We start from the raw sequence: 54,279 nt of genomic DNA, 5'->3' as shown, positions 1-54,279 counted from the left end.
TCAGCGCTCTGCTGGTCGGCGCCGACGGCGCGTGGTCGCGTGTGCGGCCCCTGCTCTCCCCCGCCACACCCGAGTACATCGGCAAATCGGTCGTGGAGACCTACCTGTTCAACGCCGACACCCGTCACCCCGCTGCCGCCAAGACGGTCGGCACGGGTGCGATGGTCGCGCACTCGCCGGGCAGGGAGGTCTTCGCCCACCGGGAGAAGGGCGACACGTTGCACGCCTATGCGGGAGTGGCCGAACCGCAGGAGTGGTTCGGCGCCATCGATTTCACCGATGCCGCCACGGCCGGCGCCCGTATCGCGCGGGAGTTCGACGGCTGGGCGCCGGAGATCACCGGGCTGATCACCGACAGCGATGTCCCGCCGGTCCTGCGCCCCCTCTACGCACTGCCGACCGGGCACCGGTGGGACCGGGTGCCGGGAGTGACCCTCCTAGGCGATGCCGCACACCTCTCGGCCCCCAATGGTGAAGGCGCCAACTTGGCCATGCTCGACGGTGCCGAACTCGCCCGGGCCCTCGCCTCACACCCCGGCGACATTGAGACCGCGCTCACCGTCTACGAGCAGGCCCTCTTCCCCCGCAGCGCCCAGGCCGCCCTCCTCGAACACGGTGAAGGCCACAAAAGTGACTCCGGAGGCAGCGCCGTCGACGACCTGATCGCCGCGTACAGCCGGGATGACCAGGCCCGATGACTCCCCCACCGCCGATCCGCCCCAGCACGACGGCTCGCCGCCACCTTTCCCGCGTTAACGGCGTGCCCGTACGGGGTACGCGAGATCCGCTGGGCGGAAGAGGCAGAGATCCGCCGCGAGGCGGCTTGCGCGTCGGTGCTTCGGGTAGGGCGTCTGAATGAGCGGGACATCCGCACAGCCTGGAGATTACTGAAAGAGACGCGCTTGTGACCCATCTCGGCGGCCCCGGCGACGACGCTGCGAAGGGAGCGGTCGACGGCGCTGATGCCGTCGCGCGGAACATCGCTGATGCCGTGGACCAGCTGACCAGCCTCTGGTCACTGGCCGCCCACGAGGCACCCGTACGACTGTCCCTGCACCAACTGCGGGCCCTTCGCGTCCTCCAGGCGGCTCCGGAGCTGAACCTGACGGGGCTGGCGGAACGGCTGGACATAGGGCTGCCCACCGCCAGCCGCCTGTGCGACCGGCTGGAGGCGGCCGGCCTGCTGGAGCGGACGCTGCATCCGCACAGCCGCCGCGAGGTGCGGCTGAGCCTCACCCCGCACGGTGGACATGTGCTCCAGGACGTGGCCGACCGGCGGATCCAGGCGCTGGTGGACGCGCTGCAGAAGATGACCCGGGCCGAACGGCTGGCCCTCAGTCGCGGACTGCGCGCCTTCCTCGCGGCGCGGGACGCCGCACGGGCACGCCCCGATTCCGGGCACGCCTAGCCGCTCCCGGCACGGAACGCGATGGCGGGGCCGGCGCACACCGGGCTCCGCTCTACCCACGTCCGCCCTACCGGCCGCCCGCATCCACTCCTGCCGCCCGCGTACGGGGCGCGGGAACGTCGCAGCCGATGGTCACCGGCCCGTCGACACGGGTGTGGCACAGCAGCAGGCAGACGTCGTCATCGCGTTCGGAGTCGTACAGCATCGGCTCCAGCAGCGCCTCGGCCGCCGCGTCCAGGTCCTGTCGCAGGTCCGTGGGGGCCAGGGCGCCCATGGCCCGGGTGAGACGGTCGATGCCGACGTCGATGCCCGCGCTGCGGCGCTCGACCAGCCCGTCCGTGTACAGGGCCAGCGTCGAGCCGGGCGGCAGGTGGGTGGTGTGGTCCTGGTACTCGTACGCCATCGGAATGCCGAGCATGATCCCGGGGCGCGAGTCCAGGATCCGCACCGAACCGTCGGGCGCGCGCACGACCGGCGGCGGGTGTCCGGCGGCGGCCCATACGACCTGGGGGTCGCCGGGCCGGAAGCGGACGACGGCCGCGGTGGCGTACAGCTCGGGCTGGAGGTGGCGGAGCATGCCGTGCAGACGGGTGAGGATCCGGCCGGGGCCGTCGCCCTCGAAGGCGTAGGCGCGCAGGGCGGTGCGCAGCTGCCCCATCATGACGGCCGCGCGCAGTCCGTGCCCGGTGACGTCGCCGATGACGGCCAGCAGGCTGCCGTCGGGCTGGGGGAAGGCGTCGTACCAGTCGCCGCCGATGTTCAGGCCGTGGGTGGCGGGCAGGTAGCGGGCGGCGAGGTGGAGGTGGGAGCTGGCGGGCAGGTCGGTGAGCTGCGCGCGCTGGAGTGCTTCGGCGGTTTCGCGGTGCTGTTCGTAGCGGCGGGCGTTGTCCAGGGCGGTGGCGGTGCGGCGGGCGAGTTCGACGAGCATGACGCTCTCGTCGGGTGCGAAGCGGCGGTCGGCGGTGAGGATGAGCACGCCCAGGAGGCGGCGCGCGGTGAGGGGGATGCACAGCACCGTCCGGGCGGGGGCCAGGGCCGAGGGGGGCAGGTCGTCGAAGCCGGGCAGGCCCCCGTGGTGGGCGGCGGCATGCTGCGGCCGGCCGGTGCGGGCGGCGGCGACCGCGGCGGCCGGGTGGTGGTCGTGGGGCGGGGTGTGCTCGTCCTCGTCGAAGAGCCAGACGTCGACGCGGGCGGCGTAGCCGGGGACGAGCAGGTCGGGCAGCCGGCCCAGGATGTCCTCGTGGTCGAGGGAGGCGGTCACGGCGTCGCTGGCGTCGGCCAGGAACCTCAGCAGGCGCCGCGCGTTCTCCGCCTCCGCACGGGCGGCCTGTTCGGCGGCGAGGAGGTCCTTCTGGACGCGGGCCGCGGCCTCCAGGTCGGCGTGGATCGCCACGATGCCCTGATTGGTCTGGTGCAGTTCCTCGCGGTGGAAGCTGAGCAGGCTCTCCGCTTCCTCCAGCCGGTCCAGCAGGCCGGCGGTGTCCTCGTCGCAGGCCAGAACGGCCTCGGCGAAGGCGTCGTCGTCCAGGGACGCGGGGTGGGCACGGGAGAGGCGCGGTGTTTCGGCGCAGTCGAGCGAGCGCTGCCAGGGTGCGCCGTCGCCAAGCTGGTGGCCGGCCGGGCGCAGCGTGATCCGCAGGTGCGGGCCGTGCCCGGCCGTGGGCCGGGGTGCGTGGACGAGCAGTTCCCAGACGCCGCCCCGGGTGAGGCAGTGGCGCAACCGGGCCGCGAGGTCGGTCAGGAAACGCGCGCGCTGGGGCTGGGGCGCGCCGGCGTCCGCCGCCAGGCCGGCCAGCACCGCCCGGGCGCGGGCCGCGTCCTGGGCCGAGGTGATCTTCCAGAGGTCAGGAGTGTCGGTCATGGTCGCCTGTCCGGCGGTCGGGGGCCAGTACGGCCACGCTGGTGTCGTCGCGCAGGGGGCTGGCGGCGCTGCCGGCGTCCCGCAGGATGGCCGCGGCCACCACCGCGGGGTCGTGGGTGAGCAAGGGGGTCTCGTGCGGCGGTGTCCAGCGGCTGGGCAGACCGTCGCTGTGCAGGACGAGAAGGCTGTCGGACTGCCACGGCACCTGCTGTACGGGCACGGTGGCGGGGCGCTGGGCGCCGACGATGCCGGGTCGGGACAGGAGCGGATGCCAGGCTCCGGCGGCGTACAGGCGGGCCCCGATGTTGCCGATCCCGGCGAACGACAACGTCAGGTCGGCCAGATCCAGTTGGGCCACCGCGACGGCGGCGCCGCGGGTGGGCCGCAGCACGGTGTCCAGACGGCGCAGGAGGTCGGCGGGCGGCAGGTGGGCGCTCGCGCGCAGTTCCCGCGTCGCGGCGGTGGAGGCCCGCGCGGCTTCGGGGCCGTGACCGAGCCCGTCGGCGAGCAGCAGGGTCACCTGCGTCTCTGAGCGTGCCCAGTGCCAGGCGTCACCGGAGCAGTCCGCCTGCGCCAGGGGGACGTTGATCCCGCCCACCCGCAGCCGGACAGCACTCTGATCGCCCTCCGAAGACATCGGCCGGGGCCGGTCGGTTATGCGGGCGACCGCGACCGTCCCGCGTCCGGGTGCGCTGTGCAGATCGAAGTCGTCGGAGATGCGCCGGCACGTGCCCAGCCCGGCGCCGAGGGAGGACCGGCTGGTGGTGTAGCCGTCGCTCAGGGCGGCCGCCACGTCGGGGATGCCCCGGCCGTGGTCCAGGGACACCATCTGCACGGAGGGCTCGCCCGGCGCGGCCGAGGTGTCCGGGCCGTCGACCAGGTTGATCGTGATGCGGCCGCCCCCCGCGTGCTTGAGGAGGTTGGTCGCCAGCTCGGTGGCCACCAGGGCGGCGGCCGAGGTGCGGCGCGGCGCGAGACCCGCCTGGGCGCAGGCGGCTTCGGCGGCGACCCGTACGTCCCGTACGCGGGTCGAGTCCTGCACGGGGATGTCCCACACCCGGCTCATTCCGGCTCCGTCCGCGGCCGGGCCATGGGCGTGGCCCAGGCGATGACGGTGACGGTGGTGCCCCGGCCCGGGCGGCTGTCGATGCTGAACTCCTGAACGAGGCGTTTGGCACCGCTCAGCCCCAGGCCCAGGCCGCCGCCGGAGGTGTAGCCGTCGGTCATCGCCTGTTCGAGGTCGCGGATGCCGGGGCCGGAGTCGGTGAAGGTCACCCGCAGCCCGCGTACGGGACCGCCGGTGAGGGGGGTCACCTCCGCGCGGCCGCCGCCTCCGTGGATGAGGGTGTTGCGGGCCAGCTCGCTGGCGGCGGTCACCAGCTTGGTCTGCTGCACGAGTCCGAAGCCGAGCCCGGCCGCCGCCTGGCGCACCTCCTGCCTGACCCAGGCCAGGTCCGCGTCCGAGCCGATGGGCAGGCAAGTGGTGCCGGTGGGGCGGGAGGCATGAGTCATGCGTCCTCCCCCGCGCGCACCGGCAGGGCCGTCGCCGGGTCGTGCCCCAGCAGGACCAGGGCACGCTCGACGTCCAGGGCGGTGGCCAGGCCCGGCAGGGTCAGGCCCAGCTCGACCAGTGTGATCGCCACGGCGGGACGCATCCCGGCCAGCACGGTCCGCGCCGCCAGCAGCCGGGCGCTGGAGGCGATCTCGGCCAGGATCCGGCCGAGGAAGGAGTCGACGAACTCCACCCCGGACAGATCGATGACCACACCGGTCACCGGTCGGCGCGCGATGCGCTCGGTGAGGTCCTGCTGGAGCTGCTCGGCCGCCCCGTCGTACAACTCGCCCTGGAGGGTGACCAGGAGGAGGCTGCCCAGAGCCAGGACCGGCACCTGGCCCGGGGAGCCCAAGGGCGCTCCGTTCATCGCAGGCCCGCTCCACCGGGTGCGCCGCCGCTGACCGCGACCCCCTGCCGGCGCAGCGCGTAGGCCAGGGCGTCGGCGAGGGTGGCGTGGGTGACGACGGTGCCGAGGTCGATGCCGAGGCGGACGATGGTCTGCGCGATGGCCGGCCGGATCCCGGACACCAGGCATTCGGCGCCCATCAGCCGGGCCGCGGCCACCGTCTTCATCAGGTGCTGCGCCACCAGGGAGTCGACCGTGGGCACGCCGGTGATGTCGAGGATGGCGTACCGGGCCCGCTGCGCGACGATCGCGTCCAGCAGGTTCTCCATGACAACCTGGCTGCGCGCGCTGTCGAGGGTGCCGATCAGCGGAACCGCGACGACGCTCTCCCACAGCTGGATCACCGGCGTGGCGACTTCCATCAGCTGCTGGCGCTGCCGCTCGATCAGCTCCTGCCCGGAGCTGAGCGCCGTCTCCATCACCACCAGGCGCAGTGTGCCCATGAGCACGGCCAGCGCCAGCGCGCACTGCTGCGCCTGTTCACCGGTGGCATCCTCGAACTCCTCACGCAGCAGGGCGCTGACGGGCACACGCAGCGCCGCGACCTCGTCGGCGATCTGCGCCGCGGTGGCTCCCGTGCGGGTCAGGGAGGCCGCCATCCGCTGGAGCTGCTCGCGTACGGGGGCGAAGCCGGGCGCCGCGATGTCCTCCAGGCGCCGGGAGGCCGCTACGGTGGCCAAGGCGTCCACGACGGCCTTGCCCGCTTCCACGGCCTCGTCACGAGACAGGGTGAACACCGTGCGGAACAGAGCCGCGTCGGCCCACCGCTGGGCGATCTGCTCCTGCCGGCGCTCAAGGAAGTCGGCCGTCTGCTTCGCCGCCAGCTCCTGCGCCTCGTCCTGTTCCGACACCTGCATATGTCTCCCTGGTGCTCTCGGGCTCTTCGGCCCGCCGCACGGCAGACCCTTCCAACAATAATTGCCGCATGACAAACATTAGCGGCGGGGCGCACTGCAAACAACCATGTGATCACCAACGGCCGGGCCCCGGGTACGAGAGGCCGGTCACGTGGTCCGCCCATGCCAGTCCAGACAGATCACCAGGGCGTCGTCGTCCGCGGCGGGGTGGCCGCGGTAACCGGCCAGCTCACGCAGGATGGCCCGGGGCACTTCCGTCGCGGGCAGCAGACGGGTGGCCGCGATCGCCCGCTCCAGGGCCGCGTCCCCGTAGCTCTCGCCGGCCGGCGAGGCGACCGAGTACACCCCGTCGCTCACGAAGATGAACCGGTCCCCCGGCTCGGCCTGGAAGTCCTGGGCCACGTAGTCGGTCTCCTCGAACATGCCCAGCGGAAGCTGTGCCTCGAAGCGGACGCGCTCCACCACGCCGTCGCGCAGCCGCAGCATCTGCGGGGAACCGGCGTCCACCACCCGCGCCCGGCCCGAGGCGAGATCGAAGTCGAACATGAGCACCGACAGGTAGCAGCGTCCCCGGTAGTGGGCGTAGACCGCCTGGTCGGCGAGCGCGGCCTGGTCGGCGAGCGCGATGCCCGCCCGCCGCGCGTTGCGCAGGGCGTTGACGGCCAGGTTCGTGAGGAGCGAGGCCTCTATCCCCTCCCCCATGCCGTTGGAGACGTACAGCATGAACCGGTCGGCCGTCGCCGACCAGTCGAAGTTGTCGCCGAAGATCCCGTACGCCGGCTCCAGCTGCGCGCCCAGCTCGTACTCCGGACGGGCGCACGACCGGCCCGGCAGCAGCTGCCACTGCATCTCCGCGGCCAGGGTGAGCCGGTCCTTGCGCCGCGCCTGCAAGTACAGGTCGGTGTCCCGCTCGGCGACGACCACCTCGTGTCCGAGCATCTCCGCGATCTGCGACAGCTCCGTCAGGCACTCGGCCACCGGCTCTCGGCTCGCGTACGCCACCGTCAGCACACCGAGCCGGTCGCCGCGCACGGTGACGGGCAGATGCACCCGCACCGGGCCGCCGTCCGCGCCCTCGACGAAGGGCTCCTGGGCGCCGAACGCCCGGCCGACCGGACTGTTGTGCACCGACACCGGCTCCAGTGTGTGCGGAAGCACGGACACCGGCTGCAGCACCGTAAGACCGTAGTCGGCCATGAAGAGCTCGACGGAGTCCGCCGCGTACTGCTCGATCAGCACACGACGGACAGCGTCGAGCACCTCGTGGGGCGCCGCCGTGCGCAATGCACGCTCTGCTGCCATATATCTGTTCACGTTGGAAATCACCAATCCCTTACCGGAAGGTCATATACCGCTCCCAAGCGTCGCAGCCGTCCGGTACGACCACGCCGGAACGCCACGGCATCTCCGCCGACGCCCGCGCCTAGTAGGCTGGCAGCCGTCCCAGTGCCTGCGAGAGTGTGACCGTGACTGACTTCCGCCCCCGCCCAGTGCCGAACGAGGTCGCGCGCGTGACCTCCACGGCCGCGGAGCTGCTGGAAGTCCTGTGGGGCAGGGCCTCCACCGCACCGGCGTCCGCCTCCCAGCTGCGCGTCCTGTTCATCCTGGAGCACAACGGCGGCATCAATCTGCGCACCCTCGCCGACTTCCTGGCCTCCACCCCGCCCTCGACGAGCCGGCTGTGCGACCGTCTGCAGGCCGCCGGCTTCGTGGAGCGCGAAGTGAGCCCCGCCGACCGGCGCGAAGTGCGTCTGCACCTCAGCGGGCGCGGCCAGGCATTCCTCACCGACCTGCGGGTCCGCAGAGAACAAGCCGTACAAGCAGTCCTGGAACAGATGCCCAACGCCGAGCGGGCCGCACTGCTGCGGGGCCTGGAAGCGTTCTGCCTCGCCGCGGAGGCGCAGATGCACGACGGCTCCGCGGACTCCGACAGCCGCACGGCCTGATCGCCCCGCGGCAGCGCGAAGTCTCCGATCGCCGCCGACTGGCGACGATCGGCGCACGCGGCGACGTCCGCCCACCGGAACATTCCCGATCCTTTCCCGTGCCCGGTCGGCACGGCCGCCTGGTTGCCTTCGTCCATAGTTGCCAGAAGGCAACTATTCACTCTCCGCCACTCTCTCACACGGCGTTCGTGTACCCCCTGTCGCCACACCCCTTACCCCTTGTGGGCAAGATCTCGTGGCGCCGCAGGGGCGCGAAGGTGCGCCAAGCGCACAAAAACGGCGCACACCAAGCCCGTTGCGCGGTCGCCGGACCGACTGCGCCGCGCGTCTTGCCCCCTCGGTCGCCGACTGCCATCGTCGGAACCGGCTGTCACCCGGCACAAGGACCGGGGCGCGGAGAACCGGGGGTACGAGATGACGATTCCGCAAGGGCCGGCATCGAGGCGGAGGGCGTTCGTGCTGGGGATCCTCCTGGTGCTCGCGAGCCTGCTCCAGGCACCGGCGGCGTCCGCGGCCGAACCGGCGGCCGCTCCACCCGGCTATGGCGGACCGTTCCGTTCATGCCCCGGCCAGACGTGGAAAACGGTGACCCTGCGCAACGGGACCCGGGAGCTCGGCTACCTGCAGATCTGGTACTCCGGCAGCTACAAGGGAGGCACCTACTGCGCACGGGCCGGCGAGTCGATCGCCGGTGCGCATCACATGGAGGTCGTCGTCCGCCGCGGGGACTGGCAGACGTCCTGGTACGACTCGGGGACCTACAACGACTACGCCGGCTTCATCGACGTGTACGGCGCCGCGACCAAGTGCGTCCACTTCTTCGGCCGGGTCACGGTGAACGGGGTCGACTACGAGCGGACCTGGCTGACCCCCGAGTGCCTGTGACGTCACCGCTTGCCGGGAAGTGAGGGCCCAGCCCGGCCCCGCGCGGGCCTCTCACTCGCCCTGCACCGCGCCCGCAACTCCGGCCCCGGCAGCTCGACTTGGGAGGGCCCAGCGGCCCCCACGCCCCCCGCCGGCCATGGCCCGCGCCCTCAGACCTCGGCGGGCGGCGGTCCCCATGGGGTTTCCAGGGCGGTACGGAGTGCGGCAACCGCAGGGGCGCCGATCCGCTCGGTGAGCTCCGCCTCGAGCCGTTCGAGGATGAGCCCGGCCTGACGGTGGGAGCGCTCACCCTCGGGCGTACGACGGATCAGGCGCTGCCGCCCGGAGGCGGGGTCGGGCGTCTGTTCCAGGAGCCCGGCCGCCACCAGGCCGTGTACCGCCTGGTGTGCGGTCTGCCGGGTCACCCCCATCCGCCGCGCCAGTTCCGAGACGGTGGTGCCCTGCTCGTCGAGAACGGCGAAGAGCTGTATCTGGGTGGGGGTCACCGGCGTCGCGCCGACTTGTTCCAGGGCTGCCAGCAGGGCTTCTTCGAACCAGCGCCTGCCTTCGGCGAGCAGTTGGGGGAGGTTGCGGCCGGTGGCGTGCATGGGTTCCTTAAGGCGGGCTGGCGGACGAGCCGAGCTTACGGGCAGCGGCTTGCTCTCGACCAACCGTTATGTCAGGCTGCCTGACATTCCTCTTCGAGTCCGGGAGCGACCATGACCTTCGAGTACGCCACCCCCTACCGGCCCGCCTCCCGCATCCCGGCCGAGCCGGGCAGGCCCTACTTCATCGAGAAGGGCGAAGGCGACCGCGCCCACCTGTTCGGAGACCTGATCACCATCTACGCGGGCGGCGAGCAGAGCGAGAACGCCTTCAACTTCTTCACCGTGGAAGGCCCCAGGGGCAACCTCATCCCGGCCCACCTCCACCCCGACACGTACGAGGTGTTCTACGTCACCGCCGGCGCCGTCCGCCTGTTCGTCGAGGACACCGAGGGCCATCAGCAGGAGAAGCTCCTCACCCCCGGCGACTTCGGCTTCGTACCCAAGAACTGCCCCCACGCCTACCGCATGGAGCGCCATCACAGCCAGGTCGTCGGCGTCGCTGCCGGTCCAGGCGGAACCTTCGAGCGGTTCTTCGAAAATCTGGGCGTACCCGCCGAACAGCTCGGACTGCCGCGCGAGCCGGTCGTCCCCGCTCCAGAGAAGTTCGCCACCGTCCCCCAGCAGTACGACGTGCGCTTCCTCCCCGACCACCAGTGGAGGACCGCGTAACGGGACGATCGGTCCTGGTGCACCGCGAGCGTCTCCACCAGCGCCCTCGAACGACGGGAAACATGAACCGGTCCCCGGCCCCGCGAGGGGGCCGGGGACCGGCGTTACAGCATCCGCCTGCCGTCTAGTGGCGGAACGCGTCCTTGGCCTTCTCCTTGGCCTGGCGGGCATCTCCCTTGGCCTGGTCGGCACGGCCCTCGGCGGTCATGCGTTCGTTGCCGACCGCGCGGCCGAGAGCCTCCTTCGCCTTGCCCTTGGCCTGCTCGGTATGCGCCTTGGTCTTCTGCTCGCCCGACATCGGGGACCTCCTCGTAACGTACCGGATTGGTCGTGACACGCTCCTGCTCACATCCCCCGGCCTCAAACCCATGCCGCCTCCGCTGGAGCCGTCCGTCACTCCTTGCAGACGACGACCACTTCGTCCCTGGCCGTCCAGGAGCGCCGCTCGTCCTTGGGCGGGTTGATCCGCACGCCGTAGCCCAGACGTGTCGACGAGCCGTCGTGGCTTCGGTAGCCGATGGCGCATTCACCGCGAAGCCGTGCCGCCGCCACGACGGTGGCGAAGGACGTTTCCAGCCCTGGGCGCACGTAGTCGGGGGCGGGCCGCAGGCGCACCCCGGTGCCGTCGGCGGAGAACAGTTCCTCGAACACCGCCGCCAGGTGCCGGTTCTGCGAGATCTGCGCCATGAGCAGGCCGATGAGCTTGCCGCTGATGATGACATCGGCCCCGGGGCTGATGGGGGCCAGGGCGCGATTGCGGTCGTCGACCAGTTCGGTGACGACCGGCAGTTCGTTTCCGGTGGCTTCCTCCAGTTGGCGCAGCAGCAGGAGGGTGACGAGCGTACGGTTGTCGGGGTCCTCCGGCGACGGCCCCGGAGCGCGGTCCTGGCCGAGCACGATGATGCTGTCGTAGGAGTGGACGTCCAGGCGTTGCAGGGTTTCGGGACGGGTGACGTCCGCGTCGTGCAGAGACACAGTCAGATTGGTGCCGCTCCGCGCGTCGGCCTCGTCCACCTGCCGGGCGGTCGCTCCCCCGCCGCCGGTCACCACGTCGATGGCCGATCCGGGCCGGGCACAGCGGCGCAACTGGTCCACCAGGAGCGGCGCCCGGCGGTTCCAGCCCAGCAGCAGCACCCGCTCCGCCCGCCCGGGCGTCGACGGACCGGACGCGATCGCCTCGTCCTCGACCAGCTCCGCGCAGTCGTCCAGCACGGTCGTGTCGTCGTCCCGGGAGATGACGATGAGCAGGTCGTCGGGGGCGATCGGCGTCTGCGGCGGCGGATTCAGCAGCGGGGCGTTGCCTCGTATGATCCCGACGACACTCGACGTCCGGTAGGAGAGCAGTGCGTCACCGAACGGGCGGCCGGTCAGCGTCGCCTCGTTGACCAGGTAGAACTCGTCACCGGCGAAGTCGATGAGTTCCTGGTGGACGAGGGAGAGCCCGGGGCGGCGCGCCGCCTGGACGATCAGCCGCGCGGTGATGGTGTCGCTCTCCAGGACGACGCCGTCCGGCCCCGCGGCCAGCCGGGCGGCCAGGCGGTACCGGTCGTCCCGGACGGCGGCGACGACGGGCGGCCGGCTCTTCTCCCCGGCCAGGGCCGCCCTGAGCGCCAGCAGTGTCTTGACCACCTCGGCGTCGGCGTCGGGTTCGTCGTGCGGCAGGACCAGCACGACATCGGCCGTGACCGCGCTGGTCAGGGGGAGCACAGCCGGGTCGGTCGGAGGGCCGCTGCGGCAGATGAGCCGCGTACTGCCGAGGGCGCCCACCTTCGTTCTCAGGGCCTCCTCCATGGCGCTCTTGTCCCGGTCGGCCAGCACCACCACGGCGGCGCGCCGCTGGTTCGCGTTGGCCGCGACCAGTTCGCTCACCACGGTGAACACCTGCTCCGACCAGCCGAGCACCACGGCGTGCCCTTGTTCGAGCACGGTGGAACGGCCGCGTCGCAGCGCGGTGAGCCGTTCCGTGAGCATCGCCGTGATCAAGCTGACGAGCGTCGACACGTACAGCAGGGCGACCAGGGCCAGCAGCACCGACAGGGCCACCCGCAGCGGCCTGCCCGTCGCACCCCCCAGCCGCAGAGTCTCCCCGGTGACATGCCATACCTGGACCAGCCGATCCGTCAGGGACGCAGGCGCGTGGGGGTCGGTCCAGACCATGACCGCACTGGCGGGGACGACGATGGCCAGACACAACACGGCCATCCAGCCGACCAGAGCGACCGCGCCGCGGGTCAGCGTGCTGTCGAACCAGTAACGGGCCCGTTCAGCCAACCGCGTACGCCGCTGCGCCACACTCTTCCCTCCGTCGCCCCGCACCCTCGTGCGGCCGCCTCGGCGCCGCGTCCGGAAGGCGCCGCGCAGGCTCGCCCGAGAGGACGGATGTGGATATGCCTATGGCAGTGTGGGGGACGGATCGCGGCGGCAGAGGGAGAACGCTCGGCATTCACCCCTTCGGGTCTCAGGAGCGGCCCACGGCCCTGTCCCCGTGGCCGACCTGCTGCGACGTCAGGCTCTGTCGCCGCTTCGCTCCTTCGAGTCAATGCCGTTGTATGTGCGGGTGCCCGGCCGCGGTGACCGTTACAAATGGGCGCCATGACTGAAGATCACGCGGTGACGCGCTCAGAGGGCGGTCTCTCCCGGCGGAGTTTCGGGGGGGGGGGCGGGCCCGCCCCCCCCCCCCCCCCCGCGACCGCCCTCACCGGCTCCGTCGCCGCGGCCCCGCCCGCCTCGGCCGCACCGGTCCAGGGCCATGGCGCCGATTTCGACCGGTGCCTCGCCGTCGCTCGCGCCCTGCTCGTCCTGGACTCCGACGACCACCCCCTCGTCCCGCGTTACCAGCACGTGCTCCGCGAGGGGCTGCCCCCTGGGCGGACCCGCCCCAAGCGCGTCCTGGTGGTCGGCGCCGGTCCCGCCGGACTGGTGACCGCCTGGCTGCTGAAGCGGGCGGGGCACCGGGTGACGGTGCTGGAGGCCAACGGCAACCGCGTGGGCGGTCGCGTCAAGACCTTCCGCACGGGCGGCCACGAACACGCCGAGCAGCCCTTCGCCGATCCCCGCCAGTACGCCGAAGCGGGCGCGATGCGCCTGCCGGGCAGCCATCCGCTGGTGATGGAGCTGATCGAGCGGTTCGGCCTCACAAAGCGCCCCTTCCACTACGTCGACATCGACCACGAGGGACGTCCCGCCAACCACACCTGGATCCACGTCAACGGCATCCGCATGCGCCGCGCCGACTACGCCCGCGCGCCCCGGCGCATCAACCGGTCCTTCGGCGTCCCCCAGGCGCACTGGGACACCCCCGCCGCGGCCATCCTCCGCTCCGCGCTGGACCCGGTGCGCAACGAGTTCAGCTACCTCGGCCGCGACGGCAAGCGCGTCGAGAAGCCTCTCCAGGAGCGGTTGCGGGGCTGGGCGCGCGTGGTGGAGCGGTTCGGCGACTGGTCGATGTTCCGCTTCCTGACCGAGCACGCCGGCTTCGACGAGCGGACCATCGATCTGCTGGGCACGGTGGAGAACCTCACCTCACGCCTGCCGCTGTCCTTCATCCACAGTTTCATCGGCTCCTCCCTGATCAGCCCCGACACACCCTTCTACGAGCTGGAGGGCGGCACGGCCGTCCTGCCGGACGCCCTTTTGAGGCGTGTGCGCGAGGAGGTGCGCTTCGACCGCCGCGTCACGCGCATCGAGTACCACCACCCCGACCGCTCCTCGCCGGACGCCGGGCACGTGCGGAGCAAGGGCCCTCAGGTGTGGGTGGACACCGTGTCCGAGGGCCGCGGCGGTCCCGTCGTACGCGAGCAGTTCACCGCGGACGCCGCCGTGATCACGGTGCCGTTCGCCGGACTGCGCCACGTACAGATCGACCCGCCCATGTCGTACGCCAAGCGCCGCGCGGTCTGCGAACTCCACTACGACAGCGCGACCAAGGTTCTGCTGGAGTTCAGCCGCCGCTGGTGGGAGTTCGACGAGGCCGACTGGAAGCGCGAGCTGCGCGCGGTCGATCCCGGCCTGTACGACGCCTACCGCACCGGCCGGGCCCGCGCGGACGGCAGCCTGCTCGGCGCCCACCCCTCCGTGCCCGGCGGCCACATCAGCGCCGATCAGCGCACCCACTACGCCGCCCACCGTGCGGTGGTACGGGACCAGCCGGAGGCGGTCGACGTCGTCGGCGGCGGCTCGGTGTCGGACAACGCCAACCGGTTCATGTTCCACCCCTCCCACCCGGTCCCCCACAGCGCGGGAGGCGTGGTCCTGGCCTCCTACAGCTGGGCGGACGACGCGCGGCGCTGGGACGCGCTGGACGACGAGGCGCGCTACCCGTACGCCCTGTGCGGCCTCCAGCAGGTCTACGGGCAGCGCATCGAGGTCTTCTACACCGGCGCGGGCCGTACGCAGAGCTGGGCGCGCGACCCGTACGCCTTCGGGGAGGCATCCGTGCTCCTGCCCGGACAGCACACGGAGTTGCTGCCCTCCATCCCCACCCGCGAAGGGCCGCTGCACTTCGCCGGGGACCACACGTCCGTCAAGCCGGCCTGGATCGAGGGGGCCGTGGAGTCCGCCGTGCGCGCCGCCCTGGAGGTCCACACCGCATGAGCCGCGTCATCGGCTGAGCCTCGGCGCGGGCTGCCACCCCTGCGGGTCGCAGAGGTGGCAGCCCGGGGACCACCCGTGCTCGACGGCCCGCCCCTCGGGCGCCCGGTGGCAGCCGGAGTGCCTCGGGTCACGCGCTCAGGGCAGGGCGCTCAGGGCAGGGGCCGGGCGGCTCCGCGTACGGCTTGGTGGACAGCGCGGGCCAAGCGCGCGCCCCACAGCGAGCGCGGACCGGCGAAGGCGTGCACCTCGTCCCCGTCCACCGGCGACCGAGCGGCGACGCAGACGGCGTCCGTGGGGGTGCCGGAGCAGTCGTAGCCCGTGTCGAGCAGCGCCTGCACCTTGGCTTCGGTGGCCGTGGCAACGGCGTTGACCAGCGCGGCATCGATCATGGCCACCGGAAGCGCGACCACGATGTTGACCGTGCCGGGCCGCGAGGTCGGGGCCGGGTCCTGTGTCGCGGCGGCTGCCCATCCGCGTACTCCGAGGCCCGCGGTGGCCACCGCCTCCACCCCCTCGTCGTCCCCCTGGCCGTACGCCCGGACGTCGGCGGCCGTCATCAGCCCGACCCCCGGCCCGCGGACGCCTGCCCGCTGGGCCAGCTCTGCCAGGTGCCGGTCGGGGTCGCGGCGCCGATAGCCGTGGGACACCTGGGCGTTGAGGACCCAGGCGCGCTCCCCGATGCCGCCGCCGAGCACCGCGCTGCTGATCATCCGCCAGCCGCCACCGGCCTGCCACAGCAGGCTGTGCAGCCGTTCACCGTCCTCGAAGCGGGACAACTGCCGCACCGGAAGGGCACCGGCTCCGGGTCGTGGCGGCGGAACAACGGCGGTCACCGGACAGACACTCCTCACGGGGCGGAAACCGCTTGATCGTACGTTGCCCTGCCCGCGCCGCCCTGTCTCGGCCCGGGGTGCCGCCGAGCGGGCGTTCCTTCGGGGCCGCTACACGCTCGCCCGCGGCCTGGCGGCGGACGCGGTGGCCACGGCCGTCGCCAATGGATCGCGGGGCGTACGGCCGAGGAGGTCGGCGAGGTCGGGTGCGGTGCCGTCCAGGAAGCCGTGCCGGATGCCGGTGGCGATCGAGGCGAGCATCGGCGGCTGGAACGGCAGCAGCCCCGGGGTGTCCTCAAGGAGCCTGCGCCGGTACTCGCCGAGGCTGATGGAGCCGTGCGTGACGCCGAGTGTGTGGGCCACCTGCCGGGCCGTGATCGGTGTGCCGACGAGGTCGTAGACGCGTCCGCGGTGGGCCGCGGGGGCAGCCGCCACCACGGCCGCGACCTCCGCCAGGTCCTCGCGGGCCACCGCCGCCAGGGCGCCGTCCCCGAACGCGGACTCCACACCGTCGCCGGCCCACATCAGCAGACCGCCGAAGAGCTCGGCGTACAGGCCGTTGCGCAGCATCGTCCACGGCAGTCCGCTCTCGCGCACCAGGCGTTCGGTCGCGCGGTGGGCGAGAGCGAAACCGAGGTGGTCACCCGCGGTGGTCAGGCTCGTGTAGACGACGTGGCCGACGCCGTCACGGCACGCGGCGTCCAGGACCGCCGCGTGCCGGGCCACGACCTGGTCGTCCTCCCCGTAACCGGCGGAGACGAGCACCAGAGTCGACACACCGGTGAGGTCGAGGCCGGCGCGGTCGTCGAAGTCCACCCGCCGCATACCTTCGCCCGGCACCCGGCTGCCACCCACCGCGAGGGCGCCACGGGTGTGCAGCGCCGCGAGTGTGGCCGAGCCGAGGTTCCCGTTCGCTCCGGTCACCAAAATCATGATCAATCACAGTCTTCCGTCGTCGTCCGTCACCGTTCTCCCCAGTGACTACGCTTGATCCTCGAACGCACATCACCCGGCCACAAGAAGGCAGTTCGATGTCACTCACGCACACCGGGGTAACCACCACGCCCGCCGAACTCGACCCGTGTGGAAGCGAAGACCACCCCGACTGCGGCATTCGCGATCTCCTGGACCGCATCGGCGACAAGTGGTCGGTGCTCGTGATCGTCGAACTCGCCTCCGGGCCACGGCGCTTCCGTGAACTCCAGCGCGCCATCGACGGCATCTCCCAGCGCATGCTCACCCTCACGGTGCGCAGGCTCGAACGCGACGGTCTCGTGCTGCGGACGGTGTACCCGACGGTCCCGGCGCAGGTCGACTACCGCCTGACCGAGACCGGGGCGGGCCTGACCCACCTGGTGAAGGCACTCGCCGACTGGTCGCTCGCCCATCGCCCGGTCATCGCCGAAGCCCGGCACGCCTACGACCGGGCCCACCCCGACCACGACATCCACTGAAGGCACTCAGCTACCTTTTCGTACGGACTCGGCGCTCGGCGGCACAGGCCTTCAGCGCGAGAGGTCCGGATAGCGCGCGAGTGCTTCGTGATAGGCGTCCGGGCCTACGCTGACGCCTCCGCCGTAAGGGTGGTTGAGGGCCAGTACCAGGTAGATCATGTAGCCGAAGCCTGCGGCTCCGAACCCGAGCAACACGTAGTGAATCTTGGTGACGGGATGGCCGAAGAACGCGATGACGGCAAGCGTGGCGAGGCCCGCGCCGATCATGAGGGAGAGAATCGGCAGAGGCACCTGCGCGTCCTTCTCCGCCAGGCGCTCACGCCGTGCCACGTACACCTCCCGGAGGCGCTGGCTCACTTCCGCCTTGGCCGCCCGGCTGTCACCGTCCGGACTGGCGCTGCGATAGACGTATGACCGGAGCGTGTCGAGCCCCCGCACGGTGGCCGGGTCCGCCCGGCCCTCGCTCATCGCGGGCCACTCCGCGTCGATGACCGAACGGGTGTAACCGACGAGTTCCTGGCGGACCTTGTCCCGGTCCCCGGGCGACAGTCCCTGCGCGGCGAAGTAGGCGTCCTTCAGGGCGCTCGCCTCGGCGAGACCGGCCTTCCGGGCGGCGGTCAGTTCCGACTGGGCGTTCACGGCGAGGAAGGCGAAGGAGAACACGAACAGACCGCTGATCGCTCCGATGGCCATCTCGACCCCCTTGGGGAGATCGGCCGCCTTTTTGTCACTCCTTCGGGACATGAGATAGGCGGTCAGCATGACCGAGAAAGCGGCAACGAGCATGACCAGCAAGGAGTTGAAGAGCACAGACAGCATTATTCGGGCCCGGTGTCCTCAGGACGGCGCGACGCGACTGGGGCGGACGGCCTCGGCACTCCTTCCTCCCCACGCGGCCGAGTTCATGTGACCTCTTCCAGGAACGGGACGATCGCATCGACGAAGTGCTCGTTCCGGTCGCCGACCACCATGTGTCCGGCGCCGGGCACCACGACGGACCCCGCCCGGGGAACCCTTGCGCAGAATTCCTGGACGACGTCTTCGCGCACCAGGTCGCTGATCCCGCCGCGGACGAGGAGGATCGGCACATCGGCTCGGCGTGCGGCGTCGAGGAGACGGTCCGCCATGCCCGGCGGGTCCATCCGGCCCGCGAAGCTGTCCAGCAGCCGGGGATCCCAGTGCCAGAACCAGCGATCGCCGTCGCGGCGCAGGTATCTCCGTACCCCTTCGTCGTCCTCCCGACGCGGGCGGGGCGGTGTATGCGAGGAGTGCGAGGAGATCGCCGCAGCCGCTTCCTGTACGTCGGCGAATCCGGCGGAATGGCGGTGCATGAGCTCGACGATCCGAAGGATCCCCCTGGGGTCGGGCCGATGGGCGACGTCGACGAGCACCAGAGCGCGGACCGCCGCGCCAGGTGCCTCTCCGGCGGCGAGCAGGGCGCCCAGACCGCCGAGCGAGGCCCCCACCAGCACTGGCCGACCGCCGAGTTGGGCGGCCAGGGCCCGGATGTCGTCGGCGAACAGGCGGAGGTCGTAGTCACCGTCGGCCGACCACGCGCTGGCGCCGTGCCCGCGCAGGTCCGGCGCGACGACGCGCCATCCCAGGGCGGCCAACCGAGGGCCGGTCCGGCGCCAGGCGTGCCGCGTCTGGCCGCCCGCGTGCAGCAGGACGAGCGGGGGTGAGGCCTCCTCGCCCCATTCGTCCGCCGCGAGCCGGATCCCGCCCTGGCCTGCGAAAACGCGCGCTCGTGGCAGAGCGTCGGCCGTCATACCCCGGCCCGTTCGCGCAGCGGCGTGAGCAACTGTTCGCGGTGGGGGGCCGCGGGCGCCGCGGCGAGTGCGACATCCAGCGCGAACTGGGCGCGGGCCAGAAACCGGTCGTCGTCGATCAGATCTGCCACCCACTGGTGCAGCGCGCCCACGCACGCGGTGCCGACCGGGGCTGCCAACTCGTCGGTGTCGAAGCCGGCGCGCAGAAGGCCCTGCGTCCGTGCGCCGGCCATGGTTTGGCGGAGCCGGGCGAGCGGACCGCGGGCGAACACGAGGCCGTTTGCCTCCCACTCACGCACCATACGACGCGATACGACGGGGTCGGCCATGAACAGGCGGACGGGCGACCGGACGACGTCCTGCGGGCCGCAGGTGCCCAACACCGCCGGCCGATACTCCAGTTCGTCCATGAACCCGGCGGCGAGTGCTTCCCAGATCTTGCCTCGGGGACCGATCAGGTTGTACACCGTGGCCGGGGCGGCCTCCGCCCGCTCGGCGATCCGCTCCGTACTGAGCACCGGTTCCGGGCTCTCCCGCAGGAGTTCGCGCGTGGCCTCAAGAATGCGGATCCGTCGCTGGGCCTTGTGATGCTCACGCAGTCCCGCACCGGCCGGCCGCATGGGCGCGCCCCTCCCGCTGGATGTCAGAGAGCTCTCGCAACTTAGAGGTGCCTCCAAGGACAGTCAACCAGGGGCGGCGCCGGAGTCGCTCCCCATGTCCGGCGAGGCCGTAAAGCAGTGGACAGCCCTGCCGCGCCGGGCGAGCATCGCCGCGATGAACAACGAAACTCTCCCCCGGGAAACTCTCCCCCGCCCCAAACACGTCCGCTTCGTCGAGCTCAACGCGAGAGCACTGCGGGCTCTTGCGGACGGGGACCTCCCCGCCGCCGACGCCGAGGCCGGGGTCGCTCTCGACCCGCACTTCATCGGCGAACGCGCCCGCTGGATCTTCGGCTACCGCGCCGACCAGCTCGCCACGGATCCGTCCGCCGCGCCTTGGATCACACGAGCCGCGGTGTCCGTGCCGGACGGGTTCGTCGTGGGCGACGCCGGGTTCCACGGTCCGCCGAACGCGGACGGGACGGTCGAGGTCGGATACACGGTCGTGCCCCGCTTCCGGCGCCAGGGCTATGCGCGCGCCATGCTGACGGCACTGCTCCTCCGGGCCGCCGCCGAACCCGGTGTGACGACCGTGCGCGCCAGGGTCGGCTCCGGCAACGAAGCCTCCCTCGCCACCATCGCGGGCTTCGGTTTCACACGCGTCGGTGAGCAGGGGAACGGGCGCGACGGACTCACCCTCGTCTTCGAAGTCGCCGCGGACGCGATACACACCGGGCGGCCTCGCGGCGCCGGTGGGGCTTAGCCGACCGGCCCCGCCACCCGGCCGACGCGTTCGGCCCACGCGGGGACAGGCTTACGTGTTCGTGGATTCGGCGGCGCGACGGTACTCGGCGTTGATGCGCTGGGCCTCTTCGAGCTGGTCCTCGAGGATGACGATGCGGCAGGCGGCCTCGATGGGGGTGCCCTGGTCGACGAGTTCGCGGGCGCGGGCCGCGACGCGCAGCTGGTAGCGGGAGTAGCGGCGGTGGCCGCCCGCGGAGCGGAGCGGCGTGATGAGCCGGGCTTCACCGATGGCGCGAAGGAAGCCCTGGGTGGTGCCGAGCATCTCGGCGGCCCGCCCCATGGTGTAGGCGGGATAGTCGTCGTCGTCGAGACGACTGTTGGAGTCCTCTACTGTCATTTGCACCTCTCCATGGCACGCGTTGAGGGGCCCTGGTGCCATATGGCACCAGGGCCCCGAAGGAACTGCTACACCATCTGCCGGCCCTGGTACTGCGCCGGCCTTCTGTTTCCGCCGTTCCGACCCGACTGCTGCCGGAGGTGCGGGGATCGCGGTTGCTTGACCGGAGACCACCTCACTATCGATGTCCTGCGGTACCCGGGCTCAGCCATCCACCCGGGCGATCCTGATGGCGTTCGGCTCCTCCGTCCTTCCCTCTGGAATCAATCACTTGCGAACTGCTGGTACTGCTCTCTTGCGTACTACTGGTACTGCGAACTGCTACTTGCGGTACTGCTGGTGGCGGCCCCTGATCACTGCGGGCCACCCGGTCCGGTCGTCAGTCCCGTCACCGTCCTGCGACTGCTCTGGCTTCGGAACTCCACGACCGCACCGTCCTGCGAACTACTGGTACTGCTGCCCGGCAGTTCGTCTCTGCCGGGCCCTGTGGATCTGAGCTACGAGAAAAACCATAGCCACACGAGCACCCAATGTCTACTCCGGCCACCATAGATTTTCTTGCGTTCGACGGGAGGGCTATCGGCCTCGAACAGAGCGGGTCCGACCGTCAACCTGCGGCACCCCCCCTCTTTCCCACTCCGTCATCATTTCGATGACGACATGTTTGTCATCGATTGGATGACGTGCTACAACGGTGGTGTTGAAGCGCATTGGCGGGTACAGCCCGAACCTTCTGGAGGTGTTTCACGATGTTGATGCGCACCGACCCCTTCCGTGAGCTCGACCGGCTGGCCCAGCAGCTGACCGGCACAGGAACCGGCACCTGGACACGGCCTGCCGCGATGGCGATGGACGCCTACCGCGAGGGCGACGAGTACGTGGTGGCCTTCGACCTTCCGGGCGTCAGCGCCGAGGCGATCGACATCGACGTCGAGCGGAACATGGTGACCGTCAAGGCCGAGCGCCGCCCCGTCGCCAAGGCCGAGAACGTGCAGATGGAATTGTCGGAGCGGCCGCTGGGTGTCTTCTCCCGTCAGCTCGTGCTGGCCGACACGCTCGACACCGAGCGCATCAAGGCCGACTACGAGGCCGGGGTGCTCACCCTGCGCATCCCCATCGCCGAACGCGCCAAGCCCCGCAAGATCACCATCAGCGGAGAGCCCTCCCGCAACGAGATCTCCAGCTGAATCCGGCGATCCGAGCCGGACAGCGGCGCAGGACGGGCACCTGATCTCCCCCTCCGCCCGTCCTGCGCTCCCCTCAGTCCAGAGAGGCGGTGGCTGACGTGTCCCTGCGAAAGGAAGCATTCCTCGACCAGGTGAAGGAACGTGGCGAGTACAAGGACGTCCAGGAGGCCGAACGGGCCGCCCGCGTCGTTCTCGCCCTGCTCGGCGCCCACCTGGTCGGCCGCGTGCGGGCCGAGCTGGCCGCGTGTCTGCCGGAGTCCTTCGCCCTGATCCTCCTCAACCCGCTGCAGAGCGCCGAACCGCTCTCGCCCGAACGGTTCGTACGGGCCACGGCGGCCTGGATCGAAGGGGCTACCGAGGCGACCGCCACCTGGGACGTCAGCGCCGTCCTCAGCACCGCCGCCGACGCGGCAGGCGACGACCTCATGCACCAGATCCTGCTCCAGCTGCCGACCGGATACGACCTCCTCTTCGGCCGCCCCCAGGCAGGCTCCGCCCATTCGTGAGCCCGCCGCGCCCATGAGCCCCGTGCTTCCGATCGGGGCGCGGGACGTGGGCGGGGCGCCGAGACGGGTCAGACGACCGTGGGGCTGCGGCGTTCCACGAGGACGACATCGCGCCATGTGCCGTGGTGTCGGCCGATGCGCTCGCGCGTGCCGATGACGCGGAACCCGGCCTGCCGGTGCAGGGTAAGGCTCGCGGTGTTCTCCGGGAAGATGCCGGACTGCACCGTCCAGATCCCGGCGGCGTCGGTGGAGGCCAGCAACGCGGTCAGCAGGGCCGTGCCGACGCCGCGACCGCGTGCTTCGGGGTGGACGTAGACGGAATGCTCGACGACGCCGGCGTCCGCGCAGCGGTCGGAGACCGGCACCACGGCCGCCCAGCCCAGGACCCGGTCCCCGGCGAGGGCTACCAGGCGGTGGGCGGGCAGCTTGGCGGCGTCGAACGCCTCCCAGCTGGGCGCCGTGGTCTCGAAGGTGGCATGGCCCTCGTCGATGCCCAGCTGGTAGATCGCCAGGACCTGCTCGGCGTGCTCCGGCCGCAGCGGAGCGATGCGCAGGCCGGAGTCGGTGCTCACGCCGTCGTCTCGATGCCGAGTTCGGCGAGGAGGACGCGGACGCGCCGCCCGATCTCGTCGCGGATCGGCCGGACCGCCGCGACGCCCTGGCCGGCCGGGTCGTCGAGCCGCCAGTCGAGGTACCGCTTGCCGGGGAAGTACGGGCAGGCGTCGCCGCAGCCCATGGTGATCACCACGTCCGAGGACCGCACCGCCTCGGTGGTGAGGATCTTGGGGGTCTGGGCGGAGAGGTCGATGCCGACCTCCTTCATGGCCTCCAGCACGGCCGGGTTCACCGCGTCGGCAGGCGCGGAACCCGCCGAGCGGACCTGGACGCGGTCTGCGCCCAGGTGGCCGAGGAAGGCGGCGGCCATCTGGGACCGTCCGGCGTTGTGCACGCAGACGAACAGCACGGAGGGAACGGTTGAGGTGCTCATCGGGTCAGGGCACTTTCTTCGGCGGAGGGGGCGGGGACGGAGCGCTGCTGCCCGCCGTGGGGGACGACGACCTCGTCCTCATTCGCGGGAGCCGGGCGGCCGAAGCAGAGCCCGACCAGGCACAGACCGACGGCGGCACCCGCCAACTGGGCTGCGAGGAACGGCAGCACGGACGCGGGGGCGATGCCGGCGAAGGTGTCGGTGAACGCGCGGCCGATCGTCACGGCCGGGTTGGCGAAGCTGGTGGAGGACGTGAACCAGTACGCCGCTCCGATGTAGGAGGCGACCAGCAGCGGCGCCAGGTGTGCGCGGCCCGCGCGGGCCAGGCCGAAGACGAGCCAGACCAGCCCGGCGGTGGCCACGACCTCGCCCAGCCAGAGGTGTCCGGCGGACCGCTCGTGGGTGGAGAGGTGCGTCAGCGGCTCGGCGAACATGGCGTCGGCCAGCACCGCGCCGGTGATCGCCCCGGCGATCTGGGCGGGTACGTACGCGATGACGTCGCGCAGCGGGGTGGCCTCGTGCCCGGTACGGCGGCCGGTGACCCAGGCGGCGAGGGTGACGGCCGGGTTGAAGTGCGCTCCCGACACCGGCCCGAGCAGGGCGATGAGCACCCCGAGGCCGAAGACGGTGGCGAGGGAGTTGGCCAGCAGTTGCACCCCGATGTCACGGGTCAGCGCGGTGGCCTGGATCCCGGAGCCGACCACCACCGCGACCAGCGCGGCCGTGCCGATGGCCTCGGCGGCCACGCGCCGAACCAGCGGTGCGGGCGCGCTCACACCGGCACCACCGTCGAAGCGGCAGGGATCTGGAGCAGCGCGGACAGCTTCGCCAAAGCCTCGGGCAGCACCCAGTAGTACACCCAGGTCCCCCGCCGCTCGGAGCCGACAAGACCGGCCTCCCGGAGCACCTTCAGGTGGTGGGAGATCGTCGGCTGGGACACGTCGAACGGGCCGACGAGGTCACACACGCATGCCTCGCCGCCCTCGTGGGAGGCGATCAGCGACAGCAGCCGCAGCCGGATCGGGTCCGAGAGCGCCTTGAACATCCGCGACAGCTCGGCCGCGCTCTCCTCTCCCAACGGCTCACGGACCATCGGAGCGCAGCACGCCTCGTCGTCCTGTCCGAGCACCGGAAGACCAGCTTGTTTCGACATACCTCTATGTTGACAGCCATCTAATCCAGTGGCAAGGTCACCCATATCGACAGCCGTCGATATAAGCCGTTCTCACGGTTGGGAGACCGCCATGTCCCGTGTTCAGCTCGCTCTGCGCGTTGCCGACCTCGACGCCTCGATCGTCTTCTACTCCAAGCTCTTCGGGAACGCCCCGGCCAAGCGTCGCGAGGGATACGCCAACTTCTCCATCGCCGAGCCCCCGCTCAAGCTCGTCCTCATCGAGGGCGGAAGAGGCGAGGACACCCGTCTGGACCACCTCGGCGTCGAGGTGACCTCGGCCGACGAGGTCGCCGCCGCCACCGAGCGGCTCAAGGACGCGGGCCTGGCGACCTTCGAGGAGAACGACACCTCCTGCTGCTACGCCGTGCAGGACAAGGTGTGGGTCACCGGCCCCGGCGAAGAGCCGTGGGAGGTCTACGTCGTCAAGGCCGACTCCGACACCCGGGAGAAGACCGGCGCCACCCCGGAGGCATGCTGCGGCACCACCGCCTGCTGCACCCCCGACGAGCAGGCCATCGACCCGGCACGCACGCCCGCCGAGGCGAAGGCCACCGCCGGGTGCGCGTGCGCCGACTGAACCCGGCGGCGCAGCCCCGCGTCCGCTCCGGGCGACGCCACCGTGATGCGGTGGTGGGCCCGGCCGCCGCCGAACGTGATAACCCGACCGATCCGCCGTTGCCCGCCCCCGGAAGCTTCCAGGGGCGGGCAACGGCATGAGGGCGGCCGTACGGACGTGACCCTGCGGGCCCCACCTCCGTAACCCTGCGGGCCTCTCCTCCGTAACCCTGCGGCCCCCTCCTCAACTCCCGTATACATCCTCACCTGTTGACGACCGCCCCGCGCCTCATTACTGTCCGCCTCGAATCTCCGGTCCATCGACCAGTGTTCGACATTTCGCCGAGTGGGAGCGCTCCCGCTCCGCCGTCCCGTGGCGGGAGGCGGCGCCACGAGCGCTCCTGGAGGAAAGGACGCCTGTGCCGGAGCCACCCCGCTTCCCCGGACGCCGGTCACGCGGGCTCCAGCCCTTCGCCGTCGTCGTGCTCTCCCCGGCCGGTGCCGTGCCGTGGCCGCCGAGCCCCGCACCAACCGCCACCGCCTCGGCGGGCCCGAGCGCCCGGACCGACTCCACCCTTTGATCCCCTAGGAGCCGCTCATGCCCCCCACCCCGTCGTCCGGCCGGCCCAGAAGCCTCGCCGCCACCCTGCTGGCAGGCTGTCTCCTCGTCGGTGGCATCCTGGCCGCACCCGCCGCGTCGGCCTCCTCCACGGCCGCCACGACGGCCGTACGCGTCAACCAGGTCGGCTACTTGCCCGACGGCCCCAAGCGCGCCACCGTCGTCACCACCGCGACCCAGGCACTCACCTGGCAGTTGCGCGACGCCTCCGGGACCGTGGTGGCCTCCGGTGCCACCACCCCACGCGGCGCGGACACCCCCTCCGGGCAGTCCGTCCACGTGGCCGACTTCTCCTCGTACCAGGGGACCGGCTCGGGATACGTCCTGTCGGTGGACGGCAGCAGCAGCGTGCCCTTCGACGTCCGCGGAAATCTCTACGACGGGCTGCGCTCCGACTCGATGGCCTTCTTCTACCACCAGCGCAGTGGCATCACCATCGACACCTCCCTGGTGGGCTCCGCCTACGCGCGCCCGGCCGGACACCTGGGCGTGGCACCCAACAAGGGCGATACCTCCGTTCCCTGCCAAGCGGGCGTGTGCGACTACACCCAGGACGTGAGGGGCGGCTGGTACGACGCGGGCGACCACGGCAAGTACGTGGTGAACGGCGGCATTTCCACCTGGCTGGTCGTCAACTCCTTCGAGCGCGCCAAACGGGCCGGCAAGGACGCGGCGCTGGGCGACTCGACCCTGCGCGTCCCCGAGCGCGGCAACGGCGTACCGGACGTCCTGGACGAGGCGCGCTGGGAGCTCGACTTCCTGATGCGGATGCAGGTGCCCGCGGGCAAACCGTACGCGGGCATGGCGTTCCACAAGATCCATGACGCGGCCTGGACCGGTATGCCGACCCGGCCCGACCAGGACGCCCAGCCGCGCGAGCTGCACCGCCCCTCCACGGCGGCGACCCTGAACCTGGCGGCGGCCGCGGCGCAGTGCGCCCGGGTCTTCCGGCCCTACGACGCCGCCTTCGCCGACCGCTGCCTCTCGGCGGCCCGCCGCGCCTGGACCGCCGCCCAGGCCAACCCCGCCGTGCTGGCGCCCGATTCGGACAGCACGGGCGGTGGTGCCTACGGTGACACGCAGGTCGGCGACGAGTTCTACTGGGCGGCAGCCGAGCTGTACGCCACGACCGGCGAGAGCGCCTTCCGGGACGCGGTCACCTCCTCGTCCTGGCACTCCTCGGCCACCGCCTTCTCCCCCTACGGCTTCGGCTGGGCGGACACGGCCGCGCTCGGCCGGCTCACCCTGGCCACGGTGCCCAACGGACTGCCCGCCTCGGATCTGGCGCGCATACGTTCGTCGGTGACCGCGGCGGCCGACAGCCACCTTTCCAGGATGGGCGCCCAAGGGTATGCCGTGCCGGTCCCGGCGGACGGTTACTTCTGGGGCTCGAACAGCGAGGTCGCCGACAACGCCATCATCCTGGCCGTCGCGGGGGAGCTGACGGGCGACGCCCGTTACCGCACCGGCGCGCTGGAGGCGATGGACTACCTGCTCGGCCGCAACGCCCTCGGCCAGTCCTACGTCTCCGGCTACGGCGAGACGTCCTCGCAGAACCAGCACCACCGCTTCTGGGCGCACCAGCTGGACGCCTCGCTGCCGCACCCTCCGGCCGGGTCGCTCGCGGGCGGTCCCGACAGCGCGCTCCAGGACCCGGTGGCCCAGGCGAAACTCCCGGGCTGCGCACCCGCCGCGTGTTACATCGACGACATCGGCTCGTACTCCACCAACGAGGTGGCGGTCAACTGGAACGCCCCGCTGGCCTGGCTCGCCGCCTACGCCGCCGAGGGAGCCTCCACCGGTGAACCGCCCACCGCGGCCTGCGCGGTGACGTACAAGACCGACAGCGTGTGGAACACCGGCTTCACCGCGACGGTCACCGTCAGGAACACGAGCCCGGCCCCCGTGAACGGCTGGCAGCTGACCTGGACCTACCCGGGCGGTCAGCGGACCACGAGCGCCTGGAACGCGACCGTCACCCAGAACGGCACCACCGTCAGCGCCCGCGACGCCGACTGGAACCGGACGATCGCACCCGGCGCAACGGCGAGCTTCGGGGTTCAGGGGACACACACCGGAACAAACCCGTCCCCCACCGGTTTCGCCCTCAACGGAAGCGCCTGCACCTGAGCCGCCGGTGAGGCCGGGGCCATCAGGGCCGAGGCCCCCTGCCCCCGTGGAGCCCCGCCGGACCGTCGGCGGGGCTCCACTCGGGTGTTCAGCCCGACCTGGACCGCTACCGCGGTGTCACCATCTAGTGCGACCGCTACGACGTGCCTTTCGGCGCCGCCGAACTGGCCCGCGCCTGAGCCGTCCGCTCGCGCCCCCAGGCGGCCAGTGCCTGGAGCGCGTCGTTGAGGCGCTTGCCGTCGTCGGTCAGGGAGTACTCGACGCGGGGCGGCACCTCGTCGTAGGAGACGCGGCGTACGACGCCGTCGGCTTCCATCTCGCGCAGGTGAGAGGCGAGCACCTTCTCGGTGACCCCGGGGAGCAGTCGGCGCAGTTGGCCGAAGCGGCGGCAGGGGTGTTCGTGGAGTGCCCACAGAATGAGCACTTTCCACTTACCGCCGATCACCTCCATCGCGGTGTCGATCCCGCAAGTGTGTCCCTCCGTTGTGCCCGGCCGGTTCAGCGTCGTCATGTCCCACCCCTTCTGCCTGCTGACTCTCCCCGGGGTAACCACCTACTTCGAAGTACGTACTTGATCATCTCCGGGCGCACCGCCAGCCTAATCGGCATGACACAGACCCCTGCCAAAAAGAGTTCTCTCACCCTCCTGGGCCTCGGTGCGATGGGCACCGCGCTGGCTCGTACCTGGCTTGCCGCCGGTCACCCGGTCACCGTCTGGAACCGCACTCCGGCCCGGGCCGCCGCGCTCACCGGCGCGGGGGCCCGGATCGCGGGCAGCGCCGCCGAGGCGGTCGCGGCCAGTGCCCTGGTCGTGGTGTGCCTGCTGGATGACGCCTCGGTCGGCGCGGTCCTGGCGGACACCGACCTCGCCGGGCGGGACCTGGTCAACCTGACCACCAGCACTCCTGCCCAGGCCCGCTTCCGTGCCGCATGGGCCCGCGAGCGCGGCGCCCGCTACCTGGACGCCGGGATCATGGCCGTCCCGCCGATGATCGGCGTCCCCGAGGCAGGCGGCTATGTGCTCTACAGCGGCTCACGCGAGCTGTACGAGCAGCACCGGGGGACATTGCGGAGTGTGGCCGGGACCACCTACGTCGGCGAGGACCCAGGACACGCGGCCCTGCACGACGTGGCCCTGCTCAGTGCCATGTACGGGATGTTCGCGGGCACCGCGCACGCCTTCGCCCTGATCCGCAAGGAGGGCATCGACCCCGCCTCCCTCGCGCCGCTGCTCGCCGAGTGGCTCGTCGCGATGGCCCCGCACGTACACCAGACCGCCGGCCAGCTGCGCAGCGGCGACTACACCAAGGGGGTCGTCTCCAGCCTCGCCATGCAGGTAGCCGGGACACCGACCTTCCTGACCACGGCCGAGCAGCAAGGCGTCAGCCCGGAACTCCTCAGCCCCTACTTCGCGTTGATGCGCCGACGTCTGGAGGAGGGCGGCGGCGAGGAGGACCTGACGGGCGTCATCGACCTGCTGGTCCGCTGACCGATGCCTCCGTCGCGTACGCCCCCCGGCCGCCCCCCAGTTGTCAGAGCCAGCCGTTGCGGCGGAAGGCCCGGTACAACAACCCCGCGCCCACGGCCATCAGGGCGAGCGCGGACGGGTAGCCGTAGCGCCAGTCCAGTTCGGGCATGTGGGCGAAGTTCATACCGTAGATACCGGCGACCATGGTGGGGATGGCGAGGATGGCCGCCCACGCGCTGATGCGGCGCATGTCGTCGTTCTGCCAGGTGCCCACCTTCGCCAGGTGGGCGTCCAGGACGGAACCGAGCAGGTCGTCCAGGGCGCGTACTTCCGTGTCGGTGCGGGTGAGATGGTCGACCACGTCACGGAAGTACGGCACGACCTGCCGCGGCCAGTCCTCCCGTACGGTCGTGAAGGGCCGCACCACCGGGACCAGCGGCTGGATCGCGTCGCGGAACTCCACCACCTCGCGCTTGAGCGAGTAGATCCGCTCCGTCAGATCGTCGCGGGCGGGCGAGAACACGCACCGCTCCAGCTCGGTCAGATCCGTCCGCACCTGGGCGGCCGCCTCGGCGTAGGCGTCGACGATCACATCGGTCACCGCGTGCAGGACACTGACCGGTCCGAACTCCCGCATGGACGGCTGCTTCGCGAGCCGGCGCGCCGCCTCCGCGGTGGGGTCGCTCGCCCCGTGCCGTACGGTGAGCGCGAAGGACGGTCCGATGAAGATCATGACTTCGCCGGTCTCCACGTCCGAAGTGCGCTCGACAAACCACAGCGTCTTCACCGCGACCGCCAGCACATCACCGTAGCGTTCCTGCTTGGGACGCTGGTGGGCCTGGACCGCGTCCTCGACGGCCAGAGGATGCAGATTCAGATGTCGGCCCAACTGCTCAAGCTCCTCCGGGCGCGGTTCATCCATCCGTATCCAGGCGAACTCCTCCGGCTTCAGCGCGGCCAGCCGGTCGAGGACGGCCTCACACCCTGTGTCCGCCTGTCGGCAGTCCATCTGTTCGCACTCGCCCGTCCGCTCCTGATAGATCACGCATTCCATGCCCTCTCGCATGCTTCGGCTGCCGCATTCCATGCTTTCCCGGGATGCGAAAGCCGCTGCCGCGAGCCGATCCGCGCCGGGCCGTCACCGGACCTTCGTACGGGACGGCCGCGTCCGCGGAGTCAGACCGGGCGAGACCCGGCCGCACTGGTGTCCGGATCGTCGTCAAGGAGCGCCACGCTGGCGGTGACGCGCTTGCCGACGGGCTCCCGCCGCGCTTCGAAGCCCTGGGCCACCGCCATGACGATCTCCAGGCCGTGCTGGCCCACGCGGCCGGCGTCGGCGTCCCGGGCCACCGGCAGCTCCGGGTCGCTGTCCCAGACCACGACGTCCACCACCGTGCCGGTGGCGTGCAGATCGAGGAGGACCGGACCGGGGGCGTATTTGCGGGCGTTGGTGACCAGTTCACTGACCACCAACTGGGTGAGGTCCATCGCGCGCGCCGAGACGGGTATCCCCTGCTCGCTCCGGAGCCGGGTGAGGAACTCCGCCGCGAGGTGGCGGGCCTCGGCGATACAGGTGCCGTCGCCGTCCAGCGCCGCCGACACCCGCCAGGGCTCCGGATGCCGCACTAGGGGGCCCACCCCGTCGAGAGGGACCGCTTCCACCCCCACCACTTCTGTCCCCCGTCCATGCACCCGCGCGTACCCGCGATCCCGCTTTGTACACCTGCAACCCCTCGACGGCCCAGCGTCCCTGGCGAGGACGGCCCCCGTAGGATCCAGACCAGGCCGACAGGCAGCCGCCGACCGACCGAAGTCACCGACCGAAGTCACCGAGCGCTGTGGAGACAAGCGTGACCGACAAGAAGGACACCGTGGAGCCGGACAGACTGACGATCACCTCCGCGACCGTCGACGACGTCGACGTCATCACCGTCGGCGGGGAAATCGACCACCACACCGGCGAACCCCTCCGCCAGGCGCTCCGCTTCCCCGCGAGCACGGACGCCCCGCGCGTGGTGGTGGATCTCGGCGGAGTGACGTTCATGGACTCCAGCGGCATCAACATCCTCATCTCCGCGCGCACCGCCATCTGCGCCGCCGACGGCTGGCTGCGTCTGGCAGGCGCCACCGGATCCGTCCTGCGCACGCTGCAACTCGTCGGACTCGACACGATCATCGACTGTTACCCCACCGTCCGCGAGGCCGTCGACGCCTGACGTCGCGCGCAGGGGCGCCGATGACATGAGCGGGGCCCGGAGGGGTACCCGGGGCCCATGACGAAGCTCCATCTCCCAGGGCGGAAAGCGCGCGACGGCGACGCGGCGAAAGAACACGACAACCCCACGCCCGAGGAGGCCGGGCCCGGACCGGAGGTGGAGCGGCGCGCACCGGACACGCCGACGAAGCTGCCCAGGCGGGCCTGGGGTGCCGTACTCAAGGGCGCGCTGCGGGAGTTCAAGGACGATGAGCTGACCGACCGCGCGGCGGCCCTGACGTACTACGGCGTACTGTCGCTGTTCCCGGCGCTGCTGGTCCTCGTGTCACTGCTGGGCATCACCGGCAAGTCGGCGACCGACTCGGTGCTGGAGAACATCAAGAAGTTCGCGCCCGGCTCGGCGCGGGACATCATCACCCAGGCCGTGGTGCAGTTGCAGGGCAACGCCGGAGTCGGCTCCTTCATGGCGATCGTCGGCCTGGTGCTGGCGGTGTGGTCGGCCTCGGGCTATGTGGCGGCCTTCATCCGCGCCGCGAACGCCGTCTACGACATGCCCGAGGGCCGCCCGGTGTGGAAGATCCTTCCGATCCGGGTCGGGGTGACGGTCGTGCTGATGGTGCTGGCCGTCGCCAGTGCGCTGATCGTCGTGTTCACCGGTGGCCTGGCCCACCAGGCGGGTGCCGCACTGGGCTTCGGGGACACCGCGCTGACGGCGTGGGCCATCGCCAAGTGGCCCGTGCTCGTCCTGCTGGTCACCATCATGATCGCGATCCTGTACTGGGCCACCCCGAACGCGAAGGTGAGGGGGCTCAAGTGGATCACCCCGGGCAGCTTCCTCGCCCTGGTCATCTGGATGATCGCCTCTGCCGGTTTCGCGTTCTACGTCGCCAACTTCGCCAGCTACAACAAGACCTACGGCACCATGGCCGGTGTCATCGTCTTCCTCCTCTGGCTGTGGATCACCAACCTGGCCATCCTGCTGGGGCTGGAGTTCGACGCCGAGACCGCGCGCCAGCGGGCCATCGCCGGTGGCCTGCCGCCCGAGGCGGAGCCGTACACCGAGCCCCGCGACACCAGCACGTGGGACGAGGAGGACCGCCGTCGTCTGGGCGAGGTGTGACCCACCGACCGATGATCTTGGGTGTACGTCGACGACCTCGGGATACTTGTCGTTCATGAGGTATCTCGTGGGCTTGCGCGACGCAGAGCGATCGCTGACCAAGAAGACGGCCACCGGCATTCCTCCCCGCGTCGGCAGGATGCTCTCCGCGGTGGAGGAGACCGCCGAGAGTACGAAGCTGTGGTGCGGCGCCGCCGTGGCGATGGCGGCGCTGGGCGGATGGCGCGGCCGCAGGGCGGCGGCTGCCGGTCTGACCGCCATGGCGCTGGCACAGCTGGTCTCGAACGGCATCTGCAAACAGGTGGCGGGCCGGCCCCGGCCGCCCAGGGACTGGTTCCCCCACGACGAGGTGGACGACCGCCCCGACTCCTCGTCCTTCCCCTCCGGCCACACCGCCGCCGCGGTGGCGTTCACCGCCGCCGTGGCGCCCCGGTGGCCGGCCGTCGGCGCGGCGTGCGCGGTGCCCGCCGCCCTGGTGGCGGTCGAGCGGGTGCAGAGCGGCGCCCACTACCCCAGTGACGTGGTCGCGGGCGCCGCCGTCGGTCTCGCCAGCGCCTGGGCGACCCGCCGCTCCCTGCGGGTGATCCTGCGCCGCTGGCTGTTTTAGTGGGGCCGGTTTTGATCGGCCGTTTTGGTCGGTCCGTCTGATCGGTCGGTGCGATCGGCTGGTTTTGGTCGGCCGACTGTCCGGTGCTCGGTATTCGGAGACGTAGAGGAACCCTGCCGACAACGGCATGATCCGGCCATGCGCCCTCATCGAGGAACCCGTCTGGCGAGAAGCCGACGCCCATCTCGGACAGTGCTGGGACAAGCTCAGGTCCCTCTACCTCCACCTCGACGGCGAGCACCGTGACGGGCGGAAATCCTGGGGAACGACATCCGGCCAGGGCCGGGGGGGTACGACCGCGAGGTCTGGGCACACGAACTCCATGCAGCGACACGCGCGTCCCACGAGCACTCTGTTCGGTTCGGCCGGAACGGCCCGCTCATCGCCGTCCGGTTCGGTCGGCGCCAAGCACGCGCGCCCGAGCCGACTCACCGCCCGGCTGCAACGCCGGATCCTCGCCTACAGCGCGATCGACTTCCTGTCCACGCACATCCCCGGCACGGCGGACTCCGACGAAGAGTGCCTGCTCCTGGTCCACGTCCGTCAGGTCGTCGGACAGGTCCGCTACCGGATCTGCTCCCCCTGCGCGCAGGGAGTCATCACGGCCGTCACCATCAACGAGCCGTTCGACAACACAGGGCTGGACACCCGGGCGCTCTCGCATCTGCGGGCGCGCAACCCCGATGTCGCCTGGCACAGCACATCGGAGTCCGGCATCACGCGCGAGCTCCTGCTCCGCATGCGCATCCCCGCCACCACCTCCCTCACACCCTGCCCCCACGCCCCGACCGCTGCCTGAAGCGGCACGAACCGGCTGCCCGTCCGGCCACGCCTGCCCCCGTGGCCGGACACGTCACGCTGCTCCCTCGGGGTACCAAGTCCGCTCGTACCAAGTCCACGCACGGTACAAGTCGTTGAAACAGGGCCCCGGCTCACGGGGCCCTGACGCGTGCGCCGTTCAACTCCGGCGGCTGCGCCACAGCCGCACGCACGCCATCCCGCTTCCCGCCGCGAGCAGTCCAGGAAGCGGCGCCAGCCACGCCGCGGCGGCAGAAGCCCCGGTGACCGACGCGACGGTGCCGATGAGTACGTAGGCCACAAGGAACCCCCATACGAGGTTGGCGACCGGGTGGCTCCTCGTAAGCTCCTCGAACCTTTCCAGGTGTCCCATTCCGCTCTCCTGATCCAGGATGACGGGGTGTCATGTTCCGCCCCGGCCGGTCGGCATCGGTGAGGCGGTGGAGGCTTCGCGGCAGGGCGACGAAGGCGATGGTGCCGCCGCCGAGTCGGGGCCAACCGACCCTGTTGGTCATGGAATTGAGGGTGCCCGGGGGCTCGCGATCGAATCGTCGGTACGCCCCGTTCGGGCTGACGCCCGAGAGGCCGGGCCCCGCCCGGTCACCCCGGTCGCGGGGGAACGCGCGCCGGGACGACGACAGAAACCGCTGTCAGCATGGTTGACCCCGAGCCGACGATGGCCCACATTACCTATCAGTAGTAACCGGCGGTAATCCCACCTCCCCCACTCCCCTACTTCCCTGGCCGACGGCGTACGCACCACGGCCCGGAAGGCGTCCGCGCGCGCAGCCACCATCCGCTCCGCTTGCTCGAGCCGCTTCTTTCTCACGCAGCCCGTTTCTCGTGCGGCCCGGCCGCGTTCCACGCGGCCTCCCCCACCCGCACCACTCCCGAGAAGAGAGAGCACATGACCGAGCTCCTTTCTGTCATGACCGCGTCAGTCATGGCAGGCGCGCTGGCCGCCGGATTCACCGGTGCCACCGCCCATGCCGCCTCCCCCCTCGACTACGTCGCCCTCGGCGACAGCTACAGCGCCGGTTCGGGCGTCCTGCCCGTCGACGCGAGCAACCTCCTGTGCCTGCGCTCCACCGCGAACTACCCCCACGTCCTCGCCTCCCGGACCGGCGCCCACCTCAAGGACGTGACCTGCGGCGCGGCCCAGACCAAGGACTTCACCGCGTCCCAATACCCGGGCGTGGCACCCCAGTTGGACGCCCTGAGCGCCGACACCGACCTGGTGACCTTCACGATGGGCGGCAACGACAACAACACCTTCATCAACGCGGTGACGGCCTGTGGAGCGGCCGGCATCCTCAGCGGGGGCAAGGGCAGCCCCTGCAAGGACAAGAACGGCACGTCCTTCCAGGACCAGATCGACGCGAACACCTATCCCGCGCTCAAGAAGGCGTTGCAGAACATCCGCGCCAAGTCGCCCCAGGCCCGCGTGGCGGCGCTGGGCTACCCCTGGATCATGCCCGCCGACGCCGACCCGTCCTGCTTCGTGAAGCTCCCGATCGCCGCCGGGGACGTGCCCTACCTGCGCGACATACAGCAGCACCTCAACGACGCCGTACGACGCGCGGCCCAGGAGACCGGGGCCACCTATGTGGACTTCTCCCAGGTCTCCGAGGGGCACGACGCCTGCAAGGCAGCCGGAACCCGCTGGATCGAGCCGCTTCTGTTCGGACAGAACCTCGTGCCCGTCCACCCCAACGCACTGGGAGAGCGGCGCATGGCCGAGCGCACGATGAGTGTCCTGCAACTCGACTGATTCCAGCGGCCGTCCGCAGAGCCGCGGCACCACGCAAGCCGCCAGTGAGCGGGCCCCCGACCGGATCTTGCGGCCGGGGGCCTCGGCATGGGCCGCGCTCAGCACCGGGATCGTCGGCTCCACGACCGGAAAACAGCAAAGGCAAGGAGCTCCGTGTCTCCCTGCCACTATCAAGATATAGCGCCTCGGGGGGCTTGCCGCAAGGCCCCGGGCGTACCGCACAATCGTCGGCCGAGGCCACTACCTGCGCAATTGCCGGCGCGGGGGAGGGTCAGCCCGAAACGAGGGCGTGCCTCGCAAGGAATACGACAGAACCGCGAACGCCGGTGGTTGGATCGGCCCGTGCGGGGCGAAGCGGCACGGCTGCCTGGAAGGTATGACGATGAACGAGCAGTACGTGTGGGATCTACAAGCGGCCGACGAGACGCGGGGCGCTCTCGTCGGGGGCAAGGGAGCGCATCTGGGCGGGCTCTCGCGGATCGACGGCATCCGTGTGCCGGAAGGCTTCTGCGTGACGACGGACGCCTTTCGCCGGATCATGGAGGAGGCGCCGTCGATCACCGAGCGACTTGAACTGCTGTCACACGTGGACCCGGACGACCGGGAGGCGACCCGTACGCTCAGCGCGGAGCTCCGCCGGACCATCGAGACGGTCACCGTCCCCGGCGATCTCGCGGCCGAGATCAGCCGCGCGCTCTCCCGGTTCGGCGAGCAGGCCGCCTATGCCGTCCGCTCCAGCGCCACGGCGGAGGACCTGCCGACGGCCTCCTTCGCCGGCCAGCAGGACACCTACCTGAACGTCGTGGGACAGGCGGCGGTCCTCCAGCACATCAGCCGCTGCTGGGCCTCCCTGTTCACCGAGCGTGCGGTCACCTACCGCCGACGCAACGGCATCGACCACCGGACGGTCCAGATGGCCGTCGTCGTGCAGCGGATGGTGTTCCCGGACGCGGCGGGCATCCTGTTCACGGCCGACCCCGTCACGGGCAACCGGAAGATCGCCACCGTCGACGCCGGCTTCGGACTCGGCGAGGCCCTGGTCTCCGGCCTGGTGAACCCGGACGTCTTCAGGGTGCGGGACGGGGAGGTCATCGACCGGACGATCGCCGCGAAGCAGCGTGCCCTGTACGCCCTGCCCGGCGGCGGTACGCGGGAAGTCGCCATCGACGCCCCCCGACAGGAGCAACCGGCGCTGACGGATGCTCAGGCCCTGCGGCTCGTGGAGCTGGGGCGGCGGATCGAAGCGCACTTCGGCTGCCCGCAGGACATCGAGTGGTGCCTGGCCGACGACGAATTCCAGATCGTTCAGAGCCGCCCGATCACGACCCTGTTTCCCATTCCCGAGGCCGACGACCAGGACAATCACCTCTACGTCTCGGTCGGGCACCAGCAGATGATGACCGACCCCATGAAGCCACTGGGGCTCTCGATGTGGCGGCTGACGGCCATGGCCACGATGCAGGAGGCCGGCGGGAGGCTGTTCGTCGACGTCACCCGGCGGCTGGCCTCGCCCGCGAGCCGGACCGCTCTCCTGGACCTCATGGGCAGGGGCGATCCGCTGGTCCGGGACGCGCTGGAGACCGTACTGGACCGCGACGGCTTCGTCCCTCCGCTCCCTGACCCGGCTCCCGGCGGGCCGCAGGCCGCAGGCGCGCCCGCCCCGATCGAGACCGATCCGGCCGTCGTCACCGAGTTGATCGAGCGCAGCGAGGCATCCGTCGACGCCCTGCGACGCGCTGTCGAGACGAAGACGGGTCCGGCGCTGTTCGACTTCCTGCTGGAGGCCTTCGAGGAGCACAAGCGGGTCCTCGGTGACCGGCTGAGCATGCAGGTGATCATGGCGGGGATGGAGGCCACCTGGTGGCTCAACGACAAGCTGCTGGAGTGGCTGGGCGAGAAGAACGCGGCCGACACCCTCACCCTGTCCGCCCCCGGGAACATCACCTCCGAGATGGGACTGGCGCTGCTGGACGTCGCGGATGTGATCCGCCCGCGACCCGAGGTGGTGGCGTTCCTCCAGAACGTCGAGGACGAGGACTTCCTGGAGGAGCTGGCGAAGCTGCCGGGCGGAACCGAGGCGCGCGACGCCATCGACGCCTACCTCGACCGGTACGGCATGCGCTGCGCCGGTGAGATCGACATCACGCGGCCGCGCTGGCGCGAACGCCCCACCACGCTCGTGCCCGTCATCCTGGACAACGTGCGGAACTGTGAGCCGGGCGCGGCCGAGCGCCGCTTCGAGCACGGCCGCCACGAGGCGCTGAAGAAGGAACAGGAGGTGCTGGCACGTCTGCGGGCTCTGCCGGACGGGGACCAAAAGGCCGAGGAGACCAAGCGGATGATCGACCGTGTCCGCACCTTCATCGGGTACCGCGAATACCCCAAGTACGGCATCATCAGCCGCTACTTCGTTTACAAACAGGCCCTATTGGCGGAAGCCGAGCGCCTGGTGCGGGCCGGCGTGCTCTCCGAGAGGGACGACGTCTTCTACCTGACGTTCCAGGAGTTCCACGACGCCGTACGCACCCACCGGGTGGACGCCCGGCTCATCGAGCGGCGCAGGGAGGCGTTCCAGTCGTACCAGGCGCTCACCCCGCCCCGGGTGCTCACCTCGGACGGCGAGATGCTCAACGGGGCGTACCGGCGCGACGACGTGCCGTCCGGCGCCCTGGCCGGCCTCCCCGTGTCGGCCGGCACCATCGAGGGGCGGGCCCGCGTCATCCTCGACATGGCCCGGGCCGATCTCGAAGCGGGCGACATCCTGGTGACGTCCTACACGGACCCCAGCTGGTCGCCTCTGTTCGTCGGGATCACGGGCCTGGTGACGGAGGTGGGAGGTCTGATGACCCATGGCGCGGTCATCGCCCGGGAGTACGGCCTGCCCGCCGTGGTGGGGGTGGAGCGGGCCACGCAACTGATCCGGGACGGACAGCGGATCCGCGTGCACGGAACCGACGGCTATGTCGAGATCCTGTCGTGAACAAGCACCCGAGGTCGTGAACAAGCACCCGAGGAATCCGGTGCTCTCCTCCCGGCCGAGGTGATGCTGGACGGCTGACCACCGCGTCCCGGCGCGGTGGTCACCGGCGGGGTCGGCTAGTCTCCCCAGCGCGGCCGATCAGCCGTTTCCGACAGACGCAGCAAAGGACTTGCCGTGCGGCATGTGATACGCGGTGCGATCGTGGCCGCCCTGGCGGCAGCACTGCTCACGGGGTGCGGCGAGGAGAAGGAGTCTTCGGACAGGCCGGCGGCTCCCTCCACCGGAACGTCCTCGACGGCGCCCCGGAAGCCGTCCGGCGCCCCGGCGGCCGAGGGCCACACCACGGTCGGGGCCGCCGGATCGGCATGCCGGCTGCCCGTCTCCTTCACCGCAGCCGACAGCTGGAAGGCGAAGCCGATCAAGCTGGGCGGCACGGAGTTCGACGCCCTCGCCCAGCAGGGCCCGTTCACCATGGCCTGCGAGATCGACGCCAAGCCCGCCGGGAACATCGGCTTCCTGCGGGTCTGGACCAGCGAACTCCGGGGCGGCTCCCCGCGCGCTGCCCTGGAGGCCTTCGTCGGCGCCGAGAAGAACGCGCGCAAGGCAACGTATACGGAGATCAAGGCGGGCTCGCTGCCCGCCACCGAAGTGGTCTACGAGACGTACAGCGAGCTCATGGAGGAGTCCAAGCAGGAGCACGCCCTGGCCCTCACGACCCCGGGCGGCGCGGTGGTCCTCCACCTGGGCGGCATGGACACCGACGAGCACCAGGAGATGCTCCCGGCCTACGAACTGGCGAAGAAGAGCTTGCGGGTCAACTCTCTGTAGCGCTCGGCGCCCGGCGCCGTCCAGCGGTCACGACGTGCTCCCTCACCGGCTCCTGTGATGTCAGGACCGCGAGAGGGTGAAGGCCGCGAGGAACCCGAGGACCGTGGTGAGCCCGGCGAGCAGGTGGGCGTCTTCGAACGCCTCCGGGATCATCGTGTCCGCGATCATCGCCAGAATGGCTCCGGCGGCCACCGCGGTGATCATCGCCATCACGGAGTCGGAGGCGCCGCCCAAGAGGGTGTAGCCGGCCAGCGCGGCCAGGCCCGAGATCAACGCGATCGCCGTCCACAACCCGAAGACGTAGCCGCGACCGCGCCCCGCCTGCTTCATCCCCGCCGCGCTCGCCATCCCCTCGGGGAGATTGCTGAGGAAGACCGCCACGACCGTGGCCGTCCCCACGCTCCCCCCGCCCAGCAGGCTGGTGCCGATGACCACCGACTCGGGTACGCCGTCCAGGAGCGCGCCCAGAGCGATGGCGCCGCCCGAGCCGGGCTGGTCGCCTTCGGAGGGCTGCTGGGAGCCCGACCTCTTGCGGTGGCGGGCGCCCCGCGCGGCGAGCGCCACGTTCGCCAGTGAGTACACACCCGCGCCGACCAGCGCGCCGAGGGCCGTCGGCGCGAGACCCCCCTGCTCGTCCGCCTCGGCGATGAGGTCGTAGGAGACCGCGGAGATCAGTACGCCGCTGCCGAAGGCCATCACCAGAGCGACCCACCGGGCGGGCACCCGGAACAGGGAACCCGCCGCGGCGCCGATCAGCAGCGCGCTCCCGGCGAGAAGGCCCCAACCCCCAGCAACCAGTGCTCCCACCACGTCCTCCTTCACCCTTGCTCTGCCGTGGTGCGCCCTTACCCGGGACAGGGCGTCCGACGCCCCGGCGGCCCTGCGACCTCAGGGCTCCGCGCGATTACGCTCAGTATCGAACAGGGAGCGAAAAGTAGCCGGATTGGGGTGGTGTTTCGGGGGTAACGGCCTCGGTACTGGGATCGACTTCAGGACGCGAGGCTGACCGGATGGACCTAGCAGGACAGGGCACGAGCTGGCAGCCCTTGACGGAACGTTCGATATCGGTGTCGGCCGCGTTCGAAAGCAGCGAGGACATCGCCGCGGCCCGCGCCCTGGCCAGGGACTTCCTGGTGGAGGTGCAGACCGTGCACGGCCTGCCGGTGTCGAAGCGGGCCATGGGCATGGTCCAGCTGGTGGTCAGCGAGCTCGTGACCAACGCGCGCAAGTACGCGCCGGGGCCCTGTCTGCTGACGCTGGAGATCAGCCAGGGAGCCGTGGAAGTGACTGTATGGGACAGCAGCACGACGCTGCCCCTGATCCTGCCGCCGGACCCGACCCGGGTGGGCCAGCACGGACTGGAGATCGTCATGGCGGTGTGCCGCAGCTTCGAGGTGCACCGGGAGCCGGTCGGCAAGCGCGTCAGGACGGCCGTCGTCCTGGCCGACGACCCCGGGGGAGATCCGGCCGGCCGCCAGATGATGTGACGTACCGAAGGGGCCTGTCCGCGGCGAGCGGACAGGCCCCTTCCGGCGGCAGCCGACGCATGAGCCGAAGGCGGGCGCCCTCCCGGGCCCGAAGTGCCCCAAGGCGGCTCTGCGCTCGGCCCTCAAGTTTCCGGAATCCCCCCGCCGCGCACAGCCCGCCGACCACCCTCCCGGACACACGCTCAGATCCCCAGGCCGGCACGACTGCTTCGTCGGAGGTCCGCCCCGGGCTGGCGGGTCCGCCGGCCGGTACGGCAGGATGCGTCCGCAGTGATCGTGAGCGACGGGGGCGCGGGATGACGACGGACGGCAATGAGATCACCGAGGCGATCGAGCAGCTGCGTACACAGCTGGCTCAGGCGCAGGAGTACGGAAAGGACGCGCGGCTCCAATTCCGTATCACCGAGGTGGAGATGGAGTTCCTCGTCGAGGTGCGCAAGGACGCCGGCGGATCGGGCGGAGTGCGCCTGGGTGTGGTCAAGCTCGGCGCCGACGCGAAGGTGTCGCAGGGAACGACCCACCGGCTGCGCCTCAAGCTCGACGTACGCGACACCCTGACCGGTGAGCCTGCCGAGGTCTCCGACCGGCGATGACGGCTTCGCGGACCGAGGACACCCGCGGCGAGGCGCCGTTGCACCCGGGGCTCGTGGCGGTCACCGCGGGCCCGGCGGACGCCGAGGGGCGGCGTGAGTTCTCCTCCGGGCGGCTGCTGGCGCCCGCACTGGTGCTCACCTCCCGCCACGGGGTGACGTTCCCCGATGGCCGGCACCGGCCCGACATCACCGTGAGGGCCGTCGTCGGAGGGCGCGGGGCGGTGCGTCTCACCGACCCCGTGCCGTGCACCGTCCTGTGGCAGGGGGCAGCCGGGCTCGACGCGGCGCTGCTGCGCCTCGGCGCCCACGGCTTCAGCGAACCGCTCGGTGTGCCCGAGCCGCGCTGGGCCGAGGTGGCGGGGACCGAACCGGTCACCGTCGCCGTGACCGGCATGTCGGCGGCCGCGGCACGCAGTACGGGCGAGGGCACCGAGACCGAGACGGTGCGCGGTGTGCTGGACCCGCTCACGTACACGCGCAGCGACCGTTATGCCGTCGACGTGTCCACCGCCTGGCCGGCCGGATGGGACCAGTGGTCGGGCATGTCCGGCAGCGCGGTGGTCCACAAGAGCGGTGCGCTGCTGGGTGTCGTCGCCTGGAGCGACCGGCCCTACGAAGGACGGAGGCTGACGGCCGTTCCGGTCCGAGTGCTGCTCGCGGATGCCGGTTTCCGTGACGCACTGCGGAAACTGACCGGCCATGAACCGCTGTTGCGCGCGCTCGATCCCGAACGCCCGGCCGACTCGGCCCGGCTCTCCTCCGCCCGGGGCCCGGCCGGGGCGGTCCGCACCACCCTCAAGGCGCCGCCCCGCCAGATCGTGGACCGGGTCGCGGAGCGCCGCAGACTGCCCGAGCTGGTCGCCGGGAGCGTGACGGGGCGGCCGGAACTGGTGCATGCCATCGTCGGGATGCCGGGCGTCGGCAAGTCCGCCCTGGCCCGGCACCTCGCCCACCAGTTCGCCGCCGACTTCCCCGACGCGCAGTTCGAACTCGACCTGTACGGCCACACCCCCGACCGGGCGCCACTGGACGCACAGGCCGCGATGGAGGCGCTGCTGACCTGGGCGGGCATCCGCGGTGACGACGCGCCGACGCTGGACGCCAAGGCCGCGCTGTGGCGGAACTGGCTGCACGGCAGACGCGGTCTGCTGCTGCTCGACAACGCGGCCTCGCTCGACCAGGTGTCCTGTCTGCTTCCCGGCGACGACAGCAGCCTCGTTCTGATCACCAGCCGTATCGCGCTGCACGACCCCGACCGCATCACGCTCACCGCGCTCGACGTGCTGCCCGCCGACGAGGCGGTGCGGCTCCTGGTGGCGGGCGCCGGACTGGACGCGGAGGAGGCGGCCGACCCCGCCCTGGAGGAGATCTGCCGGGCGTGCGGGTTCCTGCCGCTGGCCGTGCAGGCTGTCGCCGCACGGCTGCGCTTCGAGGAACCGGAGGAACTGCTCCTCGCCATGCGGGAGACGGACTCGCCGCTGCTGGAGATACCGGACGCCGACCGGCGGGTGGGCGCGGCCTTCGCGGTGTCCTGGCAGGCACTGGAGGCGGGGGGCCCGGTGCAGGCGGGCCTGTTGCGGGTACTGGCCATGCATCCGGGTTCCGAACTGGAGGTGGAGGCGTGCGCGGCGATGACCGGGATGGCGGTGCGCGAGTGCCGCCGTCGCATGGCCGACCTGGCCGGAAGACACCTGTTGCAGCACCACGGCCGGGGACGCTTCGGCTTCCACGACCTGTTCCTCGCGTACGCCAGGAGCCTGGCGGTGGCGCAGGAGCCGCAGGAGCGCTGGGACGAGGTCCTCGACCGGCTCTTCACCCACCAGCTGAACCGGGGCGGGGCGGCACGGGAGGCGCTGGCCACCGGAACGGGCGAGCCGGGCGCCGCACGGGCCTGGCTGGAGGCGGAGCGCGGCAATCTGATCGCCGTGACGGTGGCGGCCGTCGAACGCCGCTCCCCGCACGCCCGACGCCTCGCCGCGCTGGCGCACTCCGTCCTGGGCGGACTCGGCGCCACCACCGAACTCGCCAGGATCTGGAACACCCTGAGGGACGCCGCCATGGCTGACCACGACCGGCCCAGCCTGGCCGACGCCCTGCGGGGCCTGGCCGACACGGAACGCACCCGCGGCGATCTGAGGGCCGCGCGGGACAACTACCGTGCCGCGCACGAGCTGTACGAGGCTCTCGGCGACCGCAGGGGCCAGGCGGACGCCCTGTGGGGGCTCGCCGAGACCGAACGCGCCCGCAGCCGCTACGACGATGCCCGTGAGTTCTTCACGGGCGCGCTGGACGTCTATGAAGAGCTGGACGACCGGGCGGGCCGCGCCGACGCCCTCTGGGGCCTGGCCAACGTCAGCGTCTCGCAAGGCCGTTACGAGACGGCCACCGCCGCGTTCCGTCAGGCCCGCGAGCTGTACTCCGGGCTCACCGACCGCCGGGGCGAGGCGCAGGCGCTGCGGGGCCTGGCCGACATCGCGCGCAACCGGGGCCGGGGCGTCGAGGCCCACGAGGGCTACCGGGCCGCCCTGGCCACGTACGAGGAGATCGGTGACGTACGCGGGCAGGCACAGGCGCTGCGCGGCCTGGGCCATGTGGCCCGCCTCGACGGCCGCCACGACGAGGCCGCCGACCTCTTCGTGCGGGCCCGCGACCTGTCCCGCCGCATCGGCGACCGGCGCGGGGAGGCCGACATGCTGCGCGGGCTCGGCGACGTCCAGCGTCTGCGCGGCCACTACGCGCAGGCCCGTGAGACGCTGTCCCGCTCCGCCGCCGTCCACCGCGAGCTGGGCAACGCGGGCGGCCTCGGCTTCACCCTGCGCGCGCTCGGCGACACCGAACGCGCCGACGGCCGGCCCGAGCGGGCGCGCGCCGCCTATGACGAGGCCCGCGCCGCCTTCGAGCGCGTCGGCTCCCGCCGGGGCCTCGCCGACATCCTGTGCGCCCTGGGCGGCGTCCTGTCCGACCCGGCCGAGGCGCGAGCGGCGTACGCCCAGGCGCTCGCCCTCTACGAGGAGCTCGGCGCGGACATCGCGGCCGATGGATGCCGCGAGCGGCTGGCGGCGCTCGACGGTGAGCAGCGCACGGAGCGGTGACGGCCTGCCAGGGGTGCCGCCCGGAACCGACACCGCGCAGCGCGGGCCCTTGAGTTCCCGCAGCGGTTGTCAGCGCCCTCAGTCGTCGAGGGGCTCGGCCTCGTGCGCGGCGGCGATGGAGTCGATGCGGGCGGCGAGATTGAAGTCGGCCGCAGTGAGCCGGTGGCCCGCGTCGCGCGTGGTGATGGCGAACCGCACCGTGTCCCAGCGCAGATCGATGTCCGCGTGATGCCCGATCAGCCGCTCCACGTCCGCGACATGGACGATCAGCGCGACTCCCGCGTGATGGCGGATCGCGAAGGTCCGGGTGATCTCCTCGCCCGTCCGGCGCCAGCCGGGCACATGCCGCAGGGCGGCTTGGATCGCCGCCTCCGACAAGGGCTCGGGCCTACTCCCGGCCATGTCCGCTCCCCTCGTTCACGGGCGCCGGCACCCCGTCGAGGTCCCGGCCGACCGGGGCATCCTGCCATGCCTTCCCAGGATCAGCCAAAGGGAGTACACGGGCGGGTCTGGTGCCGCGTGGTCACGTGAAGTAGCTTGGCCGTCACTCCTCGTGTGCGCGTCCGATCGCGGAGCCCGAGCGCGCAGAGAACAGAAAGGCACCCCATGCAGCACCGGTACCGCATGCGGAAACTCTCCCGTACGTGCGTCCTCGCCTTCGCGGGTCTCCTGGCGACCGTCACCTCGTCCGCATGGCCCGTGTCCGCCGCCCCCGCCCCCGCTGCGGCCCGGGCCGCCGAATGCCGGGGCATCGGCACGGCGTTCACCGACCGGATGCTCCCGGGGCAGTGCCTGCGCAACGGGAGCCACCGGCTGGAGATGCAGTACGACGGCAATCTGGTCCTGTACTCGGGATCCCGGGTGTGCTGGGCGAGCGGTACGGACGGGACGGACGGTGTGTACGCGAAGTTCTCCGGGGACTGGAAGCCCGACTCTCCGTACCTGACCCTGGAGTCACAGTTCGGCGAACTGAGGAAATACCGGGGCAAGTACACCTACCTCCACAAGACCGGCGATGTCAGCCTCAACAACAAGGGTGAAGTGTGGATCGCGTACGGGAAGATGGCCGGATGCTGACATCGGCCGACGGGCACGTACGGGTGCGACGGGGGATCGCCCGGGCGATCGCCGCGGCTGCCGTCGTCGCGGTCACCGTGCTGGGCGGCATGCCCTCCGCGGCGACCGCCGTGACGAGCGCGCCGGTCGCCGCGGCGGACGTGTGCGCCGCCAACGACAACCTCGGGGAGATCGCCACCAACTTCATCTCCCGCTGCCGCAAGGCCTCCATCCGCCAGGTGTTCCCCGGGCAGCACTACGGGGACCCCCTCGGGCGCATCAAGGACTGCGGAGAGAGCTCCTGCAAGACGGCCTGGAAGCTGCTGAACGACAACCGGTTCAAGAAGTAGGCCGAAGATGACCGGGGAGAGGGGCCTTTACGTCGCCGTCCTGCTGTGCGAGGCGTCGACGACGGCCGAAGGCCGGGCTCCGCTCTACCAGGAGAACTTCGTCCTGCTGCGGGCGCGGGACGAGGACGAGGCCCGCGGCAAGGCGCTGGCCCACGGCAGGCGCCTGGAGACGAGTTACGCCAACGGGCTCGGCGACACCGTCTCCTGGAAACTGCTCCACGTGGTGGACGTCGCCGAGGTCGATGAGACCGACCTCGGCGACGGGTCCGAGGTGTACACCCGGCACTTCAGGAACTACGCCGCCTACCGGTCCTTCGAGCCGCTGCTCTCGGGAGAGGACCTCTGACCCGCCGCTGACACCCCGTGCGGACGCGGATCCGTCGCCCTATCCCACCCGGGCGGCCCCTGTCAGTCCGTAACGTTCCGGATTCTCCGGGCGGAGTGCGCGTCACTACCCTCCGAAGCGCCTGTCACACAGCGGTCGGTCCCCACCGCCGCCGCGCTTCCCCCAGGAGGTCCCGTTGACCGCGCACCACCCCACCCGCAGGAGCATCCTCAAGTCCGCCGGCGGTGTCACCGCCGCCATGGCCCTCGGCGCCGGAGGCGTGCTCGCGGCGGCGACGACGGCCGCGGCGGCCGACGACGGCTTCGGGCTGCACATCGTGGACCGCAACGAGAGCGACCCGAGGATGTGGTACTACCGGTTCCAGACCGAGGCGATCGGCTGGAACCCCGCCGTCAACGTGCTGCTGCCCGACGACTACCACCAGAGCGGCCGCACCTACCCGGTCCTCTACCTCTTCCACGGCGGCGGAACGGACCAGGACTTCATCACCTTCGACCGCGAGGGCATCCGCCAGTGGACGGCCGGAAAGCCGATCATCGTCGTCATGCCCGACGGTGGCCACGCCGGCTGGTACTCCAACCCCGTCAGCTCCAACGTCGGCCCCCGCAACTGGGAGCACTTCCACATCGACCAGCTGCTTCCCTGGGTCGAGGCCAACTTCCGTACGTTCGCCGAGTACGAGGGGCGGGCCGTGGCCGGGTTCTCCATGGGCGGCTTCGGCGCGCTGAAGTACGCCGCCAAGTACTACGGCCACTTCGCGTCCGTCAGCGCCCACTCCGGCCCGGCCAGCCTGCGCCGTGACAACGGCCTCGTCGTGCACTGGGCCAACGCCTCCGCCGCGGTCCTCGATCTGGCGGGCGGCACCATCTACGGCGCACCGCTGTGGGACGAGGCCCGGGTGAGCGCCGACAACCCGGTCCAGCGGATCGAGAGCTACCGCAACAAGCGGGTGTTCCTCGTCGCCGGCACCAGCCCCGACCCGGTCAACTGGTTCGACACCGTCAACGAGACCCAGGTGCTCGCCGGGCAGCGGGAGTTCCGGGGCCTGCTCGACCGGGCGGGGATCCGGCACGAGTCCTATGAGGTGCCCGGCGGCCACTTCATCCGCCACGACCTGATGCAGCGCGACATCGACGGCATCATCGACCGCCTGCGCAAGGCGTGACAGGAGGACGTCCCGTGTCGCACACCACGTCGCCGCGGCGCGCGCCGCGCCTCGGCCTCGCGACGGTCGCGGCCCTGCTGCTCGGCCTGCTGGCCTCCGCTCCCGCCGCGGGAGCCGCCGAGCCCGGTGCGCAGCCGACCGCCCGGGCCGCCGGATTCACCGGCGCCTGCCCCACGACCGGTTTCATCTCCCAGTACTACAGCTCCAGCCACAACGGCATCGATGTCGCCAACGAACGCGGCACCCCGATCTACGCCGTCGGCGACGGCGATGTGACGATCTCCGGGTACGAGCCGGGCTACGGCCAGTGGATCCGCGTCCAGCACCCCGACGGCACCATCACCGAGTACGGCCACATGTACCGGCGGGACGTCCAGGTGGGTGACCACGTGGTGGCCGGCCAGCAGATCGCCCTGATGGGCAGCGAGGGCGAGGCCACCGGCCCGCACCTGCATCTGCGGGTCTGGACGGACCCGAGCGCGAGCGTGGGGACCGACCCCATCCCGTATCTGGCGGAACGCGGCATCGACATGCCCTGTACGCCCGGTACCGGCCCGCATCCCAGGCCGCTGGAGTATCCGGCGGAGTCGGGGCGGGTGGTGTCGGCCCGTTCGGCGGACGGCCGTCTGGAGGTCTTCGCGGCCGGAGCCGACGGCGTCCACCACGCCTGGCAGTTGGGCGTCAACAGTGGCTGGTCCGACTGGGAGCCCCTGGGCGGCCCCGGCGGGGCAGAGCTGGCGATCGGGCCCAACGCCGACGGACGCCTGGAGATGTTCGCCATCAACGGCAACGTCTTCCAGCACCGCTACCAGCTCTCGCCGTCCGGCGCCTGGTCGGGGTGGGAGGACTTCGGCGGCGGGGGCAAGGACATCGCCGTCGGCGCCAACGGCGACGGCCGACTGGAGGTCTTCGCCTCCGGCCCGGCCGGGGTCTTCCACCGCTACCAGAACGCACCGAACAGCGGCTGGTCGGGCTGGGAGCCCACGGGCGGCGGCCCCGCCAACAGCCGCATCGAGATGGAGAAATCGCCCGACGGGCGCCTCGAAGCATTCGCGATCAACGGCGATGTGTTCCAGCACCAGTACCAGACTGCTGTCAACGGCGGCTGGTCGGGCTGGGAGGACTTCGGCGGCGGTGGCCGCGATGTGACGGTCGACCACAACCAGGACGGACGCCTGGAGGTCTTCGCCTCCGGGCCGACCGGGGTGTTCCACCGGTACCAGACCAACCCCACCAGCTGGTCGGGTTGGGAACCCACCGGCGGACCCGCCGACTCGCAACTGAGCAGCCAGCGCACGGCGGACGGCCGGGTGGAGGTGTTCGCGATGAACGGCAGCGTCGCCCAGCATCTGTGGCAGACCGGCGTGAACGCCCCGTACGGCCAATGGGACTCCTTCGGGGGCGGCGGTACGGAGGTCACCGCGGTGGCCAACGACGACGGCCGCATCGAGGTCTTCGGCACCAGCCGCGCCGGCGTCCACCACAAGTGGCAGACGGGCTTCGCGACCTGGTCCGAGTGGGCGTGGCTGAACAACACCCCCGGCCCTGCCGTCAATTGAGGAGACCGCACGTGAGAACTGTCCAGCGCGCTCACCGCGCGCCCCGTCGAGCCGTCCTGGCCACCCTGACCTCGTTGCTGCTCGGGGCGGGCGTCCTGGTCGGCGCCTCCCCCGCGCACGCCGCGCCGAGCGATCTGTGCGCCCAGGTCGGCTACAACGCCGGGTTCCGCGGCGAGAGCCTGGTGACGGCGATCGCGGTCGCCCTCGCCGAATCCAGCTGCAACCCGACGGCGACCAACGTCCAGAACAACGAGCCCCCCTCCACCGACCGGGGCCTGTGGCAGATCAACGACCACTGGCACCGGGAGGTGGACGACAACTGCGCGTTCGACCCCCAGTGCAACGCGAACGCGGCCTTCCGTATCTCCTCCGAGGGCACCGACTGGCGGCAGTGGTCCACCTACAACGCGGGCGCCCACCTGCGGCACATGGACGAGGCACGGGCAGCGGTGGACCGGCTGGGCCATCACGAGCCCGGGCCGAGCCCGCTGGTGTACCCGGCGGAGTCGGGGCGGGTGGTGTCGGCCCGTTCGGCGGACGGCCGTCTGGAGGTCTTCGCGGCCGGAGCCGACGGCGTCCACCACGCCTGGCAGCTCGGGGTCAACGGCGGCTGGTCCGACTGGGAGCCCCTGGGCGGACCGGGCGGCGCGGAACTGGCCATCGGCCCGAACGCGGACGGACGTCTGGAGATGTTCGCCATCAACGGCAACGTCTTCCAGCACCGCTACCAGCTCGCACCCTCGGGCGCCTGGTCGGGGTGGGAGGACTTCGGCGGCGGGGGCAAGGACATCGCCGTCGGCGCCAACGGCGACGGCCGACTGGAGGTCTTCGCCTCCGGCCCGGCCGGGGTCTTCCACCGCTACCAGAACGCACCGAACAGCGGCTGGTCGGGCTGGGAGCCCGCGGGTGGCGGCCCCGCCAACAGCCGCATCGAGATGGAGAAGTCCTCCGACGGACGCCTGGAAGTCTTCGCGATCAACGGTGACATCTTCCAGCACCAGTACCAGACGGCCGTCAACGGCGGCTGGTCGAGCTGGGAGGACTTCGGTGGCGGTGGCCGCGATGTGACGGTCGACCACAACCAGGACGGACGCCTGGAGGTCTTCGCCTCCGGACCGGCCGGGGTCTTCCACCGGTACCAGACCAACCCCACCAGCTGGTCGGGATGGGAGCCGACCGGCGGACCCGCCGACTCCCAGATCAGCAGCGAACGCTCGCCCGACGGCCGGGTGGAGGTCTTCGCCATCAACGGAAGCGTTGCCCAGCACCTGTGGCAGACCGGCGTGAACGCCCCGTACGGCCAATGGGACACGTTCGGAGGCGGCGGTACGGAAGTCACCGCGGCCACCAACGCCGACGGCCGCATCGAGGTCTTCGGCACCAGCCGCGCCGGCGTCCACCACAAGTGGCAGACCGGTGTGTCGACCTGGTCCGAATGGGCCTGGCTCAACACCGGTCCCGGTCCCGCCGTCAACTGACCGTCCCAACGGTCCCGTCGGAGAAGAGCCATGCATCCGATCAGCAGGCGGCGCCTGCTGCGTACGGCCGGAGCGGGAGCACTCGTGCTCCCGCTCGCGGCCCGTACCTTCGCCACCGCCTCAGCCGCCCCCGCCGACGTCCCTGCCCACCAGTGGATCGACGCCGGCCCCTTCGCCCCCGTCCACGACCCGTCCACACCCGGCCGACGCCGCTACCTCAACGACCACAGCCTTCTGCGAAGGGACGGCCACTGGCACCTCTTCGCGATCGTCGGCGACAGCGCCGCGCCGGGCGAGGCCCCGGACAGCGGCATCGAGACCGCCTTCGCCCACGCTTCCGCGCCCGAGCTCCACGGCCCGTGGACCAGCCACCCCGACGCCCTGACCGTCGACCCCGCCTACTACGGCGAGCAGCACCTGTGGGCACCGCACGTCATCGAGGCCGCGGGCACCCACTGGATGTTCTACGCCGCGGGCGGCAGCGCCGGAGCCGCCATCAACCTGGCCACCTCCACCGACCTGTTCAGCTGGACCCGCGTGCCGTCAGGGCCGCTGTTCCGGGGCCGGGCGGCCCGCGACCCCATGGTGGTGCGGATCGGCGCCGACTGGGTCATGTACTACACCGAACTCTCCGCCGACGGCCACCACCTCGTGTGCTGGCGCCGCTCCCCCGACCTGCTGCACTGGAGCGCGCCCGGCACCGCGTTCACCGACGACAGCACCGCCGCCCAGGGGGTGTCGGTCACCGAATCGCCGTACGTCGTCGAACGCGACGGCTGGTTCTACCTGTTCATCGGACCGCGCGGCGGCTACGAGGGCACCGATGTGCTGGCCTCCCGCGACCCCTTCCGCTTCACCCTCGACGGATACGCGGGCCACGTCCCCGGCCACGCCGTCGAACCGGTCACCGACGGGCGCGACTGGTACGCCAGTGCCGCGGGGTGGTTCCGCCACGGACTGCGCGTCGCACCGATGACCTGGCAGGACGCGCCTGCGGTGTGGCCGAGTCCGGACAATCCGGTGGCCGCCCTGGACGTCCGCGGCCGTCTGACCGTGTTCGCCCTCGACGCCGCCGACCGTTCGATGCTGCGACGCGTCCAGCTCGACGCGGACAGCGACACCTGGTCGGACTGGGAGCCGTTCGGCGGTCCTGCCGGGGCGGTGCCCACGCTCGGCCGCGCCACCGACGGCCGCCTGGAGGTGTTCTCGCTCGCCCCGGCGGGCGCCCAGCTGCACCACAGGGCGCAGCGCCCGGACGGCGGCTGGGAGGAGTGGGAGGAGTTCGGCGGCCCGGCCGGAGCCGCGCCCGCCGTCGCCCGCGACGCCGAGGGCAGGCTGGAGGTGTTCGCCCTCAGCCCGGGCGGCGCCCTGATCGCCCGCCGCCGCCAGACGTCGCCCGGCGCCCGCACCTGGGAACCGTGGGACGCGGGATTCGGCGGCCCCCTCGGAGCTCCGCCGGTCGTCGGCGTCAACGCCGACGGGCGCCTGGAGGTCTTCGCCCTCACGCGCGGCGGCACGGCCATCCTGCACCGCTGGCAGCAGACACCGGGCGGCGCCTGGTCCCCGTGGGACCGCTTCGGTACGGCGGCCGGCGCGGCCCCGCGGGTGAGCCGCGACGGGAGCGGGCGGCTGACCGTCACCGCGATCGGTCCGTCCGGTGTGGCGGCCTTCCAGCGGCGCCAGTCGGTACCCAGCGGCGGCTGGGACGACTGGCAGGCGCTGTCCGGCTGGTCGGCCGCGGCCCCGGTGCTCGTCCCCGGCGCCGACGGCCGCCTGGAATGCTTCGCCCTCGCTCCCGGCGGCGAGCGGCTCACCCACCGCTGGCAACTCTCCCCCGGCGGCGCCTGGGCCGCCGCCGAGGACATCACCGAGGCCGCACTCGGACTCGCCGCCACCCCGCCGGCGGCGGCGGCCGACGCGACCGGCCGGCTGCACCTGTTCGCCGTCACCGAGGACGGCCGGATACGCACCCGCGTCCAGGACAGACCCAGCGGGGGCTGGCGTCCCTGGACCGCCTTCGGCACCCGCCCCATCGCCCCCTGACCCCGTCCGCGCCGCCCTTCCCCTACCACCCCCCTCATTGTCCCGGCCCGTGACGGACGCGCGCCGAAGTGGCGCAAGCCACGCGGTGAAACGCCGTGGACAGGCGGTAACGTTCGCTGTGTCGGACAACGGGGACGGTCGGCGCGCGGGACGGGGGAGCGGTGAGCGGGATAGTCATCCATCGGCCGGAGCAGGACGGCGACGACGCGGTGACCCTGCGGCTGGGCCCGGGAGAGCGCGTCCGCTTCGGCCGCGGTTCGGCCCGTACACCCGTCGAACTCCGCCTCGACGACGAGTCGGTGTCCCGCCTCGCCGGGGAGATCCGGGCGACGGACGACCACTGGCAGCTGAGCAACCTCAGCGCCACCCACGGCTATCTCGTGGAGAACCCGGAGGGTGCGGGAGAGTACCTGCGCGTGCCGCCGCGCCGCGTCGGCGCGCCCATCCCCTTCGAGTTCGCCCGGGTGGTGCTGCCCTCCCGTCGCGAAACCCCGCTCTCCTTCCAGGTGTTCGCGCCCGACCACGTCTATCTGGACCCGCACGCGCTCGGCGGCGGATCCTGGGAGAGCCGTACCCTCACCGCGTACTCCCTGGACGAGAGCTCCACGTACTTCCTGGTGCTCGTCGCGCTCTGCGAGCCCTGGTTGCGCGACCGGTCACCGGTGGCCGTGCCGACCACCCCGCAGATCGTCGAGCGGCTCGCCGGCCATGGCTCCGGGGCGGGTCTGACGGCCCGCGCGGTCAGTTCGCACATCGACTACCTCGCCGACGAGAAGCTGCGCATCGCCGCGGTCACCGAACCGGACGGTGCCGATCGCGCGGCCCGCCGCAACGGCAAGCGCGAGGCCGTCGTCGCCCTCGCCCTGAAGTTCGGGATCGTGCGGGAGGAGCACCTCGCCCTGTTACCCGCGCGCACCGAGCCGGCCGAGCGCGGACGGTAGGACGCGGTGATGGTGCGGAGCAGGGGGCTTTCGGCGGACAGCGGCGAGCCGGAACTCCTGCCGGCGGGCCACCGCATCGGCTCCTGGATCGTCGGCGAACCCATCGGCGCGGGCGGCTGGGCCACCGTCTACGCCGGGCGTGCCGCGGACGGCACCGACGAGGGCCCCGGGAACGACGTGCGGCCGGACGCGGACGAGCCGGAGGACCGCGAGGTCGCCCTGAAGGTCATGCCGACCGCCGGACTGGCGCCCCGCCAGGCGCGCAGCGTGGCCGAGGCCGCCCGCCGCGAACTCGAACTGGGCCGCGGGGCGGGCCACCCCCGACTCGTCCGGCTCCTCGACTCCCTGGTCCTCAGCGCGCCGGACCGGCCGTCCCTGGACGGGGCGATCGTCCTCGTCATGGAACGGGCCCGGTGCAGCCTGCGCGAACTGCTCGCGGCCCCGGTCACCGAGGCCGAGGGCGCCCGGCTCGTCACGGGCATCTGCGAGGGTCTTCAGCACATGCACCGCAGCGGCTGGGTGCACGCCGATCTCAAGCCCGAGAACATCCTCATCGGCCGGGACGGCGAAGTGCGCCTGTCCGACTTCGGCTTCGCCATCGAGCTCACCGGCACCCACGGCTGGACGGCCCCGATGGGCACCCTGGACTACCTTCCGCCCGAG

Annotated in this window: 57 protein-coding genes (2 of these 57 running past the window's edge); 32 read left to right on the top strand and 25 right to left on the bottom strand. The window is 71.5% G+C overall.

The features are described from left to right. Positions 1–698, top strand: partial view of an FAD-dependent oxidoreductase gene (locus ACZ4MU_RS08975; protein WP_467872885.1) — the 3' portion only. Its footprint begins 439 nt before the window's first position; 698 of the gene's 1,137 nt are visible here — the last part of the coding sequence; its start codon lies beyond the left edge, outside the window; it ends in the stop codon at positions 696–698. A 206-nt stretch (positions 699–904) separates the two neighbouring features. Further along, the gene (locus ACZ4MU_RS08970) at positions 905–1,408 is read left to right on the top strand and encodes a MarR family winged helix-turn-helix transcriptional regulator (RefSeq protein ID WP_467872883.1); all 504 of its coding nucleotides are present in this window, start codon (positions 905–907) and stop codon (positions 1,406–1,408) included. Between the two features lie 67 nt (positions 1,409–1,475). On the opposite strand, the gene ACZ4MU_RS08965 is transcribed toward ACZ4MU_RS08970, so the two are convergent. The 6 genes from ACZ4MU_RS08965 to ACZ4MU_RS08940 form a co-directional block, all read right to left on the bottom strand. Beyond that, positions 1,476–3,269 (bottom strand): PP2C family protein-serine/threonine phosphatase, encoded by a 1,794-nt coding sequence (locus tag ACZ4MU_RS08965; RefSeq protein WP_467872880.1) that lies wholly within the window; start codon positions 3,267–3,269, stop codon positions 1,476–1,478. Further along, the gene (locus ACZ4MU_RS08960) at positions 3,253–4,335 is read right to left on the bottom strand and encodes an ATP-binding SpoIIE family protein phosphatase (protein ID WP_467872877.1); all 1,083 of its coding nucleotides are present in this window, start codon (positions 4,333–4,335) and stop codon (positions 3,253–3,255) included. Before ACZ4MU_RS08960 ends, ACZ4MU_RS08965 begins: the two co-directional genes overlap by 17 nt. Continuing rightward, positions 4,332–4,781 (bottom strand): anti-sigma regulatory factor, encoded by a 450-nt coding sequence (locus ACZ4MU_RS08955; protein ID WP_467872875.1) that lies wholly within the window; start codon positions 4,779–4,781, stop codon positions 4,332–4,334. Before ACZ4MU_RS08955 ends, ACZ4MU_RS08960 begins: the two co-directional genes overlap by 4 nt. Continuing rightward, entirely contained in the window at positions 4,778–5,191 is a 414-nt protein-coding gene (locus ACZ4MU_RS08950) for an STAS domain-containing protein (RefSeq protein ID WP_467872872.1), read from the bottom strand. The genes ACZ4MU_RS08955 and ACZ4MU_RS08950 overlap by 4 nt, the downstream gene beginning before the upstream one ends. Continuing rightward, on the bottom strand, positions 5,188–6,087 hold the full coding sequence (locus ACZ4MU_RS08945; protein WP_467872870.1) for an STAS domain-containing protein: 900 nt from the start codon (positions 6,085–6,087) through the stop codon (positions 5,188–5,190). Before ACZ4MU_RS08945 ends, ACZ4MU_RS08950 begins: the two co-directional genes overlap by 4 nt. Positions 6,088–6,234: 147 nt before the next feature. After that, a complete protein-coding gene (locus ACZ4MU_RS08940; protein WP_467872867.1) occupies positions 6,235–7,389 on the bottom strand; it encodes a PP2C family protein-serine/threonine phosphatase in 1,155 nt (384 codons plus the stop codon). A 158-nt stretch (positions 7,390–7,547) separates the two neighbouring features. Here ACZ4MU_RS08940 and ACZ4MU_RS08935 point away from each other — a divergent pair, with 158 nt between their 5' ends. Beyond that, positions 7,548–8,033 carry a MarR family winged helix-turn-helix transcriptional regulator gene (locus tag ACZ4MU_RS08935; protein WP_467872865.1) on the top strand — a complete coding sequence of 162 codons (486 nt, stop codon included), beginning with the start codon at positions 7,548–7,550 and terminating at the stop codon, positions 8,031–8,033. A 456-nt stretch (positions 8,034–8,489) separates the two neighbouring features. Then, positions 8,490–8,918, top strand: coding sequence for a hypothetical protein (locus tag ACZ4MU_RS08930; protein WP_467872863.1), 429 nt, complete (start codon positions 8,490–8,492; stop codon positions 8,916–8,918). A gap of 149 nt (positions 8,919–9,067) precedes the next feature. Here ACZ4MU_RS08930 and ACZ4MU_RS08925 read toward each other — a convergent pair whose 3' ends face one another. After that, entirely contained in the window at positions 9,068–9,505 is a 438-nt protein-coding gene (locus ACZ4MU_RS08925; protein WP_467872860.1) for a MarR family winged helix-turn-helix transcriptional regulator, read from the bottom strand. Between the two features lie 111 nt (positions 9,506–9,616). Between ACZ4MU_RS08925 and ACZ4MU_RS08920 the strand changes: the two genes are divergently transcribed. Next, positions 9,617–10,174, top strand: coding sequence for a quercetin 2,3-dioxygenase (locus ACZ4MU_RS08920; protein ID WP_467872858.1), 558 nt, complete (start codon positions 9,617–9,619; stop codon positions 10,172–10,174). Between the two features lie 124 nt (positions 10,175–10,298). Here ACZ4MU_RS08920 and ACZ4MU_RS08915 read toward each other — a convergent pair whose 3' ends face one another. Next, complete coding sequence (locus tag ACZ4MU_RS08915; protein WP_467872856.1) at positions 10,299–10,472, bottom strand: CsbD family protein; 174 nt, start codon at positions 10,470–10,472, stop codon at positions 10,299–10,301. A gap of 95 nt (positions 10,473–10,567) precedes the next feature. Further along, entirely contained in the window at positions 10,568–12,466 is a 1,899-nt protein-coding gene (locus tag ACZ4MU_RS08910) for a CASTOR/POLLUX-related putative ion channel (RefSeq protein ID WP_467872854.1), read from the bottom strand. 300 nt (positions 12,467–12,766) lie between these two features. Here ACZ4MU_RS08910 and ACZ4MU_RS08905 point away from each other — a divergent pair, with 300 nt between their 5' ends. Beyond that, positions 12,767–14,767, top strand: a complete 2,001-nt coding sequence (locus tag ACZ4MU_RS08905) for a flavin monoamine oxidase family protein (protein ID WP_467872852.1) — start codon at positions 12,767–12,769, stop codon at positions 14,765–14,767. A 149-nt stretch (positions 14,768–14,916) separates the two neighbouring features. Here the strand turns inward: ACZ4MU_RS08905 and ACZ4MU_RS08900 are convergent, their stop codons facing one another. Both ACZ4MU_RS08900 and ACZ4MU_RS08895 read right to left on the bottom strand, forming a co-directional pair. Continuing rightward, positions 14,917–15,600: an adenosylcobinamide amidohydrolase gene (locus ACZ4MU_RS08900; RefSeq protein WP_467872849.1), complete on the bottom strand. Its 684-nt coding sequence runs from the start codon at positions 15,598–15,600 to the stop codon at positions 14,917–14,919. A gap of 108 nt (positions 15,601–15,708) precedes the next feature. Further along, on the bottom strand, positions 15,709–16,530 hold the full coding sequence (locus ACZ4MU_RS08895; RefSeq protein ID WP_467872847.1) for a Rossmann-fold NAD(P)-binding domain-containing protein: 822 nt from the start codon (positions 16,528–16,530) through the stop codon (positions 15,709–15,711). 98 nt (positions 16,531–16,628) lie between these two features. Here ACZ4MU_RS08895 and ACZ4MU_RS08890 point away from each other — a divergent pair, with 98 nt between their 5' ends. Beyond that, entirely contained in the window at positions 16,629–17,051 is a 423-nt protein-coding gene (locus tag ACZ4MU_RS08890; protein ID WP_467872845.1) for a winged helix-turn-helix transcriptional regulator, read from the top strand. A 51-nt stretch (positions 17,052–17,102) separates the two neighbouring features. On the opposite strand, the gene ACZ4MU_RS08885 is transcribed toward ACZ4MU_RS08890, so the two are convergent. From ACZ4MU_RS08885 to ACZ4MU_RS08875, 3 genes are all read right to left on the bottom strand, one after another. Continuing rightward, entirely contained in the window at positions 17,103–17,861 is a 759-nt protein-coding gene (locus ACZ4MU_RS08885) for a bestrophin-like domain (RefSeq protein ID WP_467872842.1), read from the bottom strand. 92 nt (positions 17,862–17,953) lie between these two features. Further along, on the bottom strand, positions 17,954–18,820 hold the full coding sequence (locus tag ACZ4MU_RS08880; protein ID WP_467872840.1) for an alpha/beta fold hydrolase: 867 nt from the start codon (positions 18,818–18,820) through the stop codon (positions 17,954–17,956). Then, the gene (locus ACZ4MU_RS08875) at positions 18,817–19,440 is read right to left on the bottom strand and encodes a TetR/AcrR family transcriptional regulator (RefSeq protein ID WP_467872838.1); all 624 of its coding nucleotides are present in this window, start codon (positions 19,438–19,440) and stop codon (positions 18,817–18,819) included. The genes ACZ4MU_RS08880 and ACZ4MU_RS08875 overlap by 4 nt, the downstream gene beginning before the upstream one ends. Before the next feature lie 154 nt (positions 19,441–19,594). On the opposite strand from ACZ4MU_RS08875, the gene ACZ4MU_RS08870 reads away from it, so the two are divergent. Next, a complete protein-coding gene (locus ACZ4MU_RS08870; protein WP_467872836.1) occupies positions 19,595–20,182 on the top strand; it encodes a GNAT family N-acetyltransferase in 588 nt (195 codons plus the stop codon). 51 nt (positions 20,183–20,233) lie between these two features. Here the strand turns inward: ACZ4MU_RS08870 and ACZ4MU_RS08865 are convergent, their stop codons facing one another. Then, a complete protein-coding gene (locus tag ACZ4MU_RS08865; RefSeq protein WP_467872833.1) occupies positions 20,234–20,560 on the bottom strand; it encodes a MerR family transcriptional regulator in 327 nt (108 codons plus the stop codon). A gap of 749 nt (positions 20,561–21,309) precedes the next feature. Here ACZ4MU_RS08865 and ACZ4MU_RS08860 point away from each other — a divergent pair. Both ACZ4MU_RS08860 and ACZ4MU_RS08855 read left to right on the top strand, forming a co-directional pair. Continuing rightward, a complete protein-coding gene (locus ACZ4MU_RS08860; protein WP_467872831.1) occupies positions 21,310–21,747 on the top strand; it encodes an Hsp20/alpha crystallin family protein in 438 nt (145 codons plus the stop codon). A gap of 98 nt (positions 21,748–21,845) precedes the next feature. After that, a complete protein-coding gene (locus ACZ4MU_RS08855) occupies positions 21,846–22,253 on the top strand; it encodes a DUF2267 domain-containing protein (protein WP_467872828.1) in 408 nt (135 codons plus the stop codon). Between the two features lie 68 nt (positions 22,254–22,321). Here ACZ4MU_RS08855 and ACZ4MU_RS08850 read toward each other — a convergent pair whose 3' ends face one another. The 4 genes from ACZ4MU_RS08850 to ACZ4MU_RS08835 are packed head-to-tail and all read right to left on the bottom strand — an operon-like array spanning position 22,322 to position 24,394. Beyond that, positions 22,322–22,825, bottom strand: coding sequence for a GNAT family N-acetyltransferase (locus tag ACZ4MU_RS08850; RefSeq protein WP_467872826.1), 504 nt, complete (start codon positions 22,823–22,825; stop codon positions 22,322–22,324). Beyond that, positions 22,822–23,241 carry an arsenate reductase ArsC gene (locus ACZ4MU_RS08845; protein WP_467872824.1) on the bottom strand — a complete coding sequence of 140 codons (420 nt, stop codon included), beginning with the start codon at positions 23,239–23,241 and terminating at the stop codon, positions 22,822–22,824. Before ACZ4MU_RS08845 ends, ACZ4MU_RS08850 begins: the two co-directional genes overlap by 4 nt. Further along, positions 23,238–24,017: an MIP/aquaporin family protein gene (locus ACZ4MU_RS08840; RefSeq protein ID WP_467872822.1), complete on the bottom strand. Its 780-nt coding sequence runs from the start codon at positions 24,015–24,017 to the stop codon at positions 23,238–23,240. The genes ACZ4MU_RS08845 and ACZ4MU_RS08840 overlap by 4 nt, the downstream gene beginning before the upstream one ends. After that, the gene (locus tag ACZ4MU_RS08835; protein WP_467872820.1) at positions 24,014–24,394 is read right to left on the bottom strand and encodes an ArsR/SmtB family transcription factor; all 381 of its coding nucleotides are present in this window, start codon (positions 24,392–24,394) and stop codon (positions 24,014–24,016) included. Before ACZ4MU_RS08835 ends, ACZ4MU_RS08840 begins: the two co-directional genes overlap by 4 nt. 91 nt (positions 24,395–24,485) lie before the next feature. On the opposite strand from ACZ4MU_RS08835, the gene ACZ4MU_RS08830 reads away from it, so the two are divergent. Both ACZ4MU_RS08830 and ACZ4MU_RS08825 read left to right on the top strand, forming a co-directional pair. Then, entirely contained in the window at positions 24,486–24,992 is a 507-nt protein-coding gene (locus tag ACZ4MU_RS08830; protein ID WP_467872818.1) for an ArsI/CadI family heavy metal resistance metalloenzyme, read from the top strand. Between the two features lie 576 nt (positions 24,993–25,568). After that, on the top strand, positions 25,569–27,719 hold the full coding sequence (locus ACZ4MU_RS08825; protein ID WP_467872815.1) for a glycoside hydrolase family 9 protein: 2,151 nt from the start codon (positions 25,569–25,571) through the stop codon (positions 27,717–27,719). 136 nt (positions 27,720–27,855) lie between these two features. On the opposite strand, the gene ACZ4MU_RS08820 is transcribed toward ACZ4MU_RS08825, so the two are convergent. Continuing rightward, positions 27,856–28,230, bottom strand: coding sequence for a winged helix-turn-helix transcriptional regulator (locus tag ACZ4MU_RS08820; RefSeq protein WP_467872813.1), 375 nt, complete (start codon positions 28,228–28,230; stop codon positions 27,856–27,858). A 96-nt stretch (positions 28,231–28,326) separates the two neighbouring features. Here ACZ4MU_RS08820 and ACZ4MU_RS08815 point away from each other — a divergent pair, with 96 nt between their 5' ends. After that, positions 28,327–29,208, top strand: a complete 882-nt coding sequence (locus tag ACZ4MU_RS08815) for an NAD(P)-dependent oxidoreductase (protein ID WP_467872810.1) — start codon at positions 28,327–28,329, stop codon at positions 29,206–29,208. A 43-nt stretch (positions 29,209–29,251) separates the two neighbouring features. Here the strand turns inward: ACZ4MU_RS08815 and ACZ4MU_RS08810 are convergent, their stop codons facing one another. Beyond that, positions 29,252–30,241 (bottom strand): magnesium and cobalt transport protein CorA, encoded by a 990-nt coding sequence (locus ACZ4MU_RS08810; protein ID WP_467872808.1) that lies wholly within the window; start codon positions 30,239–30,241, stop codon positions 29,252–29,254. 122 nt (positions 30,242–30,363) lie between these two features. Continuing rightward, entirely contained in the window at positions 30,364–30,849 is a 486-nt protein-coding gene (locus tag ACZ4MU_RS08805; protein ID WP_467872805.1) for an ATP-binding protein, read from the bottom strand. 188 nt (positions 30,850–31,037) lie between these two features. Here ACZ4MU_RS08805 and ACZ4MU_RS08800 point away from each other — a divergent pair, with 188 nt between their 5' ends. The 4 genes from ACZ4MU_RS08800 (at position 31,038) to ACZ4MU_RS08785 (ending at position 33,928) form a co-directional block, all read left to right on the top strand. After that, positions 31,038–31,403: an STAS domain-containing protein gene (locus ACZ4MU_RS08800; RefSeq protein WP_467872802.1), complete on the top strand. Its 366-nt coding sequence runs from the start codon at positions 31,038–31,040 to the stop codon at positions 31,401–31,403. Between the two features lie 57 nt (positions 31,404–31,460). Beyond that, positions 31,461–32,522, top strand: coding sequence for a YihY/virulence factor BrkB family protein (locus ACZ4MU_RS08795; RefSeq protein ID WP_467872799.1), 1,062 nt, complete (start codon positions 31,461–31,463; stop codon positions 32,520–32,522). Between the two features lie 55 nt (positions 32,523–32,577). Further along, entirely contained in the window at positions 32,578–33,129 is a 552-nt protein-coding gene (locus tag ACZ4MU_RS08790; RefSeq protein ID WP_467872796.1) for a phosphatase PAP2 family protein, read from the top strand. A 322-nt stretch (positions 33,130–33,451) separates the two neighbouring features. Then, entirely contained in the window at positions 33,452–33,928 is a 477-nt protein-coding gene (locus ACZ4MU_RS08785) for a hypothetical protein (RefSeq protein WP_467872793.1), read from the top strand. A gap of 159 nt (positions 33,929–34,087) precedes the next feature. Here the strand turns inward: ACZ4MU_RS08785 and ACZ4MU_RS08780 are convergent, their stop codons facing one another. After that, on the bottom strand, positions 34,088–34,300 hold the full coding sequence (locus ACZ4MU_RS08780) for a hypothetical protein (protein WP_467872791.1): 213 nt from the start codon (positions 34,298–34,300) through the stop codon (positions 34,088–34,090). Positions 34,301–34,855: 555 nt separating this feature from the next. On the opposite strand from ACZ4MU_RS08780, the gene ACZ4MU_RS08775 reads away from it, so the two are divergent. The 3 genes from ACZ4MU_RS08775 to ACZ4MU_RS08765 all read left to right on the top strand — a co-directional run bounded on the left by ACZ4MU_RS08775 (position 34,856) and on the right by ACZ4MU_RS08765 (position 39,506). Further along, on the top strand, positions 34,856–35,698 hold the full coding sequence (locus ACZ4MU_RS08775; protein ID WP_467872788.1) for an SGNH/GDSL hydrolase family protein: 843 nt from the start codon (positions 34,856–34,858) through the stop codon (positions 35,696–35,698). 382 nt (positions 35,699–36,080) lie between these two features. Beyond that, positions 36,081–38,678 (top strand): rifamycin-inactivating phosphotransferase, encoded by a 2,598-nt coding sequence (rph, locus tag ACZ4MU_RS08770; protein WP_467873584.1) that lies wholly within the window; start codon positions 36,081–36,083, stop codon positions 38,676–38,678. A 174-nt stretch (positions 38,679–38,852) separates the two neighbouring features. Further along, complete coding sequence (locus ACZ4MU_RS08765) at positions 38,853–39,506, top strand: lipoprotein (protein WP_467872786.1); 654 nt, start codon at positions 38,853–38,855, stop codon at positions 39,504–39,506. 60 nt (positions 39,507–39,566) lie between these two features. Here ACZ4MU_RS08765 and ACZ4MU_RS08760 read toward each other — a convergent pair whose 3' ends face one another. Continuing rightward, positions 39,567–40,316, bottom strand: coding sequence for a ZIP family metal transporter (locus tag ACZ4MU_RS08760; protein WP_467872785.1), 750 nt, complete (start codon positions 40,314–40,316; stop codon positions 39,567–39,569). Positions 40,317–40,516: 200 nt separating this feature from the next. On the opposite strand from ACZ4MU_RS08760, the gene ACZ4MU_RS08755 reads away from it, so the two are divergent. The 3 genes from ACZ4MU_RS08755 to ACZ4MU_RS08745 all read left to right on the top strand — a co-directional run bounded on the left by ACZ4MU_RS08755 (position 40,517) and on the right by ACZ4MU_RS08745 (position 44,678). Next, positions 40,517–40,993, top strand: coding sequence for an ATP-binding protein (locus ACZ4MU_RS08755; RefSeq protein ID WP_467872783.1), 477 nt, complete (start codon positions 40,517–40,519; stop codon positions 40,991–40,993). 296 nt (positions 40,994–41,289) lie between these two features. Next, on the top strand, positions 41,290–41,586 hold the full coding sequence (locus ACZ4MU_RS08750; protein WP_467872780.1) for a trypco2 family protein: 297 nt from the start codon (positions 41,290–41,292) through the stop codon (positions 41,584–41,586). After that, on the top strand, positions 41,583–44,678 hold the full coding sequence (locus tag ACZ4MU_RS08745; protein ID WP_467872778.1) for a tetratricopeptide repeat protein: 3,096 nt from the start codon (positions 41,583–41,585) through the stop codon (positions 44,676–44,678). Before ACZ4MU_RS08750 ends, ACZ4MU_RS08745 begins: the two co-directional genes overlap by 4 nt. 78 nt (positions 44,679–44,756) lie before the next feature. Here the strand turns inward: ACZ4MU_RS08745 and ACZ4MU_RS08740 are convergent, their stop codons facing one another. Beyond that, entirely contained in the window at positions 44,757–45,080 is a 324-nt protein-coding gene (locus tag ACZ4MU_RS08740) for a 4a-hydroxytetrahydrobiopterin dehydratase (protein WP_467872776.1), read from the bottom strand. A 204-nt stretch (positions 45,081–45,284) separates the two neighbouring features. Here ACZ4MU_RS08740 and ACZ4MU_RS08735 point away from each other — a divergent pair, with 204 nt between their 5' ends. The 9 genes from ACZ4MU_RS08735 to ACZ4MU_RS08695 all read left to right on the top strand — a co-directional run. Beyond that, a complete protein-coding gene (locus ACZ4MU_RS08735; RefSeq protein WP_467872774.1) occupies positions 45,285–45,755 on the top strand; it encodes a hypothetical protein in 471 nt (156 codons plus the stop codon). After that, on the top strand, positions 45,749–46,084 hold the full coding sequence (locus tag ACZ4MU_RS08730) for a hypothetical protein (protein WP_467872771.1): 336 nt from the start codon (positions 45,749–45,751) through the stop codon (positions 46,082–46,084). The genes ACZ4MU_RS08735 and ACZ4MU_RS08730 overlap by 7 nt, the downstream gene beginning before the upstream one ends. 7 nt (positions 46,085–46,091) lie before the next feature. Next, the gene (locus tag ACZ4MU_RS08725) at positions 46,092–46,430 is read left to right on the top strand and encodes a DUF4288 domain-containing protein (protein WP_467872768.1); all 339 of its coding nucleotides are present in this window, start codon (positions 46,092–46,094) and stop codon (positions 46,428–46,430) included. A 238-nt stretch (positions 46,431–46,668) separates the two neighbouring features. Then, on the top strand, positions 46,669–47,595 hold the full coding sequence (locus ACZ4MU_RS08720; protein ID WP_467873582.1) for an alpha/beta hydrolase: 927 nt from the start codon (positions 46,669–46,671) through the stop codon (positions 47,593–47,595). 14 nt (positions 47,596–47,609) lie between these two features. Then, positions 47,610–49,154: a DUF8189 domain-containing protein gene (locus ACZ4MU_RS08715; RefSeq protein WP_467872765.1), complete on the top strand. Its 1,545-nt coding sequence runs from the start codon at positions 47,610–47,612 to the stop codon at positions 49,152–49,154. A gap of 11 nt (positions 49,155–49,165) precedes the next feature. After that, complete coding sequence (locus ACZ4MU_RS08710; protein WP_467872762.1) at positions 49,166–50,632, top strand: DUF8189 domain-containing protein; 1,467 nt, start codon at positions 49,166–49,168, stop codon at positions 50,630–50,632. A 30-nt stretch (positions 50,633–50,662) separates the two neighbouring features. After that, the gene (locus ACZ4MU_RS08705; RefSeq protein WP_467872759.1) at positions 50,663–52,675 is read left to right on the top strand and encodes a DUF8189 domain-containing protein; all 2,013 of its coding nucleotides are present in this window, start codon (positions 50,663–50,665) and stop codon (positions 52,673–52,675) included. A 161-nt stretch (positions 52,676–52,836) separates the two neighbouring features. Continuing rightward, the gene (locus ACZ4MU_RS08700; protein WP_467872757.1) at positions 52,837–53,616 is read left to right on the top strand and encodes an FHA domain-containing protein; all 780 of its coding nucleotides are present in this window, start codon (positions 52,837–52,839) and stop codon (positions 53,614–53,616) included. Positions 53,617–53,625: 9 nt separating this feature from the next. After that, positions 53,626–54,279: the 5' portion of a serine/threonine-protein kinase gene (locus tag ACZ4MU_RS08695; RefSeq protein ID WP_467872754.1), read on the top strand. The gene runs 801 nt beyond the window's last position; the window shows 654 of its 1,455 coding nt (coding positions 1–654); its start codon is at positions 53,626–53,628; the stop codon falls past the right edge of the window.

It is taken from the genome of Streptomyces sp. NPDC026377, assembly GCF_055567715.1.
The sequence above is the reverse complement of the archived record's forward strand: the minus strand, read 5'-3'. Positions and strand labels throughout refer to the sequence as shown.

What these genes read in the sequence shown, in the direction of transcription:
- ACZ4MU_RS08830 (WP_467872818.1), top strand. Translation starts at nt 24,486, where the DNA reads ATGTCCCGTGTTCAGCTCGCTCTGCGCGTTGCCGACCTCGACGCCTCG.
- ACZ4MU_RS08795 (WP_467872799.1), top strand. Translation starts at nt 31,461, where the DNA reads ATGACGAAGCTCCATCTCCCAGGGCGGAAAGCGCGCGACGGCGACGCG.
- ACZ4MU_RS08925 (WP_467872860.1), bottom strand. Translation starts at nt 9,505, where the DNA reads ATGCACGCCACCGGCCGCAACCTCCCCCAACTGCTCGCCGAAGGCAGG.
- ACZ4MU_RS08815 (WP_467872810.1), top strand. Translation starts at nt 28,327, where the DNA reads ATGACACAGACCCCTGCCAAAAAGAGTTCTCTCACCCTCCTGGGCCTC.
- ACZ4MU_RS08920 (WP_467872858.1), top strand. Translation starts at nt 9,617, where the DNA reads ATGACCTTCGAGTACGCCACCCCCTACCGGCCCGCCTCCCGCATCCCG.
- ACZ4MU_RS08745 (WP_467872778.1), top strand. Translation starts at nt 41,583, where the DNA reads ATGACGGCTTCGCGGACCGAGGACACCCGCGGCGAGGCGCCGTTGCAC.
- ACZ4MU_RS08820 (WP_467872813.1), bottom strand. Translation starts at nt 28,230, where the DNA reads ATGACGACGCTGAACCGGCCGGGCACAACGGAGGGACACACTTGCGGG.
- ACZ4MU_RS08785 (WP_467872793.1), top strand. Translation starts at nt 33,452, where the DNA reads ATGCAGCGACACGCGCGTCCCACGAGCACTCTGTTCGGTTCGGCCGGA.
- ACZ4MU_RS08895 (WP_467872847.1), bottom strand. Translation starts at nt 16,530, where the DNA reads ATGATTTTGGTGACCGGAGCGAACGGGAACCTCGGCTCGGCCACACTC.
- ACZ4MU_RS08825 (WP_467872815.1), top strand. Translation starts at nt 25,569, where the DNA reads ATGCCCCCCACCCCGTCGTCCGGCCGGCCCAGAAGCCTCGCCGCCACC.
- ACZ4MU_RS08720 (WP_467873582.1), top strand. Translation starts at nt 46,669, where the DNA reads ATGGCCCTCGGCGCCGGAGGCGTGCTCGCGGCGGCGACGACGGCCGCG.
- ACZ4MU_RS08915 (WP_467872856.1), bottom strand. Translation starts at nt 10,472, where the DNA reads ATGTCGGGCGAGCAGAAGACCAAGGCGCATACCGAGCAGGCCAAGGGC.
- ACZ4MU_RS08740 (WP_467872776.1), bottom strand. Translation starts at nt 45,080, where the DNA reads ATGGCCGGGAGTAGGCCCGAGCCCTTGTCGGAGGCGGCGATCCAAGCC.
- ACZ4MU_RS08960 (WP_467872877.1), bottom strand. Translation starts at nt 4,335, where the DNA reads ATGAGCCGGGTGTGGGACATCCCCGTGCAGGACTCGACCCGCGTACGG.
- ACZ4MU_RS08875 (WP_467872838.1), bottom strand. Translation starts at nt 19,440, where the DNA reads ATGCGGCCGGCCGGTGCGGGACTGCGTGAGCATCACAAGGCCCAGCGA.
- ACZ4MU_RS08725 (WP_467872768.1), top strand. Translation starts at nt 46,092, where the DNA reads ATGACCGGGGAGAGGGGCCTTTACGTCGCCGTCCTGCTGTGCGAGGCG.
- ACZ4MU_RS08905 (WP_467872852.1), top strand. Translation starts at nt 12,767, where the DNA reads ATGACTGAAGATCACGCGGTGACGCGCTCAGAGGGCGGTCTCTCCCGG.
- ACZ4MU_RS08940 (WP_467872867.1), bottom strand. Translation starts at nt 7,389, where the DNA reads ATGGCAGCAGAGCGTGCATTGCGCACGGCGGCGCCCCACGAGGTGCTC.
- ACZ4MU_RS08860 (WP_467872831.1), top strand. Translation starts at nt 21,310, where the DNA reads ATGTTGATGCGCACCGACCCCTTCCGTGAGCTCGACCGGCTGGCCCAG.
- ACZ4MU_RS08790 (WP_467872796.1), top strand. Translation starts at nt 32,578, where the DNA reads ATGAGGTATCTCGTGGGCTTGCGCGACGCAGAGCGATCGCTGACCAAG.
- ACZ4MU_RS08950 (WP_467872872.1), bottom strand. Translation starts at nt 5,191, where the DNA reads ATGAACGGAGCGCCCTTGGGCTCCCCGGGCCAGGTGCCGGTCCTGGCT.
- ACZ4MU_RS08735 (WP_467872774.1), top strand. Translation starts at nt 45,285, where the DNA reads ATGCAGCACCGGTACCGCATGCGGAAACTCTCCCGTACGTGCGTCCTC.
- ACZ4MU_RS08870 (WP_467872836.1), top strand. Translation starts at nt 19,595, where the DNA reads ATGAACAACGAAACTCTCCCCCGGGAAACTCTCCCCCGCCCCAAACAC.
- ACZ4MU_RS08780 (WP_467872791.1), bottom strand. Translation starts at nt 34,300, where the DNA reads ATGGGACACCTGGAAAGGTTCGAGGAGCTTACGAGGAGCCACCCGGTC.
- ACZ4MU_RS08810 (WP_467872808.1), bottom strand. Translation starts at nt 30,241, where the DNA reads ATGGAATGCGTGATCTATCAGGAGCGGACGGGCGAGTGCGAACAGATG.
- ACZ4MU_RS08865 (WP_467872833.1), bottom strand. Translation starts at nt 20,560, where the DNA reads ATGACAGTAGAGGACTCCAACAGTCGTCTCGACGACGACGACTATCCC.
- ACZ4MU_RS08880 (WP_467872840.1), bottom strand. Translation starts at nt 18,820, where the DNA reads ATGACGGCCGACGCTCTGCCACGAGCGCGCGTTTTCGCAGGCCAGGGC.
- rph (WP_467873584.1), top strand. Translation starts at nt 36,081, where the DNA reads ATGAACGAGCAGTACGTGTGGGATCTACAAGCGGCCGACGAGACGCGG.
- ACZ4MU_RS08730 (WP_467872771.1), top strand. Translation starts at nt 45,749, where the DNA reads ATGCTGACATCGGCCGACGGGCACGTACGGGTGCGACGGGGGATCGCC.
- ACZ4MU_RS08835 (WP_467872820.1), bottom strand. Translation starts at nt 24,394, where the DNA reads ATGTCGAAACAAGCTGGTCTTCCGGTGCTCGGACAGGACGACGAGGCG.
- ACZ4MU_RS08755 (WP_467872783.1), top strand. Translation starts at nt 40,517, where the DNA reads ATGGACCTAGCAGGACAGGGCACGAGCTGGCAGCCCTTGACGGAACGT.
- ACZ4MU_RS08845 (WP_467872824.1), bottom strand. Translation starts at nt 23,241, where the DNA reads ATGAGCACCTCAACCGTTCCCTCCGTGCTGTTCGTCTGCGTGCACAAC.
- ACZ4MU_RS08775 (WP_467872788.1), top strand. Translation starts at nt 34,856, where the DNA reads ATGACCGCGTCAGTCATGGCAGGCGCGCTGGCCGCCGGATTCACCGGT.
- ACZ4MU_RS08750 (WP_467872780.1), top strand. Translation starts at nt 41,290, where the DNA reads ATGACGACGGACGGCAATGAGATCACCGAGGCGATCGAGCAGCTGCGT.
- ACZ4MU_RS08705 (WP_467872759.1), top strand. Translation starts at nt 50,663, where the DNA reads ATGCATCCGATCAGCAGGCGGCGCCTGCTGCGTACGGCCGGAGCGGGA.
- ACZ4MU_RS08965 (WP_467872880.1), bottom strand. Translation starts at nt 3,269, where the DNA reads ATGACCGACACTCCTGACCTCTGGAAGATCACCTCGGCCCAGGACGCG.
- ACZ4MU_RS08945 (WP_467872870.1), bottom strand. Translation starts at nt 6,087, where the DNA reads ATGCAGGTGTCGGAACAGGACGAGGCGCAGGAGCTGGCGGCGAAGCAG.
- ACZ4MU_RS08955 (WP_467872875.1), bottom strand. Translation starts at nt 4,781, where the DNA reads ATGACTCATGCCTCCCGCCCCACCGGCACCACTTGCCTGCCCATCGGC.
- ACZ4MU_RS08890 (WP_467872845.1), top strand. Translation starts at nt 16,629, where the DNA reads ATGTCACTCACGCACACCGGGGTAACCACCACGCCCGCCGAACTCGAC.